The sequence below is a fragment of the Pseudochrobactrum sp. sp1633 genome, assembly GCF_030376605.1.
Lineage (GTDB): Bacteria > Pseudomonadota > Alphaproteobacteria > Rhizobiales > Rhizobiaceae > Pseudochrobactrum.
This window is the reverse complement of record NZ_JARRAE010000005.1, coordinates 230061-281251: the sequence shown is the minus strand read 5'-3', so window position 1 is coordinate 281251 and position 51191 is coordinate 230061. Positions and strand designations below refer to the sequence as shown.

Below are 51191 nucleotides of genomic sequence, written 5' to 3'. Positions count from 1 at the left end.
ATTATGTATAGTTTTTTTTAACGCCGTACCTCGCCAGAGCCTGAGGCTTAGCCAAAGGTTGTCGGGTCAGGGCCGATACGGCCGTCCGATGAATCCAGCTTGTCAATTTCGTCGTGCTCAATACCCAGAAGTTTGAAATCTGTGACTTCAAAATTTTCTTTAATACGGGCAGGGGTGACGGATTTTGGAATGACGACATTGCCGATATCCAGATGCCAGCGCAGGATGATCTGAGCGACCGATTTGCCGTGATGATCTGCAATGGCTTTTAACGCCGGATTATCCAGAATTTTACCCTGACCAAGCGGGCTCCATGCCTCGGTGGCGATGTTGTGCTGCTGATGAAACTGCCGCAAATTGTCTTGCTGGAAGTACGGATGCAGCTCAATCTGATTGATGGCCGGAACGACATCTGTTTCTTTCAGTATGCGCTGCAGATCGGCTGTGCGGAAATTGGAAACGCCAATGGATTTCACGCGGCCTTCTTCACGCAGCTTGATAAGCGCGCGCCAGGTGTCGAGAAACTTGTCTTTATTCGGCATTGGCCAATGAATGAGATACAGGTCGAAATAATCGGTGCCCAGGCGCTCGGCGGAGGCTTCAAAGGCTTTCAGGGTTGAATCATAGCCCTGATCGTCATTCCAGACTTTGGTTGTCAGAAAAATATCTTTGCGTGCAATGCCGGAATTGCGGATTGCCTGACCGACGCCCCGTTCATTCTTGTAAATAGCAGCAGTATCAATATGACGATAACCGGTTTCAAGTGCGGTGCTCACACTTGCGATAGCTTCCTCATCACTGATCTGCCACACACCGAAACCCAATTGCGGAATGGAGTTGCCGTCATTCAATTTGATTGCAGCTACGGACATGTCCTTATTCCTTTTCTGTTATTGCGCCGGTTTCTGAACGTCTTACTGAGTGGTATCCGGCGAAGCACTTTGCAGTACGCTAATCTTGAATCGGTTCTTATCGTTTTTGCAAGACCGGCTGATGTCAAAATGATAAATTGTTTGGGATCAAAATTTTTGAAAAATGCTTGCGGGCACGGGCAGATAAGAAAAAGCCCCGCGCCATTTTCATGGGCGGGGCTTTGATATTCAGGTTCGAATTATCAGAGAACTACAACTTTGGTGCCTACCGGCACACGTTCATATAGGTCTTCAACATCCTGATTGCGCATACGAATACAGCCGGATGAGACAGCCCGCCCGATGGTGGATGGCGCGTTGGTGCCATGAATACGATACAGAGTGCTGCCAAGATAAAGCGCCCGTGCGCCAAGCGGATTGGCTATGCCGCCTTCCATTCTCACAGGGAGAATGCGGCCTTTTTTACGCTCGCGGGCGATCATTTCTTTCGGTGGATGCCATGTCGGCCATTCGGCTTTGCGGCTCACAGTCTCTGTGCCTTTCCAGCCGAAACCTTCTTTGCCAACGCCAACGCCATAGCGGCGCGCTTTGCCGTTTTCACCGACCAGATACAGAAACTTGTTTCTGGTATCAATTACGATAGTACCGGCTTTGTGAGAGGCAGAATAGTCGACTTCCTGCGGCAGGAAGATCGGGTTCATACCGGCGGATGGTTGTTTTGGATTCTGTGGCGGGGTTACGCCGCTGCGAATAAATGAGCCCTGCTGGTAGGTTACATTCTGGCGCAAGGTTTTTTCTTGCTTTTTGCGAGCCTGCTGGCGGGTGATCGGGCGTACAGTCGGCGCGAGAGCCTGACGTGAACTGGCACTATTGCGGTAATAGCGTGGCGCAGCAGCGGGAGCAGCCTGCACTGAATAACGCTGAGGCTGCAATTGCATAACCCAAGGTGCGCTCAGATCAGGGCTGAGAACAACCGGCGGCGGGGTTGCATAACGGTCATTGGCAAATGCGCCGCCGGCCGAGACAGCGGATAAGACAAAAGCAGCAATGGATGCGATCAGCAGCAGATGACGTGGTTTCATCAGATCGTCCTGTATTTAAGTGATGCCTTAAACTGTGATGCTTTTCCCATCTGTCGCGGCATGCAGATTCCTTTGCCTCAACTGTGATGCCTGACCCTTGTGAAAAAGTGAATCAGAGTAACGTGCAGGCTGAAATGAAGGGAAAAGTTCCTCTTGTGGTTATCAGCAGGTAAATATTCTTCGGGGTTCGGATGATCTGTCGAATGTCTGCGGTGAAGCGTATGTTCTTTTTTTGTTCCAAGTCAAATAAAATGTGCTATGGAAGAACTCATGGTGTTGCAGAGGTCGGGTGGATGAAAAAATGACGCAAGAGATACCGGTTCTGGAAGCGGGGCTACATTGGGGTGAGGACGGGCGTGTCCGATGCGGCTGGCATGGCGGATTGCCTGATTATCTTCTCTATCATGATACGGAGTGGGGCTATCCGGTTGACAATGATCGCCGTCTTTTTGAGAAAATCTGTCTGGAAGGCTTTCAGTCAGGGCTGTCATGGCTGACGATTTTGCGCAAACGTGAGAATTTTCGCCGTGCTTTTGCAGAGTTCGATTTTCATGAAATGGCGCTTTTTACAGATGATGATGTTGAGCGGCTGATGCAGGATGCAGGCATTGTGCGGCATCGCGGCAAGATCAAATCGGCCATTAACAATGCCGGACGGGCAATTGAGCTTATTGCTGAAAAAGGGTCGCTGGCAGCTTATTTCTGGAGTTTTGAGCCGCAGGTCAAGGACAGGCCTGCACGGTTTGATCTGGCGGCCTATAAGGCCAATCCTTTAACCGAGATTTCCACGCGCATCAGCAAAGATCTTAAAAAGCGCGGCTGGTCATTTGTCGGGCCGACAACGGTTTATGCTTTTATGCAGGCGATGGGGCTTGTGAATGATCATCTGGAGGGTTGTTATTGCCGCCCTGTGATTGAGCGTCTGCGGCAGGATTTTAAGAGGCCTGCATAAAGCGTTTCTGCGCTGATCTTGCTCTTGCCGCATGCTGACCGATCAGTTAGGAAACATACACGCCTTTCAAGGATATTAAGGCATTTAATCTTCAAGATAACTCAAGTTTAGCGGATCAGTATCATGGCAAATAAAGCGGAGAAGATGAAAGCGCGGCTGCCGCGCGGCTTTGTGGACCGTGAGCCCCATGATCTGCGTGCTGCTGAAAAAATGCTGGCGACAATTCGCGAGGTCTATGAGCGTTACGGTTTTGACCCGATTGAAACACCGCTTGTGGAATATACCGATGCGCTGGGTAAATTCCTGCCGGATCTGGATCGCCCGAATGAAGGCGTGTTTTCGCTTCAGGATGATGATGAGCAATGGCTGTCGCTGCGTTATGATCTGACAGCGCCTCTGGCGCGTCATGTGGCTGAGAATTTCAATGAAATCCAGCTGCCGTTCCGCACCTATCGTAATGGCTGGGTTTTCCGTAACGAAAAGCCGGGTCCTGGCCGTTTCCGCCAGTTTATGCAGTTTGATGCGGATACAGTTGGTGCGCCGGGCGTTTCTGCTGATGCGGAAATGTGCATGATGGCAGCGGATACGCTGGAGCGTCTGGGCATTCAGCGTGGTGATTATCTGATCCGTGTCAATAACCGTAAGGTTCTGGATGGTGTTCTGGAAGCCATCGGTCTTGCCGGTGATGACAATGCCGGTCGTCGCCTCAACGTGCTGCGCGCTATCGACAAACTGGATAAGTTTGGCGAAGAGGGCGTTAAGCTGCTGCTCGGTGAAGGTCGTCGTGATGAATCCGGTGATTTCACCAAAGGTGCGAAGCTTGATGCGGCAGCGATCACCAAGGTTCTCGAATTTATTGCTGCCGGTGCTGAAGATGGTCAGCAGACCATTGCGAATTTACGTGCTGTTGTTGAAGGCAATGCGCGCGGCACAGAAGGTGTTGAAGAACTCGCACAGATGCAGATTTTGTTTGATGCGGGTGGTTATGCCGGTCGCGTGAAGATTGATCCGTCCGTTGTGCGTGGTCTCGAATATTACACCGGTCCTGTTTATGAGGCTGAGCTGCAATTTGATGTCACCAATGAAAAAGGTGAAAAAGTTGTGTTTGGTTCTGTGGGCGGCGGTGGCCGTTACGACGGTCTGGTGTCGCGTTTCCGTGGTCAGCCGGTTCCGGCAACCGGTTTTTCCATCGGTGTTTCCCGTCTGATGACGGCTCTGAAAAATCTGGGCAAGCTTGGGGCAGAAGAAACACTGGCACCGGTTGTGATTACCGTTATGGATGGTGATGCTGAGAGCCTCGGCCGTTATCAGAAATTCACGCAGGATCTGCGTGATGCCGGTATCCGCGCCGAGATGTATCAGGGTAATTGGAAGAAATTCGGTAATCAGCTGAAATATGCGGACCGCCGCGATGCCCCGCTTGCGATTATTCAAGGCGGTGATGAGCGTGCCAATGGCGAAATTCAGATCAAGGATCTGATTGAAGGCAAGCGTCTTTCCGGTGAGATTGAAAGCAATGAGGAATGGCGTGCCAGCCGTCCGGCGCAGATCACCGTTAAAGAGGCTGATCTGGTAGCGGAAGTGAAGCGCATTCTCGCCGAACAGGCGCATGATCGTCTGCAGGAAAAAAGCAGGCAGGCGAACTGATATGAGCAATCGTCAAACAGCAGATATTGCCGCCGATCTGGCGTCTTATTTTGCGACTACGTCGAGCGAGGCGGTTAATATTCCAATCCTGCAACCGGCAGATCCGTTTCTGGATATGGCGGGCGAGGATTTGCGCAGCCGGATTTTCCTGACCGAAAATGAAAACGGCGACAGTCTGTGCCTGCGTCCGGAATTTACCATTCCGGTCTGCCGCAATCATATTGCGCTCAATGCAGCCACGCCAAAGCGCTATTCTTATATTGGTGAGGTTTTTCGCCAGCGCCGTGAAGGCGGCACCAGCTTTCATCAGGCGGGTATTGAAGACCTCGGCGGTGATAATCAGCCAGCCTCTGATGCACGCTCGTTAAGCGATGCGCTGAATGCTGTGCATCAGGCTGCGCCTCATGCATCCTTGCAGGTACTACTCGGCGATCAGTCGGTGTTTGAAGCTGTGCTGGCGTCTCTTGGTCTGCCGCGTGGCTGGCAGAAGAAGCTGGCGCGTACTTTCGGCAATGCCGAACAGTTGCAACTGGCTTTGCAGGATCTCTCGTCACCGCGCACCGGCAATGGTGTGCCGGAACGCTTGCGTCAATTGCTGAATGAGCAAGGCGAGGATGCACTGGTTACAGCACTTGCACAGGAAATGCAGGAGGCTGGCATTTCGCCCGTTGCAGGGCGTAGTCCGGCTGAAATCGCACGACGGCTGATGGAAAAACAGCAGCTGGCTGCGGTGCAGCTGGCAGACCGCGTATTGACAGCACTGAAAACATTTCTGTCCATTCGTGTGCCGCTGGATCAGGCGACAGCACAGCTGACGGAATTCGCTGCAGTGAGCGGTCTTGATCTGGGCTCAGCCTTGCAGGGCTTTGGCAAACGCGTTGAGGAAATGCGTAAAGCCGGAATTGATTTGAGCATTGTCACTTATGATGCCGGGTTTGGCCGTCCGCTCGATTATTACACCGGTCTGGTTTATGAAGTGACCAGCCGCGATGCTGATTGCGGTGTCATTGTCGGTGGAGGGCGTTATGACCGTTTGCTGACACTGCTTGGTGCCAAGGAACGTATTTCCGGCGTTGGTTTTTCCATCTGGCTGGATCGTCTGCAACAATGTGCTGAGGCGACACAGGCAGGAGCACGCTCATGACTGTAACATTGGCTTTGCCTTCCAAAGGCCGCCTTAAAGAACAGACAATTGCAGTGATGGCGAAAGCCGGGCTGAATGTTGTTTTGCCGGAGGATGACCGCAATTACCGTGCCCGTATTGAAGGCATGGATGATGTGGATATTCTGTTCCTGTCAGCATCTGAAATCGCCCGTGAACTTGGCTATGGTGCCGTGGATCTCGGTGTAACCGGCGAAGATTTGATCCGTGAGACATTGGCGCGTGCCGATGAAAAAGTACAGGTTGAAGCACCGCTTGGTTTTGGCCATGCGGATGTGATCGTCGCCGTACCGGAAGTCTGGCACGATGTTTCAACAATGGCCGATCTGGATGATGTGGCGGCAGACTTCCGTCAGCGTCATGGCCGTCGTTTGCGTATTGCCACCAAATACTGGCGGCTGACACAGCAGTTTTTCTCTCAGAAACACGGTATTCAGGTTTACCGGATTGTGGAAAGTCTGGGTGCAACTGAGGGGGCACCTGCTGCCGGTTCTGCGGACATTATCGTTGATATCACATCGACCGGTTCAACGCTGCGTGCCAACAAACTGAAAATCCTGGATGACGGCATTATGTTGAAATCACAGGCATGTCTGGTTTCTGCCCGCCGTAGTCTGGATAATCCGCGTGTGACAGAGATTATCGGCCGGATTTGCGATAGCCTGAAATAAGGTTTTTGGCAAAATTCATTCAATGCAAAAAAAGCCGCAGCTCATAAGAGCTGCGGCTTTTTTAATTCTAGAGCGGTTTACGTCCAGATTGGATCGCAGCGCTCGCTCTAGATTCTTTAGTTTTTCGCATTATCCCGACGTCAAGTTGATCCAACTTGACTGTGAAATGCTCTAAACTGAAAATTTCAGAGATTACGAGCGGCCACGACCGTCGACAGAAAATGCACCTGCACCGGTGATAGCGAGCAGCAGCAGACCGCCGGCAATTGCGAGGTTTTTCTGTGCCATCATTGCATTCATGCCTTCAGCAAAATCCATATGGGCAACCAGAGTTGCGCCAATAGTGAACAGGGCAACGATGACGGCAGCGATGCGGGTTTTGAAGCCGACCAGAATGGCAAGACCACCAACAAATTCAACCAGACCAACGAGAACAGCAGTAACCGTTGGCACAGGAAGGCCGATTGCACCAAAATACTGAGCGGTACCTTCAAGACCGGTCAGCTTTGCCCAGCCGGCCAGAATGAACAAGATTGAAAGAAAAATACGGGCAATCAGGATGACTGCGGAATTCTGGGATGCAGAAACATTGCTCATAGTGGGGCTCCGGATTGGCATGTTACTGAAAACCATATCCGGCTTTCCGGGAGGAACATGCGTTAAAAAAAACTAGGTTTAAGCAGACTGTTGCAACATAGTTTGCTGTTACCGGATGGATAACAAACAAGTGACTGTTATGTAAATATAGACGTATATTGACATATTGTTCATCAATGGTGAACTTAAAATTGAAGCATAGAGCTATAACAGCCCGAAACGGGGTTATTTGGGCTGTTATAGCTTATTTCGGCAACTATTATGCAGGGTGCAGCATGAGTTCCGGCCGCACCAGTGCTTCATATTCGGCTTCACTGACAAGTCCGCTTTTCAGCGCTTCCTCGCGCAGCGTTGTGCCATTGTGATGCGCTGTTTTGGCAATCATTGCTGCTGCATCATAACCGATTTGCGGGGCAAGTGCGGTCACCAGCATCAGCGAATTTTCCATCAGTTCATGGATGCGCGCTTCATTGGCTTCAATACCATCAATACAATGATCGACAAAAGAGTTCATGCCATCGGCCAGCAGACGGATGGATTGCAACACATTGGCCGCGATCACCGGTTTGAAAACATTGAGCTCAAAATGCCCCTGACTTGATGCAACGGTGACGGTGGTATGGTTGCCGAAAACCTGTGTGGCAACCATCGTCAATGCTTCGGCTTGAGTCGGGTTGACTTTGCCCGGCATGATGGACGAACCGGGTTCGTTTTCCGGCAATTGCAATTCACCAAGGCCGGAGCGGGGACCCGAACCTAAAAAGCGGATATCATTGGCAATCTTAAACAGATCGGCGGCAAGCGCATTCAAGCTACCATGAAGATTGAGCAGGGCGCCGTGCGAAGCCAGTGCTTCAAATTTGTTCGGTGCGGTTTTGAAAGGCAGGCCGGTGATATTGGCAACGGCATCGGCAAAGCCGGTATCAAAACCTTTGGCCGAGTTCAGGCCGGTGCCGACCGCAGTGCCGCCCTGTGCGAGCAGATAAACATCTGTGAGACTTTGCTCAATGCGGTGCTTGCCATATTCGGCGGCTGCACGATAACCGGAGAACTCCTGTCCCAGTGTAACCGGTGTGGCATCCTGCGTATGGGTGCGGCCAATCTTGATCAGATGCGCGAACTTATCTTCTTTGGTCTTCAGGGCAGAAATCAGATGGTCAAGCGCCGGTAGCAGGCGGGTGGTCACTTCAAGCGCCGTGGCAATATGCATAGCTGTCGGGAAACTGTCATTCGACGACTGCCCCATATTGACATGATCATTGGGATGTACAGGCTTCTTGCTGCCAATGGTGCCGCCCAGCATTTCGATCGCACGGTTGGAGATCACTTCATTCGCATTCATATTGGACTGCGTGCCCGAACCGGTCTGATAAATGACCAGCGGAAAGTGATCGTCGAGCTTGCCGGCAACAACCTCGGCTGCGGCGACAGTAATGGCGCGACCCAAAACCGGATCGAGTTTACCCAATGCAATATTCGTCTCTGCAGCGGCTTGTTTAACTATGCCGAGCGCATGGATAAGCGGCAACGGCTGACGGTCAGTGCCGATTTTAAAGTTGTGCAGTGAGCGTTGGGTTTGTGCACCCCAGTAGCGATCATTATCAACGGCAATCGGGCCGAAACTATCAGTCTCGGTGCGTTGGTCAGACATTTGCAGCTCCTGAAATTCTGAATTCTGGGAAGATGTCGTAAATAGATATGTTAGCCTGATATCGGGTTGTTCCCGATGAATATAGGGTCTGTAGTTTAGACGTTTCAGTCGTCTTCAGCCTCATCCTCAGGATTCTCAATCCACGCGGTCGGGTTGATTTTTTTCTGAGTTGTGCTGTCAAGGAAAGTCCACCAGCCGGTGTCATTCTCATCCCAGTCTCCGCCAGCCTTTTTTAGCTGGGCGAGTTGACGATAGCGGGCCGGAGATTCATTGGTTTGGCCGTCAAAGTCAGTCCAGAGCACTGTGACTGTTTGGCCGTCTTGTGGTGCGGTCGTGATCGGATGCTCTTTGCGCATAACTCTTCTCTCCTGAAACCGGCATGATAACTGCTCCATACGCGAAACGTCGGTGCGCAGTTTGTCTAGTCAAACGTAGACAGCTTATAAGGGAATTCAAGCGGGGAGTTCAGATTGCGTGTAACAAAATCGCGAAGCAACAGAGTGGCTGCGTTAGAAACCGGCGGTGGGAAGACGGGTTGCCCCGTCTTCCCTTTGCTCGGGCCGGCAGTTCCTTCAAGCGGGGGCAAATAGGATTGCTGACCGGAGCAAGCTGAAGATTTCGTAATCTTTTAAAGCCTGATTATTAAGGAGGTACTAAAATAATTTTGACTTATTCGTAAGTACAGTAACTTTAAAAAAATAAAGCGCGGCATTTGTGATTTAGGCCAATTGTATCTGTTCCGATTTGCCTTGAGATGTAATCCCAATAAATTGGGAGGACAGCATAAAAATGCACAAGGTCGGTTTTACACGCTGCTGACAGGCCGGAACTCCTGTCGCAGATAGAATTTCATACTATGAATGCCGCGAGCACAAAGCCCATTTAAATACGATGATATTATAACATATCTTGCTGCTGTTTACAGGCGTTCGATATACAGACCTCTGTAAAATCCATAAAAAAAGCCCCCGATTTCTCGGAGGCTTTTTATTTTTTGCACTCTCGTGGCCGCACAGGCGTAAACGCCTGTGCTACGAAATGCTCGGATGGACTTCTTAGAAGTCCATGCCGCTACCCGCACCGCTCTGCGGTGCAGGCTTATTAGTTGATGGGCGAGCTTTACGGACTTCTTAGAAGTCCATGCCGCCCATGCCGCCCATGCCGCCACCTGGCATTGCTGGCATGCCGCTGTCTTTCTTCGGCAGTTCAGCAATCATGGCTTCAGTGGTGATCATCAGGCCAGCGATTGAAGCTGCGTTCTGCAGAGCAGTACGAACAACTTTAACCGGATCAACAACACCAGCTTTGATCAGATCGCCATATTCGTTGGTTGCAGTGTTGTAACCAAAGGTTTCTGACGCGTTTTCGAGGATTTTACCAACGATAACAGAAGCTTCTTCACCGGCGTTTGTGGTGATCTGACGAGCAGGAGCCTGCAGAGCACGACGGATGATGTTGATGCCGGCTTCCTGATCAGAATTGATGCCTTTTGCAGTGATGTTTGCAGAAGCGCGCAGAAGGGCAGTACCACCACCAGCAACGATACCTTCTTCAACCGCAGCGCGGGTTGCGTTCAGAGCATCGTCAACGCGGTCTTTGCGTTCTTTCACTTCAACTTCAGTTGCACCGCCAACGCGGATAACTGCAACACCGCCAGCAAGCTTAGCAAGACGTTCCTGTAGCTTTTCGCGGTCGTAGTCAGAAGAAGTTTCGTCGATCTGCTGCTTGATCTGGCCAACGCGGGCTTCGATTTCAGCTTTTGCACCGGCGCCATCAACGATGGTGGTGTTTTCTTTGCTGATTGCAACTTTCTTCGCACGGCCGAGCATGTCGAGCGTAACAGATTCCAGCTTGATGCCGAGGTCTTCGGAGATAACCTGACCACCGGTGAGGATCGCGATATCTTCAAGCATTGCCTTACGACGATCGCCAAAGCCCGGAGCCTTAACAGCAGCAATTTTCAGGCCGCCGCGCAGCTTGTTAACAACCAGAGTTGCCAGTGCTTCGCCTTCTACGTCTTCAGCAATGATAACGAGTGGCTTGGAAGTCTGAACAACAGCTTCGAGAACCGGCAGAAGAGCCTGCAGGTTGGAAAGCTTCTTTTCGTGCAGAAGAATGTAAGCGTCTTCCAGATCTGCAACCATCTTTTCAGGATTGGTTACGAAATATGGTGACAGGTAGCCGCGGTCGAACTGCATACCTTCAACAACTTCGAGCTCTGTTTCAGCAGTTTTAGCTTCTTCAACAGTGATAACGCCTTCGTTGCCAACCTTCTGCATGGCTTCAGCAATCATCTGACCGATGGAAGCTTCGCCGTTAGCGGAGATGGTGCCAACCTGAGCAACTTCTTCAGAAGTGTTGATCTTCTTGGCTTTGCCGAGGAGGTTTGCAACAACTTCGGTTACTGCGAGGTCGATACCGCGCTTCAGATCCATCGGGTTCATGCCGGCAGCAACAGCTTTTGCGCCTTCCTGAACGATAGCCTGACCGAGAACAGTAGCGGTTGTTGTGCCGTCACCTGCAGTGTCATTGGTCTTGGAAGCCACTTCGCGCAGCATCTGTGCGCCCATGTTTTCGAACTTGTCTTCAAGTTCTACTTCTTTAGCAACCGATACACCGTCTTTGGTGATGCGTGGAGCACCGAAAGATTTGTCGATAACAACGTTACGGCCTTTAGGGCCGAGCGTTACTTTAACAGCATCTGCAAGGATATCGACGCCGCGCAGCATTTTTTCGCGCGCTGAACGACCGAATTTTACTTCTTTAGCAGCCATTTTTCTCTCCTGGAGCCTGAGGTCTGGCCTTCAAGGCTTCCCGATTTGAACTGTTGAAAAGGAATGATGAATAACCTGAGGTATAAACCGTTCAGGCTAATTCAAGAATTAAGCAATGATTCCGAGAATGTCGGATTCTTTCATGATCAGCAGGTCTTCGCCGCCGATTTTCACTTCTGTGCCGGACCATTTGCCGAACAGAACGCGGTCGCCTGCTTTAACATCCAGAGCAACCAGCTTGCCGCTTTCATCGCGGTTGCCGGAACCAACGGCGACAACTTCGCCTTCAGACGGCTTTTCTTTGGCGGAATCAGGAATAATGATGCCACCGGCTGTCTTTGCTTCCGATTCTACACGACGAACGACAACGCGGTCATGAAGAGGGCGGAAATTGATCTCTGCCATGGTTATAACCCTTGAAAATACGCCTTGAACTAAGGCAGCAAAATGAACGATGAGCTTTATGCTCGTTGATTATTAGCACTCCATCTATGCGAGTGCTAACGTGGTTTTGATATAGGAAAATGCTGTTTCGGAGTCAAGGTTTGCGGCAGCCATAAAAGATTAAATTGCCGGTAATAAACCCTGTAAAAACTGACAGGAAGTCCCGAAGAACGTGGCTTAAGCAGCACATGTAGTGTGCGCTTACCGGAGTTGAAAGTGCTTGTGCGGAATAATTTTATGCTAGGCAAAGCAAATTTGCCATGCAGGGGAAATATGCAGGCTGAATGTGAAAGCCGTGTGAATTTTAGTGCTGCCAAAACCTAAAAAACACCGGCACCTGTGTCATACACAAGTGCCGGTGTCTTAAAGAGTAATTACTGAACAACACGCAGGTTGGATAATTCGTCGGCAATTTCTTTGAATGTTTGTTCTAGGTCTTTGCCTTTCGAGTTCCAGAACAACTTGGCCGGTTGTGACGGGTTTTTGTCGTCTTTGCGCACGCGTGAATAGGATGAACATTCCTTCATGATTGCAATCTGTTCGGTGTCACCCGATCCGTTCTTGGCATCAAGATCAAGAGCGACAGCCATTATTATGATATTGTCTGCCTTGGCTAGCCCGCAGAGTTTTTTAAAGCGGGCATTCAATGCAGTAGTGTAACTGTCCCAGCGGGAGTTCAGAGTGTTCGGCTCTTGGTATATTCTTGGCTCACTGTAACCTTCAGTAATGACTGATGGGTAGCCTAAGGATGCATATGAAGAGTTATAAACATTCGCGCCATCTGTTAAAACGATAATAACTTTATCATTGCCGTGGTCTGACGATTCACGCCCATGAGGAAAAGGGGCGGTGCTGGTCAATGTGCGCCATCCCCACACCATACCTTCAGGTACGTTCGTATTGCCCTGAGGTTGCATCAGTTTAATTTTGTCTTGTATTTTCTTTAGGCCAGCATCTTCTGTAACATTTGTGAGAGGGACAATGGGTACTGTTTTGCAGCTGTAATTAGGGCTCCTGCTGGAGCTGATCGAGTCCGTTTTTGATGTTGCATAATATTTTTTTAGGTCACTCTGTCGTAGGGCTGTTGTGCCTTCTGAACCGTCTGACCACCAGTTATTGTTTCCCCGTGAGTCCTCATCAGGTGCAAACATCGGAACATACATTGTTTCTGGTGATGCAGGATTGGCTGGATCTGCATTTATTCCATAAATTCCTGAGCGTGCTTCTATGCAGCCAGCCCATTGGGCTTGTGATCTTTTGGAAATTTTACCCAAATCGTTGTAGAGCGTAAAACGAGTGAAAATTTGATTTTGCTCGCTCCCCCAGCCTGAACCTTCATTATAGTAAGTTCCGTTTCTATTTGTGATTTTTTTAGTGGAGGTGAGTGTCAGCGACTTGTTGAGTGCCGGCATAGTAAAATTTTCATAATGAATCGGAGAAACACCTGAATGATCCATCCAGGATGCGGAGGCGTTTTCGGGGCCGACATTCACTGCCGCATCAAAAGGTACGAGGGAAAATTGAACCGGGTTGTTGACGTATGTGATTTGTTTCGCCTGTGTGGCAAGCTTATTTACCAAGTCGGTTGCAGCTTTTCTTAAAAGGACAATGCGTTGCTCTCTTGAGCCAGAGCCGTACTGACTCATTGAGCCGGAATTATCCAGAACGAGTGCGACTTCCAGCGTACTTTTGAGGCGCACAGTTGCTGACATTTGATACCGGTACGTATCCCAGTCCACTGTATCACCTGTTAGCTTTTTAACAGCTTTACCAAAGTATGAGATGTAGGGAAATTCGGCACTTGCAAGGATCTGTTTGTTCAGGCTTTGCTTTTCAGGAAAAACGAGTGTGAAATTAGTTTGCTGTACCTCAATCGCATTCAGGTTCGAACTGAATATATTTTTGCCATATGCCCTCATCTCATTTTCGGAAGAGCCGTTGCTGAAACGCTTACCCACAGCCAGTGCTGCGGCATCCAGCGAGTTTTGAACATTCCCGCGCACGCGCATCAGGTTGGCTGTATCAATTGCCAGCATCATCGCGAAAAGAATAGGAACCAGCATGAGCGCAAAAAGCGGGGCAATGGCACCGGTTTGATGATCGCGAAACCGTCTCAATAGAATTGAGATGTTGCGGGATGTTCTGACCATGTTTTTTACGCGACGCATAATCTCTCCTGCGGGTATCAGCCGGAATAGTCTTCTTATTCTGATCTGCTTTCTCAACGGTGCCGGTTTGCAAAGATTTGCAGCGGAGCGAGAACGCAGATTGATCCTTTGACGGATATTCAGTTTTAAAGGATTGGTTCTAACAAGCCGTCACGAAACACAGTAAAGAAACTGGACATAAGTCAAAGTTAATGAAAGATGAAACGCGTTGCCGGAGGACAGTGTCTGCGCACATAGCCGTGAGCCATGCTTTTCCTGCGCAAAACGGGTGACATATGCTGTTTGTTACGTTAGAGCATTTGTAAAATCCGGCGCCTGAAGTTTTGCCTTCCTGTGCGTTCTTCAATCAGACTTGTACGCTTGTTCCGGCGTATCAGAGGCTCCGTGAAATGACGGAGATCATTATTAAGGATAGTTTTATGCTGCATCCGGCGAAACTCGATGATCTTTTTGGCAAATATGATGTGATCTTCAGTGATGTGTGGGGCGTGTTGCATAATGGTGTTGACGCCTATCGTCCTGCCGCCGATGCGCTGAAGCGCGCCCGCGAGGCCGGTGTGAAAGTTGTCCTTATCACCAACTCGCCACGCCCGTTTCCCGGTGTTGCGGCGCAGATGGAAATGATGGGCATCACTAATGAGAGCTATGATCAGATCGTTACATCAGGCGATGTAACCCGTGATCTGATTGCTGCCGGTCCGCGTAAGATTTTTCATCTGGGACCGGAACGTGAACTGGCAATCTATGACGGGCTGGATGTGGAACTTGTTGAGGAATATGAAGCCTCAGGTGTTGTATGTACCGGTCTTGTTGATGATGAAGTGGAAAAGCCGGAAGATTATGCCGAAATGCTGGAGCGTTTCCGCTCGCGCAATCTGCCATTTATCTGTGCTAATCCTGATCTTATCGTTGAGCGCGGCAGCCGTTTGATCTGGTGTGCCGGAGCTTTGGCGCGGGATTATTCCCAGCTCGGCGGACGCACACTGATTGCCGGTAAACCGCATAATCCGATTTATGTGGCGGCGATGCAGGCTGCGGAAACCCTGACGGGCAAGCCGGTTGATAAATCACGCATTCTTGCTATCGGTGATGGTATGCTGACCGATGTGAAGGGTGCGCAAAATTACGGTGTCGATGTGCTGTATATTTCCGGCGGTATTCATGCGGCTGACTATACTGACAAGGGTGAAGTTGACCGTGACAGACTGTTGGCATTCCTTGGTCGTCACGGTGATGCGCCTGCTGCGGTTATGCGTGATTTGATCTGATTTTTGCTTTGAAACAAGTGTCCTGAAACAAGTTTATGACAACGATGCCTTCAGATTTTGCTGCACAATCCGCCATTCTTCGTCTCAGCTGCAGTGCGGGCGGAGTTGAGACACTGCCTGTGCATTTGCGCGGCGGCGTTGTGGCAATCGGTAATTTTGATGGTGTGCATCGCGGACATCAGGCCGTTCTCGAAGAAACACTAAAACGTGCGAAAGCGCGTGGTTGTCCTGCGGTTTTGCTGACTTTCGAACCGCATCCGCGTAGTTTCTTTCATCCTGCACAGCCGGTGGATCGTCTGACCGATGCGCAGGAAAAAGCTGCTTTGTTGGGGCTGCTTGGTTTTGATGTTGTTGTTGAACAGGTTTTTGATGCAAATTTCTCAGGTTTAAGTGCGCAGGCGTTTATTGATCAGGTTCTGATCGAGCGTCTGGGCGCGTCAGAAGTAATTACCGGTGTTGATTTTCACTTCGGCAAAAAACGGCAGGGCAATCCTGAGTTTTTGAAAAGTGCCGGTGAGAAGCATGGCTTCGGCGTTACACTGATTGAACCGTTTACGGATGAGGGTGGGGAGGTTGTTTCTTCCTCTCGTATCCGGGCATATCTGGAGCAGGGTGATGTGAGTGCTGCGGCGGGGTTGCTGGGATACCGCTACACACTGGCAAGTACGGTTATCAAAGGTAAGCAGCTGGGACGCACGCTTGGTTTTCCGACAGCCAATATGGCTCTGCCGGAGCAAACCAGCCTGAAGCATGGTATTTATGCTGTGCGTTTTCGTCGTGCAGACGGCACGCTCTATGATGGTGTGGCCAGTTTTGGCCGCCGTCCGACAGTCGATAGTGATGGTTGTGCGCTGCTTGAAACCTTCGTGTTTGATTTCTCAGGCGATCTTTACGGCGAATTTTGCTCTGTTTCATTCTTTGCTTACTTACGCGGAGAAGAAAAATTCGATTCGCTTGATGCGCTGATGGTGCAGATGCGGCAGGATGAAGCTGAAGCACGGGCGATACTATCCGCTGTACAGCCGCTTTCTCTCTTGGATTCCTATCTGACTTTCTCGCAAGGCTGAGTAATTCTCAGCTCTTCAGAATATATTTACCGCTTTACTTGAATGATAGGCGCATATCTGTTTTCCCGTTTATGTACGGGGCGGGAGTGTGCGTTTTGCGTTATTTCTTTAACCGGTTCCGGATTGCCGGATTGGCTGCTTTATCTGTTGTTGTGCCATTCATGAATTCGGCAATGGCAGAAGAGGGCGGGCAGTCATCGGGTAAATATTTCTGGTCAGGGGACTGGTCTCTGACCGTTGGTGGTGATTTTTACCGCCAGCCGCGTTTTACCGGCTCCAGCAAATATATTTTAAGCGCTCAGCCTTTGATTTCGTTTGGGCGAACAGGCGTTGCCGAGCGTTTTTCCTCGCGCAATGATAATATTTCTTTTGCTCTGATGGATATGGAAGATTTTCGCATAGGGCTGACCGGTGAATTTCTGATGGCGCGTGGCGGCAGTCAGGCCGACGGGCTGAAGGACGTGCCGTGGGGTGGTGAAGTCGGCGGCTTTATGGAGTTCTACCCGACTGACTGGTTTCGTCTGCGCACAGAACTGCGCCACGGGATTCGCGCTCATAATGGCATTGTCGGCGAAGTGGCAGGCGATGCGTTCTATGATGTGACACCGGCAATCCGCGTATCCGGCGGACCGCGGATGTCTTTTGCTTCCGAAAAATATCTGGATACTTATTACGGTATTAATGCTGAGGAATCTTTAGCCAGCGGTCTTTCCGTCTATGATCCTGATGGCGGCGGAATTTCCTCAGTAGGCCTCGGCGGAGCTGTTACATGGGTGGCGACAGATAAGATCACCACAAGTCTTTATGCAGAATATGCCAAACTGCAGGGTAAAGCCGCCCGTTCCAGTCTGGTTTCAGAGCGTGGTTCGCGCCATCAGTTGACGGTCGGTGTTTCGGCAACCTATCGTTTCGACTTTACTCTGGACTGATGTTTCGGGTGAAAAGCGGGTATTTTTATAAAAGCGCAGACTTATTTGTTTCGAAAAACTATCGAACGGCAAAGATTATCCATCTTGCCTCTTTATTCTGTGCGCTTGCATTGTTAAAAGCAGCACCATGATGAGACAATTATCAAGATTTATGATTTTGCGACATGCTGGCCGAATTATTGGCCCGGCCTTTTCTTGATACCTGACCACAGCGGCTCAGGGGGAAAGGTCCGGGAAGAATAGCTGATATTCAGTATTGCCCGGTTGTAACCGGAATTGCTGAGTTTGTATTTTCCGAGACTGCCTGCCCGAGCGCAGTATATTGCCCGCAATATGCTCCGGCAGTCCAACTGAATGCTTAAGATAATGACTGCTGAAAAAATCGATTATTCCAAAACGCTCAATCTGCCGCAGACCGATTTTCCGATGCGCGCCAGCCTGCCGCAGCGCGAGCCGCTGCTGGTTGCCCGCTGGGAAGAGATGAATCTCTACAAGAAGCTGCGTGAAGATGCCAAGGATCGCCCGCTTTGGGTGCTGCATGACGGCCCTCCATATGCCAACGGCAACATCCATATAGGTCATGCGCTGAACAAGACGCTGAAAGATGTGATCACCCGCTCGTTCCAGATGCGTGGGTTTAACTCTAATTATGTGCCGGGCTGGGATTGTCACGGCCTGCCGATTGAGTGGAAGATCGAAGAAAAATACCGCGCACAAGGCAAGAATAAAGACGAAGTGCCGGTCAATGAATTCCGCAAAGAATGCCGCGAATTTGCTGAAGGCTGGATCAAAATTCAGTCGGATGAGTTCAAGCGTCTGGCGATCACCGGTGATTTTGAACGGCCATACACAACAATGAATTTTCATGCAGAGGCCCGCATTGCCGGTGAGCTGCTGAAATTCGCCCGTTCAGGCCAGCTCTATCGCGGTTCCAAGCCTGTGATGTGGTCGGTTGTTGAGCGCACCGCGCTGGCTGAAGCCGAAGTAGAATATCACGATGTTGAGTCGGATATGATCTGGGTGAAGTTCCCTGTCTCATCAGAAGGTGACCTTGCCGGTGCCTGTGTGGTGATCTGGACGACAACGCCTTGGACAATTCCGGGTAACCGCGCTGTCGCCTATTCGCCAAAAGTCTCTTATGGCCTTTATAAAGTAACCGGTGCGGAAAATGATTTTGGCCCGCAGGCTGGTGAGAAGCTGATCTTCGCTGACAATCTGGCAGAAGAATGCTTCAAAAAAGCCAAGCTGACTTTTGAACGTCTTGGCGCTGTCTCCGCAGAGCAGCTTCACGCTATGACCGCATCCCATCCGCTGAAAGGCTTTGGCGGCGGCTATGAGTTTGTTGTGCCGCTGGTTGCCGGTGATCACGTAACTGACGATGCCGGTACAGGTTTTGTCCACACCGCTCCGAGTCACGGTCGTGAAGACTTTGAAGCGTGGATGGATGCAGCACGCGAGCTTGAAGCACGCGGTATCAATCCGGCAATTCCTTTCCCTGTGGATGATGCCGGTTTCTACACTGCCGATGCACCGGGCTTTGGCCCTGACCGTGAAGGTGGCGCAGCGCGCGTTATCGACGATAACGGCAAAAAGGGCGATGCCAATGAAGCGGTTATCAAGGAGCTGATCGCCCGTGGTCTGCTGTTTGCACGCGGCCGGATGAAGCATTCCTATCCGCATTCATGGCGCTCGAAAAAACCGATCATCTTCCGCAATACGCCGCAATGGTTTGTCTATATGGACAAAGAACTGGGCGATGGTACCACATTGCGCTCCCGCGCTTTGAAGGCGATTGATGATACACGTTTCGTGCCTGCTGCCGGTCAGAACCGTCTGCGCTCGATGATTGAAAACCGTCCGGATTGGGTGCTCTCCCGTCAGCGCGCATGGGGCGTGCCGATCTGCGTGTTTGCGGATGAAGACGGCACTGTGCTGCTTGATGAAGCCGTGAATGCACGTATTCTTGAAGCATTCGAGGCTGAAGGCGCGGATGCATGGTTTGCTGAAGGCGCGCGTGAGCGTTTCCTTGGAAATCGCGCCGGTGAGTCTTGGGTGCAGGTCACTGACATTCTTGACGTATGGTTTGACTCAGGTTCCACCCATACATTCACGCTGGAAGATCGTCCTGATCTGAAATGGCCTGCCGATCTTTATATGGAAGGCTCCGATCAGCATCGCGGCTGGTTCCACTCGTCGCTGCTGGAAAGCTGCGGCACCCGTGGCCGTGCGCCTTATAATGCAGTGCTCACACATGGTTTCACTATGGATGAGCATGGCAAGAAAATGTCGAAATCGCTCGGCAATACCGTGACTCCTCAGGAAATCATCAAGGATTCCGGCGCGGATATTCTGCGCCTGTGGGTGATGACCTCGGATTATTGGGATGATCAGCGTCTGGGCAAGAGCATCATTCAGACCAATATCGACGCCTATCGCAAGCTGCGTAACACCATCCGCTGGATGCTGGGTACATTGGCACATGATGAAGGTGAAGAAGTTGCCTATGTCGATCTGCCTGAGCTTGAAAAGCTGATGCTGCATCGCCTGAGCGAGTTGGATGAAGTTGTTCGCAACGGTTATGATGCATTTGAGTTCAAACGTATCACCCGTGCTTTGATCGACTTTACCAATATCGAATTGTCGGCTTTCTATTTCGATATCCGCAAAGATGCGCTTTATTGCGATGCGCCTTCGAGCCTGCGCCGCAAGGCTGCTCTGCAAACTGTGCGCCATCTGTTCGATAATATCGTGACATGGCTGGCACCGATGCTGCCGTTTACAACGGAAGAAGCATGGCTTGACCGCTATAAAGATGCGGTATCCGTGCATCTGGAGCAGTTCCGCAACATTCCTGCGGAATGGAATAATCCGGTTCTGGCTGCCAAATGGGACAAGGTGCGCGATGTTCGCCGCGTTGTCACCGGTGCTCTGGAGCTGGAGCGTGCGGATAAGCGTATCGGCTCGTCGCTGGAAGCTGCACCGGTTGTGCATATTACGGATCAGTCATTGCTGTCGGCCGTTGCAGGTCTGGACTTTGCTGAAATCTGCATCACCAGTGATGTGACAATCAGCGACCAACCGGCGACTGGCACAGCATTTGAACTGAGTGATGTGAAGGGTGTTGCTGTCGTGCCTGAAAAGGCAACCGGCACAAAATGTGCCCGTTCATGGCGCTATACCAATGATGTTGGCAGTGATTCTGAGTTCCCTGATGTATCGGCACGCGATGCCGCTGCATTGCATGAACTGAAAGCGCTGGGGCGTCTGGGGTAATCATAAATCTGCGGCAATCACCGTTAACAAACACTTATCAGTGATTGCCGCGTATTTTCTGCCGTGCTAAGGCACAGCATTGAATTTTTTTGCCGGCAGTAAAAATCTGCCTTTATGCCTTGGAGTTGCCGGAAAGACCCGATAACGCCATAATGGTGTGAAGTTAAATTTAGCGATGGTTGGGTTAATCTGGCCGAATACGGATAAAAGTGGTGCTCATGAAGATTGAAGGACGCATTTTCGCTTTCGCAACAGTGCTGGCCAGTCTGGGTCTTGCCGGTTGCGTGTCCGATCCGACCTATGGCACAGGCAAATCAGCCAGCTCGCAATTGTTGGATGATATGTCATCCATTGCCACACTCGGACCGAAAAAAAACGGTGGCGGTATTGAATACAAGCCGCGTCCTGATCTCGTGAAGCCTGTTGCAGGACAAAAAGAAAGCCTGCCGCAGCCACAGGAAAGTGTTGCCCGTGCGGGTGATCCTTCATGGCCGGAATCACCTGAGCAGCGCCGCAAGCGTCTGCGTGCTGAAATTGAAGCTAATCGTGATAACCCGAATTTCGTATCACCGATTGCGCCTGATGGCCCGAGCGGTGTGGCACAGAGCCGCCAGATTCTGCCGAGCGGTTCAAGCCGCCGCGAAGATTTTGCCTCGCGCGACTCCGTTGCTGATCCGGCGATTGCAGCTGCTGCCAAGCAGGCCGCTGTTGATCGTGCAGGCGGTACAGCCACACAGCGTAAATATCTGAGTGAGCCGCCTATTACCTATCGCCAGCCAGCCGCAAGTGCTGCTACCGGTGATCTGGGTGAAGATGAGGCAAAAAAAGAACGTCGCCGCAAGGCTGAGGCCGGTGGCTCCAAGAGCTGGCGTGACGTACTCGGTCTTTGATTTTTTTAACACCGCATTCTTAATCAGAATGCGGTGTTTTTATTTACGCTTCTCTTTAAAGAAGTCCTTCAAGAGATTGGTTGCTTCTGTTTCACCAATACCGGAGTAAACTTCCGGTGCGTGGTGGCAGGTCGGCTGGCTGTAAAAGCGCGGACCATATTCAATGCCGCCGCCTTTCGGGTCACTGGATGCGTAGTAAAGTCTGCGGATGCGGGCAAAGGAAATGGCTGCCGCGCACATAGCGCAGGGCTCCAAGGTGACATAGAGTTCGCAATCGTTCAGGCGCTCGTTTTTCAGGGCGTCACAGGCTATACGAATTGCCAAAACTTCAGCATGAGCTGTCGGATCGTTGATTTCTCTTGTGCGGTTGCCTGCACGAGCGATAATCTGATTTTTATGGGTGATGACCGCGCCTATCGGCACTTCTCCGCGCAAACCGGCAGCGCGTGCTTCTTCCATCGCAGCTTGCATGGGCGAGATTTTTGTTTTTTCGTGTCCTGACAGGGTTAAATTGCTGCCAGTTGTGTTTTTTTGCATTTAGTCCGGCAGCCTTTTAGATATTTTGCTCGCAAGCACGAAGATGATTTGTTAGAGCGTAGCTTTAATAAGGTGTGTAGCATAAGAACTGCGCTGCAAGTGTTGTCAGCTTTATCCTAAATTTTGCCGGATCGGAATGGTTTAGCATGGTTTTGAGGCAGAACTTTCCGCATCCTGATTTTCTATTTTTGACGCCGGGCCCTCATACCGGTGAAAGGCTGATATTCTGATGACCCGTGACGATCATGATAATGAACGCGGCAAACGTCCTTTTGTAAAGCGTGACCGCCCGCGTGATGACAGAGGTTCTGACCGCCCGCGCCGTTTCGAAGGTGAATCCCGAGGCGATAAACCCCGTGGTTTTGAATCCCGTGGTGACAAGCCTCGTGGTTTTGAACCCCGTGGCGACAAACCACGCGGTTTTGACATGAGCGGCGCGGATGAGGGTGAACGTATTGCCAAGCGCCTTGCCCGCGTTGGTATTGCCTCGCGTCGTGAAGCGGAAAGCATGATCGCTGCCGGTCGCGTTGCGGTGAATGGCAAAGTGCTGACCAGCCCTGCCGTTAATGTTCTGCGCACCGATAAAATCACTGTTGATAATAAAGTTTTGCAGCAGGCCGAGCGTACCCGTCTGTGGCTCTATCACAAGCCTGCCGGTCTGGTAACAACGAACCGTGATCCTGAAGGCCGCCCGACAGTATTTGATGCGCTGCCGGAAGAATTGCCGCGCGTTCTGTCCGTTGGCCGGCTTGATATTAATACCGAAGGTCTGTTGCTGCTGACCAATGACGGCGGTTTGTCGCGCGTTCTGGAGCTTCCGGCAACCGGCTGGCTGCGCCGTTATCGCGTGCGCGCACATGGTACAGTCACACAGGCACAGCTTGATGAACTGAAGAATGGTATTGCCGTTGACGGCGTGTTCTATGGTTCGGTTGAAGCCACCCTTGAGCGCGAACAGGGCTCGAATGTCTGGCTGAATATCGGTTTGCGCGAAGGCAAAAACCGCGAAGTGAAGAACATTCTCGGCGCGCTTGGTCTGGCCGTTTCCCGTCTGATCCGTGTGTCTTTCGGACCGTTCCAGCTGGGCGATCTGGAAGAAGGTGCGGTACGCGAAATCCGTGGCCGCACGCTGCGTGAGCAGCTTGGTGAAAAACTGGTGGAAGATTCCGGTGCTGATTTTGAAGCGCCGATTTATAATGAATTCTCTAATGAGTCTGTGCAGGGTGAACTTCCGCATCGTATGCAGCGCTTTGATGCCTATGAAGACCGCAGCACTGATACTGAGGGCGAAGGACGCTCCCGTTATAAATCAGACTGGATCTCCAGCAGCGGTGATGCCGGTGGCAAAGGACGCGGTGGCGGCAAAGGCGGCTTCCGTGGCGGTTCGCGTGGTGCACCCCGTGGTGAAGGTGATCGCGGCGCTCCTCGTAGTGAAGGTAGTCGCGGTGCTCCGCGCGGCGAAGATAATCGTGGTGAATTCCGTGGTGCGCCTCGTGGCGGTGAAGATCGCGGTGCTCCGCGTGGTGAGGGACGCAGCGACTTCCGTAGCGCGCCTCGTGATGGTGAGCGTAAACCTTTCCAGCGGGATCGCGATGGCAAAAGCTGGCGTGAAGATGGTCTCTCACGCTTGAGCACATCAGCACCGCGCTCCGGTGGCTTTGACAAGCCACGTGGTGGTCGTTCTGAAAAGGGCGGTGAGGATAAATTTGGTTCGCAGCCGCAGCGTCCGCGCGGCGTTAACGTATGGATGGCACCTGGTGCCAAGGCTTATAATTCAACAACCAAGCCTGTCGCCGGTGAAGACCGCCGCCGTTCGCGCCGTGATGGTGTTGAACGTCCTGCGCGTGAAGACGGTGGCCGTGGCTATCAGGCGCGTCCGGAAAACCGCGACGGCTATAAGCGTCAGGGCTTCCGCCGTGATGAAGAAGGCCGTGATGGCTTTAAACGTGAAGGCTTCCGTTCGGAAAACCGCCGCGACAATGAAGGCGGCGAGCGTCCGGCGCGTGAAGAGCGTCGTTTTTCAGGCGAGCGTTCTTATGACAAGAAGCCTTATGGCGACAGAAAACCATTTGGTGACCGCCCGTCCGGCGACAAGCCTTTCCGTGGCAAGCCAGAGGGCGGACGTGGTGGCAAACCATCGGGCGACCGTTCATTTGGCAAGGGGCCGCATAGCGGCAAGCCATCGGGAAATCGCCCGTCGGGTCCCCGTGGATCCGGCCCGCGCGGATCGGGTCCTCGCGGAGATAAGCGTTAATGCGCATTGTCAGCGGTAAATATCGCGGACGTGCATTGGTAACGCCGGAAAGTTCTGCGATCCGGCCAACCAGTGACCGGACACGAGAAAGCCTGTTTAATATTATTTCGCACAGCTTTCCTGAGAAGCTTGAAAATACACGGGTGCTGGATTTGTTTGCCGGCACCGGTGCGCTCGGACTTGAGGCGCTGTCGCGTGGCTGCCGCTATACGGTTTTCGTTGAGGAATCCGTAGAGGGGCGCGGATTGTTGCGCCAGAATGTTGAGGCATTCGGTCTTCAGGGGCATACAAAAGTGTTTCGCCGCAATGCCGCTCAATTGGGACCGTCAGGCACAATGGGCGAGTTTGATCTGGTTTTTGCAGATCCGCCTTACGGCAAAGGTTTGGGTGAACAGGCTTTTGTTTCGGCGCTTGAAGGCGGCTGGCTGAAACCTGATGCGCTTTTGATTCTGGAAGAAATAGCGGAAGCTGCAATCACATTGGATGATCGCTTCATTCTGCGTGATGAACGGAATTACGGGATCACTACAATAAGATTTTATGAATTAGCTCAATAATCTTATTATTCATAAACAAAATGCCCGCTTTTAGCGGGCATTTTGCGTTTAAAGACAGGGCGCCGAAAACCGGTCTGCGATTATTAAATTATTGTCATTATGACATAATTTTTGATGGAGGTTGCGAATTTGCCGCAATCTCGTTTAATTAAGGTTGTTTTGCAAAACAGGAAGGGACACTTTTCGTGCCATATCTATCCTTTTGCCGGCAACTGGTCAGCACATCCATGCTGGCGCTGATTGTCAGTTCTGCGACTGTGGGCGCATCTTTTGCGCAAGCTGCTAAACCTGCTGAAGCGCAGGTTGCACCGGCTGCTTCTTCTCAAGGCAATCCGGCCAATGATAATCAGCAGGCTGCCATCCCTGAAATTAAAACGCAGAAGGGTGTCAGCAGTTTTCAGCTTGCCAATGGTATGGACGTTGTTGTGATCCCTGATCATCGCGCACCGGTTGTGACGCAGATGGTTTGGTATCGCGTTGGTGCCGCTGATGAGCAGGAAGGTGTTTCCGGTATTGCCCATTTTCTTGAGCATCTGATGTTCAAGGGCACAAAAAACGTTCCGGCCGGTGAGTTTTCTGCCAAAGTTGCAGCCATTGGCGGGCAGGAAAATGCTTTCACCTCGTCCGACTACACGGCCTACTACCAGCAGGTCGCACCGGATGCGCTGGAAATGGTGATGAAATATGAGTCCGACCGGATGATCAATCTGGTTCTGACCGATGAAGTCATCATACCGGAGCGCGATGTTATTCTGGAAGAGCGCCGTATGCGTGTGGACAGCAATCCGGGTGCAATGCTGAGCGAAGAGGTCAGTGCCGCATCGTTCTACAATCATCCTTATCGCCGCCCGATCATCGGCTGGCAGCAGGAAATGGAAAAACTCAGCCTGAAGGACGCGATTGGTTTTTACGAGCGTTACTATACGCCGAATAATGCCATTCTCGTCGTTGCCGGTGATGTGACGCCGGAGCGGGTGCGTGATCTTGCACTCACGACCTACGCCAAGCTGCCGAAGCGCTTCGAGGTTGCCCCGCGCATTCGTCCGCAGGAGCCGGAAAAACACACAGCCCGTACGGTAACATTGCACGATGCGCGTGTGAATCAGCCTTCCTACAATACAACTTGGATTGTGCCGTCCTATGTCAACGCCAAGGCTAAAGGGCGTGAAGGCGACGCCGAAGCCCTTGATTTGCTGGGAGAAATTCTCGGCGGTGGTTTGCGCAGCCGCCTCTATCAGAAGCTAATTGTTGAGCAGGGCATTGCCTCCAGCGCCGGCGCTTATTACGGCGGCGATGCGCTGGATGACGGTACATTCATGCTCTATGGCGCACCGCGCGGCGATGCGACGCTGGAGCAGGTGCAGGCTTCAATCAATGCGGAAGTTGAGCGGCTGATTAAAGACGGCGTGACTGAAACCGAGCTTAATCAGGCACGCAATCGTTTTTTGAAGTCGATGATTTTCGCCCGTGACAGCCAGACCGGTATGGCGCGTATTTATGGTTCTTCACTGGCCGTAGGGCAGAATGTTGATGATGTGCTGGGTTGGCCGGACAAAATCCGTGCTGTCAAACCGGAGCAGATCAGAGATGTTGCTGAGCGTTATCTGAAGCCTTCAATCGCTGTGACAGGCTATTTGCTGCCGCCGGAAACTGCTGAGGAAAAGACTGCAAAACCGGCACAACCGGCTGCACCTGCAGCTGCAGATAAAATGCAAACCGGCGCTGCCGGTGATGCACCGGTTGAGAATGATGTGAACAAGGAATCCGGTAAGAAATCAGAGGTGAAAAAATAATGTCCCATCTTCTTCACTCTGAGGCAGGATTTGAAAACGCACGTCCTGTAAAATCAAAAAGTACACGCATGTTTAAAGCCGCAGCTATTGGCCTGTTTACGCTCCTGACAACGCTGCCAGCCTTTGCGCTGGAAATTCAGGAAGTAACTTCGCCCAAGGGTATTAAAGCATGGCTGGTGGAAGACGGCAATGTACCGCTGATTTCCGTCCGCTTTTCTTTCAAGGGCGGCAGTGTGCAAGACCCTGAAGGCAAAGAGGGGCTCGCCAATCTGATGACCGGCCTGTTCGATGAAGGTGCGGGCGATATGCCGTCCGATGCCTATCAGGAGCGGCTGGATAATATCGGTGCGGAGATGAGCTTCACGGCTAGTCAGGATACGGTTTCCGGTGGCATGCGCATGCTGAAAGAAAACAGTCCGGCTGCTTTTGATATGCTGGCACTGGCCATTCAGAAACCGCGCTTTGATCAGGCCGCGATTGATCGTATCCGTGCACAGATTGTTGCCGGTATTAACGCCTCCAAGAATGATCCGAACACCATTGCCGCACAGAAATTTGCTGAAGTTCTCTATGGCAAGCATCCTTATGCCCGCCGTGAAGAGGGTACAGTTCAGTCGCTTGAGGCAATCACCCGTGATGATCTGCTGCAGTCGCATAAGAAACTGTTCGGTAAAGACAAGCTGAAAATCGGTGTTGTCGGTGCAATCAGTGCCAAAGAACTGGCGCCGCTGCTGGATAATCTGTTTGGTAATCTGGAAGATAAAGCAGATCTGAAACCGGTTGATATGGCCAAACTGGCCTTGGGTGCCACCACATCCGTGACCTATGATCTGCCGCAGACGTCAATCAGCCTGGTTTATCCGGGTGTTAAACGCAGCGATAAGGACTTTTTCTCGGCCTTTTTGATGAATCAGGTTCTCGGCGTCGGCTTTACATCGCGTCTTTATAACGAAGTGCGTGAAAAGCGTGGTCTGGCCTACACCGTCTCTTCAGGTCTGAGCAGTCAGGATTATTCCAACAGCCTGAATATTTCGACCGGAACGCGTCCCGACCGTGCACAACAAAGTCTGGATGTTATCCGCGCCGAGGTTTCACGTATGGCTAAATCCGGCGTGACTGAAGAAGAGCTGGCTTCTGCCAAGAGCTTCGCCATTGGTGCCTATGCGATCAACAATCTGGATTCATCCGTTGCTGTTGCCCGTACGCTGGTTGGCTTGCAGGAGCAGGATCTGGGGCGTGATTATATTGATCGCCGCGCCGATCTCATCAATGCCGTTACGACCAATGATGTGCAGGCCGTTGCAGCAAAACTGCTCAAAGCTGATCCTGCCATTCTCGTGGTTGGCCCCAGCTTGAATTAACCGGCTGCGTTTAAAGCGAAACAAATAAAACGGCGCGGTGAGTCATCACCGCGCCGTTTTTTATATTCCTGAGTTTTGTCTGCTTACTCGGCTACCGGAGACAGGGATGCACCTGCTTCGGGATAAGGCGTGACTGGGGCGATGGTTTCTTCCGTCGCCTTGTCGAGCGGCACTGCCGAGCGGGTTGGCTTGACCAGAGGTTCCGGTGTCACAGGCTTGTTGAACAACAGGTGACGGCCTGCGAGAATACCTTCCGAAGCCTGTACATGCAGGCGGTCTTCATCGCGCTGGCGCACATCATCCGCAATTGTCTGGGCTTCTTCCTCTGGCATGCCAAGCGCTTCCAGCGTTTTACGCCCGAACAGCAGACCGGATTCAAAAGTTTCACGCAACTCGTAATCCACGCCTTTCGCCCGCAATTGCAGCGTATGCTCGCGGTCAAAAGAGCGGACATAAAGTTTTACATCCGGAAATTCTGTCTGAATAAGATCGACAATACGATCCGTGATTTCTTTTTTCTCGGTGCAGATGGCAACCAGCTTTGCCTTGCGGATACCTGCCATTTCCAGCACGTCTTTGCGCTGGCCGTCACCGAAGTAAATGCGGAAACCAAAGCGTCCGGCAGCGCGAATTTTATTGGCCGAATTGTCGATCACTGTCACATCAGAGCCGCCGGCCAGCAGAATTTGCGAGGCAATCTGCCCGTAACGGGAAAAGCCGATCATCAGAACGTCGGAGCCTGCACCTTCAAAGTCTTCTTCCATACCGTCTTCCTGCTTTGATGTAGAGAGCAGACGGTTGCCCAAGGATACGCAAAGCGGAGTCAGAGCCATAGAAATGGTAATGGCGGCAATCAGTTCGGATGCCAATGCATCGGTGATAACAGCTGCGGCACTGGCTGCCGAGAAAAGCACGAAAGCAAACTCACCGCCCTGCGGCAGCAGGAACGCCACTTTGATTGCATCATTATGACTGGTGCGGAAAATACGGCACAGCAGATAGATGATTGTAATTTTGGTGACGATGATGACCGGCACGGAGAGCAGGATCATCACCCAGTTATCGAGAATAACCACCAGATTGAGCGAAAGCCCGACCGCTACAAAAAACAGGCCGAGGAAGATACCGCGGAACGGTTCCACATCGGCTGCCAGCTCATGCCGGTATGATGAATCTGCAAGCAAAACACCGGCGATAAAAGCGCCCATCGCCATAGAAAGACCCGCGGCCTCCATCAGCGTGGCCGAGCCCAGCACCACAAACAGTGCCGCCGCGATCATGACTTCCCGCGCGCCGGTATTGCCGATGATACGAAACATTGGGTTGAGCAGATAGCGACCGGCAATAATCAGAATAATGACCGCGCCGATTGCAGTTGCCACATGGAAATTGGCGGCGGCCTGAGAGCTTTCCCCCGGTGACAAAGCAGGGATCAGCGCCAGAATTGGCACAATCGCCAGATCCTGAAACAACAGAATAGCAAAGGCTTTCTGCCCGTATTTCTGGCTGGTTTCGCCTTTATCTTCCAGAATTTGCATGGCAAATGCAGTGGATGACAGTGCAAAACCGCAACCGATAATGATGGCCGCCGGAACAGGCAGGCCAGCCACATTCACGCCGAGCCATGCAAGCACAATGGCGCAGAGGGCAACCTGTGCCAGACCAAGGCCAAAAATGGCATGACGCATCGACCAAAGCCGCGAGGGCTTGAGATCAAGCCCGATAATGAACAGCAGGAAAACTACGCCCAGCTCTGAAAAATGCAGTAATTGTTCACCGTCGGTGATAAGACGGGCCATCGGCCCTATGAGTATACCGGCTGCCAGATAGCCGAGAACGGTACCCAGCCCCAGCCGTTTAAACAGCGGTGCGGCAATGATCGCTCCACCGAGGATCATCAGGGTTTGCAGATAGAGACTGCCGATGGAAATATTGTTTTCCATAATTAAAACATCACATATTACATTTGTCGGGGCGGGTGCAGGAGCGCTACAGGCAGCAAATCATCCTATGGGAGACTGCGGCAAAGCCCGCAGAACATAGTATGAAACGGAATGATGCAGATAACGGTTTCTTACAGGTGATTATCACGTTTATGATTCCGTAGTATTGAAATATGAAGACATAAACGCATCTGTGATTACTCTGGACCAGAATTAGTTTTGCCGGAAAAAAGTTCAATCTTTCCGGTGCGCATATTTTGCGCAAACCTGCATAAATATAAATTGAGACTTATAAATTTAACACCATATCCGTATATAGAAACCAGTAAGGCAGGCGGGGCTTTTGTTCTGCTGCCTGCAGATCATGTAACACGGAGTATGCAGTTTTCTGCGAAACTCCGGCAGACGATAAACGACAGGAAATATGATGGACGCACAAAGCTCTGCTCAAAAACTAGCGGATCAGGCACGTTTTCTTGTAGCTGCTGCCAAAAAAGCAGGCGCAGATTATGCTGATGCGGTGGTTGTGCGCAGCCGTTCCAGTAATGTCAGTGTGCGTCTGGGCAAAGTTGAAGCCACGGAAGCGTCCGAGAGCGATGATTTCTCGCTGCGGGTTTTTGTAGGGCGGCGCATTGCCAGTATCTCCGCGAATGCCAATAAGGGTGCTGATCCTGTGGCACTGGCGCAGCGCGCGGTGGCAATGGCCAAAGTCTCGCCGGAAGATGCTTATGAAGGGCTGGCCGATCCTGCGCTGCTGGCAAAAAACATTGCCGATCTTGACCTGTTTGACGCAACACAGATTGATGCGCAGCGCATGACTGATGATGCGCTGGCGATGGAAGAGGCCGCACGGGCCGTTGCCGGTGTCACCAATTCCGGCGGAGCAACAGCCTCTGCCGGTATGGGGGGCATGGTGCTAGTTACCTCCGGCGGTTTTGAAGGTTTCTATACCCTCAGCCGTTTTGGCCGCTCGGTCAGTGCTATTGCCGGTGAAGGCACCGGTATGGAGCGTGATTATGATATGCGTGTGCGTCTGCATTTTGCCGATCTGCCGGAACTGGCAGAGCTGGGGCGCAATGCCGGTGAGCGGGCAGTGCGCCGCCTCAATGCGCGTAAGGTTAAAACCGGCACGGTGAATGTGATGTTCGACCCGCGAGTTGCACGCGGCATGGCCGGTCATATTGCCGGAGCAATTAACGGATCATCGGTTGTTCGCAAAACCAGCTTTCTGCGTGATAAAATGGGACAGCAAGTGCTGAATAAAGGCATCAGCATTACCGATGATCCGCTGCGTCTGCGCGGCTCCGCGTCCCGCCCGTTCGATGGTGAGGGCATTGCCGGTGAAAAGCTGACCATGATTGAAAACGGTGTTCTGAAACATTGGTTCTTATCCGGCTCTGTTGCCCGTCAGCTGGAGCTGAAGACCAATGGCCGCGGCGTGCGTTCCGGTTCGACAGTCGTGCCGTCTTCGACCAATCTGGCGATTGAAGCAGGTGAACGCACACCAGAAGAACTGATGAAAGAGCTCGGAACCGGATTTTATGTAACAGAGCTTTTCGGGCAGGGTGTGGATATGATCACGGGTCAATATAGCCGTGGTGCTTCCGGTTTCTGGATTGAAAACGGTGAGCTGTCTTATCCGGTCAGTGAGGTGACAATTGCGTCTAACCTCAAGGATATGTTTCTGAATATGACTGCTGCGAGTGACCTTGACCGCTCTTACGGAACCGCATCGCCAACACTGGTAATTGAAGGGATGACACTTGCCGGAAACTGATCATACAGTTGAGACACAATCGGCTCCTTCAAAGGTGGATATTGATGATCTGCACCTCATCCGCGAGGCCGCGGCTGAGGCAGGTCGTCTTGCATTACATTATTTCGGCAAGAATCCCGAGGTCTGGCTGAAAGGCGGTCAGTCGCCGGTGAGTGAAGCCGATCTGGTTGTCGACCGCTATCTTCAGGAGTTTTTGCTGCATGCACGGCCTGATTATGGCTGGATTTCAGAAGAAACGGCAACCGACCAGCAGCGCACCGGCAGACAGCGGGCTTTTGTTGTCGACCCGATTGACGGAACCCGTGCATTCCTTGCAGGCGATGACCGCTGGTGCGTGAGTATTGCGGTGATTGATCAGGGCAAGCCGCGCTGCGGTGTGCTGGATGTGCCGGTGCGACAGGAAGTGCTGTCAACAGCTCTTGGAATGGGGGCTTTTCAGAATGGCAAACCGGTTACGGCGCATTTGCCGGATGATGGCCGCAGCTATCCTGTAGCCATGTCACGATCACATTTTAATGATCTGCCTGAGGGCTTTCGCAGTAAAACGGCTTTCTCGCCCTATGTGCCGTCGCTTGCCTATCGTATCGCAATGGTTGGCCGGGGAGAGCTGGCCGGAACTTTTGTACGCGGTGGTGCGCATGACTGGGATCTGGCGGCTGCGGATTTGCTGCTCTCGGAGGCCGGTGGCAGACTTTTGACCCTTGAGGGACAAAGGCTTAGCTATGGCGCGGTGCATAACATGACGGCCGGACAAAAACCATTCAGCCATGATGTGCTGGTTGCAGCGGTTGCAGGTTTTGAGGATGAGATGCTGAGCGTTGTGCGGCAGCTATTATCAGATCAGAGCTATTCCTGAATTATACCGGTTATCGCTCTTTAAGAAAATGCGATAAATTAAAGAGTGTGCAGTGAGCGCTCCGGTTGAACTTGAACGTAAACCGCTCTAAAGAGGGCGGCAACAGAGGCAGTGCATCATGGCATGCCTTCCGGTAACATAATCTCAGTGACAGGATTAGAATAATGACCGCATCTGGTGAAAACAAACAACTGCTGCATCTGGTATTCGGCGGTGAGTTGAAGACGCTGAACTCGATGGAATTCCGCGATCTGGACAAGCTGGACATTGTCGGCATCTATCCGAATTATGAAGCTGCAAAAATGGCATGGAAATCCAAGGCTCAGCAGACTGTTGATAATGCGCATATGCGTTATTTCATCGTTCACATGCACCGTCTTCTGGATCCTGCAAGTGCAGTTGCTGAAGCTGTACGCTCTGCTGACAAAGCCTGACGGGCAGCGTTCTGACTGTGACGGATGAAACCCCGCACCGTACCGGATTTGTGAAGCGTTTCTGGCAGCGCATCCGCGGGCCTTTGGCGCGTTCGGAACTGCTGAAAACTGTGCTGGTGAACCTGATCTCAGGTTATCTGAGATTAGTTTATCTGACCAATAAACGGTTGCCGGGTTTCACTGAAACGATTGCATCGCAAAAGGCGCAGGCGCCTTATATCGTCACGTTCTGGCATGGCCAGCATTTGATGGCGCCGTTTGTGCGGGAAAAATCTGTGCCGGTTGTGGCTATGTTTTCCCGCAGCGCTGATGCTGAATTGAATGCACGCGTTGCAGAAAAGCTTGGTCTGCAAACGGTGCGCGGTTCAGGCGGGCGGGCAGACAGCGACAATAGCGGCAAGGGCGGAGCGCGGGCTTTGCTGACCCTCAAGCGGGCGCTTGATCAGGGAACAAGCACCGGCATGATTGCCGATGTTGCCCATAGTCCGGTGCGTGAGGCGGGGCAGGGTATTATCTTGCTGGCAAAGCTGTCCGGGCGTCCGATTCTACCTGTTGCTTACGCTTTTTCCCGCAGCAAAGTTCTTGAAAAGAGCTGGGATAAAACATCTATTCCTTTGCCTTTCGGTCGCTCTGCGGTTGCAACGACTGAGCCGGTTTTTGTGCCTGTTGATGCCGATGAAAATTTACTTGAGGAAAAGCGGCAGGAGCTGACCCGTCAGCTCGATGCTGCCACGGTTGCTGCCTATGCTCAGCTGGGATTGCAGCCGCCTGCTGCCCGATGACAATAAATTGTGATAGCGGCTGGCATTCTTTTATATAATCACCTTGTGACCGGTTTATTCGTGTATAAACTTAAGATAGGCTTGGTTCGCCGGGCATCTTTATGCAAGATTTCAATAGCTTGCGCAGGGGCGCAAATAGTCTTTGTGCCCTTTGTGTTTCCGGTATTTTGTGTTCGTTTTACAGAACAGAACTGCTGTACGGCATAAAACAAGGCCGGTATGGAGATAAGAATGAGTGAAAAATGGGCCCGCACTATTCTTAAAATCTATAAGGCTGCGGGTTGCGCGGCCTATCCGCTGATCGGGCCTTATATCAGTTATCGCGTTTCCAAAGGTAAAGAAGACCGCAACCGTCGCTCCGAGCGTTACGGGCGCAGCCAGATTGCGCGTCCTGACGGGCCGCTGATCTGGATGCATGCCGCGAGCGTTGGCGAATTCACGGCTATATTGCCGCTGGTTGAGCATTTTCTGGCTCAGGATATCCGCATTCTGCTCACAACCGGTACACGCACATCTGCGGGGTTGGTTGCAGAGCGTTTAGGCGACAGAGTGATCCATCAATATGTACCACTCGATCTGCTGCCTGCAGTGCGTCGGTTTCTTGATCACTGGCAGCCGGATGTGGCGATCAAATGTGAGTCTGAAATCTGGCCGATGACTGTGTTGGAACTTGGCAAACGCCACATTCCGCAAATTCTGATCAACGGGCGCATGTCAGACCGTTCCTATGCTAAATGGAAAAAGCGCAGTGCGGTCGCCGAGGCTTTGTTTGAAAACTTTGCGCATGTGGTTGCGCAGTCTGATGCGGATGGTGAGCGTTTTCGCCAGCTTGGCGCCCGTCCGGTGACAATTTCCGGCAATCTCAAAGTGGATACGGAAGCACCGCCCGCTGACCCGCAGGAACTGGAACGGTTGCAGCAGCAAATCGGCAAGCGCAAGGTCTGGGCTGCAATCTCCACCCATGACGGTGAGGAAGAAATTGCCGCCAATGTGCATACAATGCTCAGCACCCGTCATCCGGATTTGCTGACCATGATTGTGCCGCGTCACCCGGATCGCGCCGAGACAATCCGTGCGATGGTTGAGGCTAAAGGACTGGTGGTGGCACAGCGCAGTCGCGGTGAAGAGATTACGCCGGAAGTGTCTGTTTATCTGGGTGATACAATCGGCGAAATGGGGCTCTATCTGCGCCTGTCGCAGATTGCTTTTGTCGGCAAGTCGCTGACCGGAGAGGGCGGGCAGAATCCGCTGGAACCGGCCATGCTCGGAACAGCGGTATTGTCCGGTCGCAATGTGCAGAATTTCCGCGAATCCTATCAGCGCCTGATTAAAAACGGCGGCGCAAAACTTGTCAGTGATCATAATATGCTGGCCGGTGCAGTGAACTTCCTGTTCAATAATCCTGAGAAACTGGAAGCTATGACCGAGGCGGGTAAACGCACGGTCGGAGATATGCGCGGTGCTCTGGAACGCACTTTAACAGCGCTTGAGCCGTTTATTCAGCCTCTGGTGGTTAAGTCCCGCTTGGATACAACGATTGCTGACTTTTCGCCGGAGACGGATATAGCGGAGAGCTCGTAATGAGCGGGCGCAAGACATCCGGTGATGCTTCGTCTTTCTGGTGGCGTGAGCCTGACTGGCGGTCATTTTTACTGTCGCCGCTGGCTGCAATTTATGGCTCCGTTGCCAGGCGCCGGATGATCGAGACGGAACCACCGCAGATTGCTATACCCGTTTTATGTATCGGTAATTTCACTGTCGGCGGCGCAGGCAAAACGCCGACCTGTATTGCCTTTGCGCAAGCTGCCAAGGCGGAAGGGTTCAAGCCCGGCATTGTCTCACGCGGTTATGGCGGTTCTTTCAAGGGTGTTCATCTGGTTGATCCGGATAAAGACACTGCGCAACTGACCGGAGATGAACCGCTGTTGCTGGCAAGACATGCGATGGTGGCCGTTTCAGCAAACCGGCTTGCGGGCGCGCAACGGCTGAAAAAACAGGGCTGTGATTTTATCATCATGGATGATGGTTTTCAGAGCGCACGCCTGTTCTATGATTATGCACTGGTAGTGGTGGATGCTGCGCGCGGGATCGGCAATGGCAAGATCATTCCTGCTGGGCCGTTGCGTGCGCCTTTGATGGCGCAGATGCAGCAGGCATCGGCTTTGCTGCGGATCACGCCGAACCATCTGAAGGGTGAAGATGCATCAGAAGCGGTTATTCGTATGGCTGCGCGTGCGAACAAGCCCTTCTTTGATACGCGACTGGTGTCGGTGGCCGAGCAGCCCGCAGAGGGCAAAAAGTTTCTCGCTTTTGCCGGTATCGGCAACCCGCAGAAATTCTATGACAGCGTGAGCGAATTGGGCGGAGAGGTGGTTATCAGCCGCTCATTCGGCGATCATTATAATTATAAGCCGGAAGATATCCGCGAGCTTCTGACAGAAGCACAGGACGCCAATCTTGTACTGGCAACAACGGCAAAAGACTATGTGCGGCTGCGCGGCTTACAATCTGCGGACAAAGGTGACTGGCTGCGCGATATTGCTGTTTTTGATGTGCGGCTTGATTTTGGCCGTGAGAAAATTTTGCAGCGTATTATCAAAACAACACGTCAAAACTTTCTCGAACGCAGGCTTGATCTCTAATCAGAGCGCTATGCGATAAATATTGAGGTCATCAATATTCTCTTCAATCAGCACCCAGCCGCGCGCAGCATAATAATCATGCTTGTTAGCTTCTGCACAGAGATAGACTTCTGAGAAGTTGAGATCGCGGGCTTGTTGTGTTGCAGCTTTCAGCAAGGCAGCGCCGATACCATGTGAGCGTTGCGGTTCATCAACCCAGAGTGCGGCAACCCAAGGCGTATATTGCGGGCGGGCTTCCATATCGCTGTCGATCAGCGACACAGTACCGAGAAACGCACTGCCATCATGGGCAATGAGGGCAGCAGGTATAGTCTCTGCCGTGAGACTTTCTTCAAACAGGCCTTTGATAAAATCCAGCTCATGGCCGTCCTGCCGCCACCATGCATTCCACACACTATCAGCCGCATCATCCAGAAAATGCGGCCGGGTTTTGAGGTCTGATATTTCGTATGTCATTTTAGCTCTTGCTGCGCTGGCGCAGTTCAGGGTTCGCTTCCAACTCGCGCTGATAGGAAATGAGGCCGTTTACATAGGCTTCCTGACGGGCAACGCTCCAGTAGCGCAGATCATCCAGCTCGATCTTTTCGCCGGTAACCGCGCAGATCACATAGGAGCCCGGTTCAAGAACCTGATAGTCGCCGTCGAGATAACGCAATTTGGCTTCGCCGTTGCGATTGCTGGAAAACATATTCATCATTCTTTCCTGTAAACCTTACTAGAGCATAATTCCTTAAACTTGGATCAGTTTAAGGTAAAATTATGCTCTACTTTTAAAATGTTAGAGCGACCTTTGTGTGCCCAACGGGTGCCCGGCGCTTTAAAGGTCTCTTTACCTGCGTCCGAACAGACGTTCAATATCGCTGAGTTTTAATTCTATATAGGTTGGACGCCCGTGATTACAGGTGCCGGAACCCGGTGTGGCTTCCATCTGGCGCAGCAGGGCGTTCATTTCCTCGCCCTTCATACGACGACCGGAGCGCACGGAACCATGACAGGCCATCGTGGCAGCCACATGGTTGAGCATGTCTTTCAACCCGTTGGCGGTGTCATGTTCGGCAATCTCGTCAGCCAGATCGCGGATCAGCTGCTGCACATCCATTTCGCCGAGCATGGCAGGGGTTTCGCGCACTGCCACGGCACCGGGGCCGAACTGCTCCACACTCAGACCAAAACGCTCCAGCGTTGGCGCATGGGCAACAACACGTTCCGCATCTTCTTCCGGCAGATCAACAATCTCAGGGATCAGCAGCATCTGCGCGGCCATCGGTTTGGATTCCAGAGCGGTTTTCAGCGCTTCGTAAACCAGACGTTCATGGGCGGCATGCTGATCCACAATCACCAGACTGTCTTCGGTCTGGGACACAATATAATTGGCATGGATTTGTGCCCGTGCAGCACCGAGCGGCGTACGCAGCAATTCTGCCGGTGCTTCAATCTCAGCGGCGCGACTGTCGGCACTTGGCGCAGTAAATTGCGAAATCGTAGCCTGTAGAGCCTCACCGAAACCAGCCTGTTCAAAGCGCTGCGCTGGCTGCGTATCGAGATGCAGCGGGCGCTGTGCCGGATGGGCGGTCTGTGGTGACCATTCCTGACGCGGCGGTTCAGGACGGTAACTCGTGGCAGACTGCCAGCTACGAGCAGGGGATGATGTAAAGGAGCCGGACGATCGTTCAGACGTTTCAAAACCTTGCGCCTGAAAAGCTTTCAGCATGGCCTCTGCACCGCTGGTTGCAGGGCGGATACCCGATTGCGCTAAGGCATGGCGGATGGTGCCGACAATCAGCCCGCGCACCAGTCCCGGATCACGGAAGCGCACATCAGCCTTGGCGGGATGCACGTTGACATCGACATAGGCCGGATCAAGCTGGAGAAATAACACGCCGACCGGATGACGGTCACGGGCGATCACATCGGAATAAGCGCCGCGCAGTGCGCCAAACACCTGTTTATCGCGCACCGGACGCCCGTTAATATAGGCGAACTGGTGCAGGGAGTTAGCGCGGTTAAACGATGGAATAGCCGTAAAGCCGGTGAGGCGCACGCCTTCGCGCTCGCTGTCGAGTGCCAGTGCATTTTCGGAAAAATCTGCGCCAAGCACTTGCGAAATGCGCTCGAGCATCGCCGCTTCGCTCACCGTTTCGCCTGCCGTGCAGGTTGCGGGCAGTTCAAGCGGGCTGCGATCGGTTCCGGCAATGGAAAAACGAACTTGCGGGAAGGAAATCGCAATGCGCTTCACCACTTCCGTAATGGCGGTGGATTCGGCACGGTCGGTTTTCATAAATTTCAGGCGGGCAGGGGTCGCATAAAACAGATCGCTGACTTCAACAATTGTCCCGCGATTGATAGCGGTGGGGCGCGGGCCTTCCAGATGGCCGCCACGCACGACCACCTCATAGCCGGAATCTGCCTCTGCGGTGCGGGATTTGATACTCAGACGTGCAACGGAGCCAATGGATGGCAGCGCTTCGCCACGAAAGCCGAGCGCGCGGATATCATGCACATCATCGGTCAGCTTGGAGGTGCAGTGACGCGAGACTGCGAGTGTGAGCTCATCAGCCGGAATGCCGCCGCCATTATCAGTCACGCGGATCAGATTTTTACCGCCGCCTGCGGTTACAATTTCAATGCGTGTGGCACCGGCGTCAATCGCATTTTCGACCAGCTCTTTCACCACGCTGGCAGGGCGTTCAATCACCTCACCGGCAGCAATCTGGTTGATAATGGTTTCGCTCAGGAGCCTGATAGACATAGAATGATCCGCTGCGTTTTGTAGAAATTAGATGATGTGCGGAGCGTTCCGCACATCATCATTGAGCTTAATCAGCGCTGTTTCTGCTGCTGAACAATGCCGTAAAGATTGGTGCAGCGGGTGCCTGAACGGCAATAAGCCAGAATTGGCGTCGGTGCATTTTCCAGAGCTACAGTCATCTCGTCCAGATTTTCCTGCGTGATTTGGCCACCGGCCACAGGGATGAAATAGGTTTGCAGACCGGCGGCTGTTGCTGCCTGTGCAACCGCATCATAGAGCGGCTGGCCATCAGATTCATGATCCGGACTGTTGCAAATCAGGGTTTTGAAGCCCTGTGCCACAACACCGGCAATATCTTCCGGTGATAACTGGCCGGTTACAGCAAAATTTTCATCAATCAGACGAATGTCCATAAGTCAGAACCTCACTTAAGCATGTTCAGCTCAAATGGGTTCATTTGAGCTTCCGCGAATATGCGTCAACTAAAAAACAGAGCGAGCGTAGTGGTTACGATTAAACGCGACACGCTCTAGTGGATTTGTTTTCAGAATATACCATCGTGATGTGCTTACCACCCCGAAAGCGCTTATTGCCTGTTGAAACTCCCGCGTAATGGCGGAAATTATCATCCGTTTAAGCGCTGGTATATGCTTTCAATAAAAGCATATAGTTATGGCGTCAGAGGGTTGAAAGGGAAAACTATGGATAAAACCTGCGGACTTGAGAGAGAGGGCGCGGATATTCCGCCAGCTACATCTGAGGTCAGTAATATTATCCGTCGTCAGGGCGTGCTGAAAGCCTCGCAGCGGCAGGTGGCAGAGGAGCTTCCGGTCGCTTTTTCCTATGGCGGCACCACCCATGCGGTGATGATGGCCAGCCCGCAGGATATTGAGGATTTTGCTGTTGGTTTCAGCCTCTGCGAAGGCATTATTGCGAAAGCTGTGGAAATTGAAGCAATGGATATCCAGAGCTTCCCCGCCGGTATTGATGTGCAGATGCAACTATCTGATCTGAAGCGCGATGCACTGACTGCCCGCCGCCGTCATATGGCGGGGCCGGTCGGTTGCGGATTGTGCGGTATTGAATCGATCGGGCAAGCCGTGCGGGAATTTCCTCCGGTAGCAGACAGTGATTTCACATTGCGCTCTGAGCAGATTGTGCAGGCGGCTGAACAGATGTGGGATTTGCAGGTTTTACATCGGGCGACCGGTGCGGTTCATGCCGCTGGGTTTTATCAGGCGCATCAGACTGGTGGCGAAATATTGGCCGTGCGCGAAGATGTCGGGCGGCATAATGCTCTGGACAAGTTGGCGGGCTTTTTGTTGCGCGGTGAGGGCAAGGCTGAAAATGCCGATCTGGCGCGTGGCGTTGTGGTTGTAACCAGCCGTGTTTCACTGGAAATGGTGCAGAAAACAGCGGCGATCCGCTCGCCGGTGATTATGGCGATTTCCGCACCGACGGCTCTGGCTATCTGCACTGCAGACGCATTGAATATTACACTTGTGGCGCTGGTGCGCGGTGCGGAATTTGATGTTTATACGCATCCGCACCGTATTTTGGATTAAAAAAAACGGCCTGCCGAAACAGGCCGTCTCATTCAGTTTCAGGCTTCGATTTTGCTGTAAGTGTTCAAAATCTGCACGGTTGCATGGGCTGCTTCACGGCCTTTGACCACAAAATGTGCATGAAAAAAATCATGATGCTCTTTGCTGTCATGGTAGTGATGCGGGGTCAGCACCACACTTAAGACAGGCACATCAGTATCCATCTGTGCCTGCATCAGACCTTTGATCACCGCATCGGATACGAAATCGTGGCGATAAATGCCGCCGTCGACAACAAAGCCCGCTGCAACAACTGCAGCATATTTGCCGGTACCAGCCAATGTGCGGGCGAGAAGCGGGGCTTCAAATACGCCAGGAACGTCAAAGACTTCGACTTCAATGCCGTTGTCAGTCAGTTTGGCCAGCTCTTCAATATAGGATTTGCGTGCTTCATCCACGATATCGGCGTGCCAGCGCGCCTGAATGAATGCAACTTTGAGGGAAGATGGGTTGGTCAGGCTCTGGTTCATAGTTTCATCTCTTGATACTAGAATCAGGGCGCAAATTCACAAATAGACAGTTCACCCGCAGAGCGAGCGCTGTTTAACCGTGTCTTTGCTCTCTTTCATCCGGACTATACCGTCGGCTCCGGCATCGCACCGGATCTGCTGACTCTGAACAAATCGCTTTATTCAGACGCTCGCGGGCTCAAAGAGTTTCCTCTTCATACCGCCGGTGGGGAATCGCACCCCGCCCCGAGAACAACATCGCGCATTATTACGCGACGCATGTCTCATACAGACAGTTGGTGGCTAAGTCGAGTAGACAATGCGTTTCTGTTTTACGGTACAATCTTGCTTCACCTTTGTGCTGATGATAGTGAGAAACAGTCCAATCAGGAGATTTATGCGCAGCAACTCATAGCAAGTGTTTCCCCGACGGCCTTTTCATAAATGGCTGAGGGTTGAGCTGCGCCTTTTGCAGCCCGTTGCAGGGCGCGTATACTATCTATCAATGGACAAAATTTATCATGATACAAATACGAAATGAAATCCGCCCGATCCGCGATGAGGATACGGAAACTCTGGTCACTATCTGGCTGGAGGCCTCGCGCTTTGCGCACGGGTTTTTGGGAGAAGAGCGCCTGCAATTGCAGTCTGAACAGGTGCGCGACATCTACCTGAAGCAGGCAGAAAACTGGGTAATCTTAGAAGACGGAAGGCCTGCCGGATTCATCGGCCTTCTGGATCAGTTTATTGGCGGGCTTTTTATCGATCCGCAAATTCATGGCAAGGGGCTAGGCCGGCAATTGCTGGATCACAGCTTGCAGCTGAAAAAGTCGCTGGAGCTGGAAGTCTACGCACTGAATACGCAGGCGCATAGTATTTATCTGCGCAATCAGTTCATTGAAACTGCCCGCCAACCGACGGACGCCGAAGGCTTACCTTTCGCAGTTATTCATATGCGTCGGGATTTGTAAGTACGAAAAAGGCCTGCCGGGAGATGTTCCGGCATGCCTGATTAAATATCAAACGGCATCAACATGCCTGTTTGCAGCTGTGAGCATCCGCTCAATCGCGGATATCACCATGAGGCTCTTTTCAGAGCTGATTACGGCAGGAAATCCAGCCCGATCACACTAATAGCAATTGCTGTATTTAGCGTGATGATCATCATGGTATAGATTATTGCGCTTTTGGTGATCTCAGTCATCTCACACCTCTACGCATCGGCCCCTTATCGATGCTCTGCTGGTTTCTAACTTCTCACCAAATGTAACAGCGTGAAATGCCCCGCGCAACCCGAAAGCACTTTTTTCTGCCGTTCCGGCAATGTCAATTACGGTTTGAGCCTTGTTTTCCGGCCTTTGCAGGTGAGGTCGAGCTGGGCGTTCAATTGTAACGCGCTCATCACAATCCATTGTTTTTTAAGTTGAAATTAATCACGATCACACACGATTTATTGCCAGCGTTTAATTTTGTGACAGTGTATTTTTGCCCGTCAAAAAACTTTGCCGGTCTGGTCAATTCTGCGTGTAATCCGGTCTGACTGGTTTATATACTAACTCTCATGAAGCTTATCTGACATTCAGGATTCGTATTGTGAATCGCATTATTCCGCTGGTTTTGGCCGTCGCGCTCTTTATGGAGCAGATGGATTCGAATGTGATTTCGACCTCTCTGGCAGCCATTGCTGCCGATATCGGCACCAGCCCGATTGCGCTGAAACTGGCGCTCACATCCTATCTCGTATCATTGGCAGTGTTTATTCCGGTCAGCGGCTGGATGGCTGACCGTTATGGTGCCCGCAATGTGTTTCGTGCCGCGATTGCGGTTTTTGTGATCGGTTCGGTGGCCTGTGCCGCGTCTAATTCTTTGCTGAGCTTTGTGGGTGCACGTTTTCTGCAAGGGATGGGCGGGGCGATGATGACACCCGTTGGTCGCCTTGTGCTGCTGCGCTCAACGCCGCGTAATCAGCTGGTGAATGCGATGGCATGGCTCGCTATTCCGAGCATGGTAGGGCCTTTGGTCGGGCCGCCGGTCGGCGGGTTTATTACTACCTATTTCAGTTGGCACTGGATATTCCTGATCAATGTGCCGATTGGCTTGGCGGGTATCTGGTTTGCAACCAAATATCTGCCGGTGCTGGATGTGCCAATGCCGCGCAAGCTGGATATTACCGGTTTTGTGCTGTCTGGGCTGGCCATGTCCGGTGTGGTGTTCGGGCTCTCTGTGGTCAGTCTTCCGGCATTGCCGCCTGCGGTGGGTATCATCACGCTTGGGGTCGGTCTGCTGTCGACGGCTTTGTATATCCGTCATGCAAAGCGCGTAGAGAACCCGCTGCTTGATCTATCCCTGTTTCAGAATGATGTATTCCGTATTTCTGTCGTCGGCGGCAGCCTGTTTCGGTTAGGGATCGGCGCTATTCCGTTTTTGCTGCCGCTGATGTTGCAGCTCGGTTTTGGAATGGATCCGTTTCAATCGGGGATGATTACTTTTGTTTCGGCAATCGGCGCATTGCTGATGAAATTCGGGGCAACGCGGGTTTTCTCCCGCTTTGGCTTTCGCCGGTTGCTGATGTTCGGCTCTCTCGCATCTGCATGTTTCATAATCCTGAACGGGTTTTTCACGCCGCAAACACCGATGACGCTGATCCTGATTGCCTTGCTGTTTGGCGGCTTTCTGCGCTCTATGTTCTTTACCGGTGTCAACGCTCTTGGCTTTGCAGAAATTCCTGATGACAAAACCAGTCAGGCAACGCCGATCTCTGCGGTTGCCCAGCAGGTCTCAATTGCGATGGGCGTGGCACTTGCCGGTGTGATACTGGAACTGAGCACGATTATTCGTGGTTCTGTGCTGCAATTGCAGGATTTTCATATCGCGTTTTATATTGTCGGCGCTATTTCAGCTCTGGCTTTCTTCTCTTTTATAAAGCTGAAGCCGGAAGCAGGGCAGGAGCTCTATGAGAAGAAATTCGCGCCAAGAGTAAAAAAGATACATTGAGTATCGGGTATGCGATTAAATAAAAAAAGCGCGGTTAAACCGCGCTTTTTTGTTGAATAGAATGAAGCAAATTTATTCTTCGCTGTCATCTTCTTTACGGCCTTTGAAATCACGGGCGAGCAGATAAAGCTCAACGGATTCAGCGCGCGATGCAGGCGGCTTAACGTGATGCACAGAGCGGAAGTTCTGTTTCAGCATGGTCAGCAGATCATTCTCTGTGCCGCCCTGAAAGGTTTTGGTGAGAAAGTGACCGCCCGGTTTCAGAACCGAAACGGCAAAATGCGCAGCCACTTCACACAAATGCGCGGTGCGCAGATGGTCGGTACGGCGATGACCGGTCGTTGGTGCCGCCATATCTGAAATCACCAGATCCGGCGCATCGCCAAGCGCCGTCATAATGGCATTCGGCGCTTCATCATCCAGAAAGTCCATTTTCAGCAGTGCAACACCCGGTAACGGATCAACGTCGAGATAATCGATGCCGACAACATGCGGCTGCTCATCATTGGAGCCGACGATCTTCGCTGCAATCTGGCTCCAGCCACCAGGGGCGGCGCCGAGATCGATAATCTTCTGGCCTTTTTTCAGAATATTATAACGATCATTGATCTCAATCAGCTTATAGGCCGCACGGGAACGATAGCCGTCCGCCTTGGACTGCTGCACATAAGGATCGTTCAGATGACGCTCCAGCCAGCGGCGTGATGTTTCTTTGATCGTGCCGGCTTTTTTCTTAACGCGCACATGCAATCCGCGTGTACCCGCACCGCCGCGTCCGCCGGTAGTGTTGCCGAATTTTGATTTACCGGATTTGCTTCCAGAACCGCTCATAGTGACTGCCTGCTCTTTGTCTGACTGTCCCTGCCGGAACCGTTCTTAATATAAGTTTCTTTTGCCTGATGAGGGCGGCGGTGGCGCCATGCGCCGTCGCGGGACATCAATTCAGTGAGGATACCTTCACGCAAACCGCGATCGGCAACCAGCAATCTTTCACTCGGCCAAATCTGGCGGATTGCATCGAGAATAGCACAACCGGCCAGTACCAGATCAGCACGGTCAGCGCCGATGCACGGATTAGCTACACGGGTTTTGAAATCCCACGACAGCAGTTTGGCTGTCATATCGGTCACGTCCTGCGAGCCCATCCACATGCCATCCACGCGGCGGCGGTCGTAACGGTCGAGACCGAGATGAATACCAGCCAGAGTGGTCACGGTGCCGGATGTGCCAAGCAGATGGAAATGTGTGCTTTGTGCCAGCTCGCCGAGTTTGTGACGTTCGCTGAAATCATTCAGCATATTTGCCACATAGGCAACCATTTCAGCATAATTGTCCGGCGTTACATCACGGCCGCCGAATTTTTCAGCCAAAGTTACCACGCCCACAGGGAGGGATGTCCATGCGGTAATATGCTCTGCAAGTCGCGAGGAACGGCGGCAGGTCACATCAATCAGTGCAATTTCTGAAGAACCGCCGCCAATATCAAACAGCACGAGCGCATCGGTTTCGCGATTGACCAGAGTGCCGCAACCGGAAACCGCAAGGCTTGCCTCGGTCTGTCGGTCAACAATTTCCAGCTCAAGTCCTGCTTCTTCACGAACACGCTGCAAAAATTCAGGGCCATTACTGGCCGAGCGGCAGGCTTCCGTGGCAATCAGACGTCTGCGACGGATATTTTTGCTCTCAAGCTTATCGCGGCAGATTTTCAGTGCTTCAATAGCACGGCTCATGGCCTGATCGCTCAGACGGCCGCTGGTTCCGAAGCCTTCACCAAGACGCACAATACGCGAGAAGGAGTCGACAACGCGAAACTGTCCGGGTCTGCTCGGCGTTGCAATCAGCAGGCGGCAATTATTGGTGCCAAGATCAAGCGCTGCATAAAGCGGCGGCTCATAGGCGCGCGGCTGCGCGGCCTGCGCATTGATCTGCGGGCGCTGCTTGCTCTGATCAGCGGTGTCGGGTTTTTGGGCGCCGTTCTTATGTGCATTTTTGGCAGATGCATGAGCATTGTGCGTCTGCTTTGCATTCTGGTTTGTCATCGCTGACTGAGCTGCAACAGACGCTGTCTGCTTCGCCGGTAATACGCTGTCCGTTTGAGATTTTTTACGACGGGATCGTCTGCGGCGGTTTGAAAGTTTTTTCCCGCCCTTCTGATCATCATTCTTTGCGGTGTTGTCTGCACGCAGAGACTTGTCGCCGGATGGTTTGTTCGAGCCCGAAGAAGCACCCGCCGCGCCAAGGTTTGCTCCTTGTGCAGTCGATTGTACACTCTCCGCAGCAGAATTTTTGCCGTGCTTGCGCCTGCGGGCGCGTTTGCGCTGCTTTTTGTCGAAGCGTCCAGATTCATCTGCCACAGGCTTTGGTGACGATGATCCGACAGGAGAACGGTTCTGCCGTTGTCCTGAATTCGGCGGTTCGGTGGAATCTTTTATTCCTGCCTTGCCACCAGACGCCCCGTTGATAGACACCCTTTGGGTGTGCAGATCGGGGTTCTTCAAAGTTTTTGTCCTTTTGGCACCGCGCGAACCCGTAAGGGACGCAGGCATGGTGCAGACTATTTCAAGTTGCCCTTAATGTAACAGTCCTTTGCCGATTTACCAAGGGGCACAAATTGCGAAGGGAAAGGAGTTTTTTGTGTTCTGTGGAAAAATATATTGAAATCAGTGCAAAGAGGGTTTGCATTTGTGAAAATATCAATTATATGACCACCCACGGCGCCGCGAGCGTCACCGCTTCGCTCTCACAGAGCAGCGTTGCTGGGGAATAGTTTAATGGTAGAACGACGGACTCTGACTCCGTTAGTCTTGGTTCGAATCCAGGTTCCCCAGCCAATCTTCTTCTCACATTGCATTCTATTGAAATCTGAATCTGTTTCAGGTCATTTTACACTTATGCAATAAGAGACTTCTCCCCGAATAAAGAACTTTCCAAAAAAGAATCACATTGCAGCCCCTGAGCAAATCTCAAATTTGCGTAGTGAACATTGGCTGTGTGTTTGCGATTCTGTTCGATTCTCTGCATTTCGCTTTGTTTTGTCTCCTTGAGTCAAAAATAATCATTTATTTCGACGCTCGAAAAATAGATGACAAATAAAAAAATCCGTGCCAGTCTTATTGCCAGAGGAGAATTACGGAAACAGGTCGCTAAGAACCGTTCCGTTATAAGGGAGGTGTCGTGTGACGGGAGGCGTTTCACGATCAGAAGAGTTGCGCTGGCAAAACCGCCGCCGGATTCTGCGATTGCTGCGGCAATCGGGAAGCCTTTCGCGCACGGATATTGCCGGTATGACCGGCATGAGCCACTCTACCATTTCCGCTATCAGTGCAATGTTGCTGGCAGAGCAGGTGCTGATTGAAGTGCCTGAAACTGAGGCCGCGAATAATGTTGAGGGCAGGCGTGGCCGTCCGCAAGTCCTGCTCGGGCTTAATCCCGATTGCGCTTCAGTGATTGCGGTCAATATTGCACTTAATATGATTGACGTAGACCTGTTCGATTATGCGGGGCAGAGAATTGCCTTTGAGCAATTGCAGCTTGATACGCTGATTATAGCGCCGGATGCACTTCTTGCAGCCTTGGAGCGGCAGATCAGCGAATTACTCAGCCGCTATCCTGATCAGGCGAAAAATCTGCGCCATATCTCTGTGAGCGTGCAGGGAATGACCGATGCTGCCCATCAGATGCTGGTCTGGTCACCGACAATCGGTGCGGAAAATGTAACTATCGCAGATTTTCTGAAACAGGTTTTTAATGTTCCGGTGATGGTTTTCAACGACTGTCTGATGATCGCCGAAGCCTTGCGCTGGTCGCAGCCGGATATCTTCCACGGTGATTTCGCGGCGATCTTGTTTTCGTCCGGTATCGGCATGGGGCTGTATCTGAAAGGCGAACCGTTTTCCGGTGCGCGCTCGTCAGCCGCAGAGTTTGGCCATGTGGTTTATATGCCGGATGGCGCTTTGTGTCGCTGTGGCCGTCATGGCTGTCTTGAGGCCTATGCCAGTGATTATGGCATCTGGCGCAAGGCGCATGGGGTTGATGAAAACAGTGCGCCCGTGGCGATGATTCCCGAGAGTGATTTTTATGCGCTGGCGCATGAGGCCAGAACGGCAGACGGCGTTGCGCGGCAGGCTTTCCAGCAGGCAGGCAAGGCGCTTGGTTTTGCCTTGCGCAGCATTTTCTCGCTGATTGATCCGGTGCCGCTGGCTTTTGTCGGCCCCGGTGTGCACGCTTTTGATCTGATCGAGGATGAATTGCGCCAGACGATCAGTGGCGACCTTGCCGATGGACGGCAGGTCGGGCCGCGTAATGGTCTGCAATCGCCCAAAGATCTGACCATTCGTTGCTATCCGTCGGAACAGCCGCTGATCCTGCAAGGCTGTGCAATCACATCTTTGCTCCGCGTTGATGCGGAACCGGAAGTTCAGAAATCAAAATTGCTGGTGACAAATAATAATAACGCACAGAGGGTAACGGCATGAGCACAGGTTTCTTCGGATTGGACAACCCCATCCGCTATGAGGGTGAGAAAAGCACCAATCCGCTTGCCTATCGTTTCTACAATCCGGACGAGATTGTGCTGGGCAAAAGGCTGGAAGATCACCTGCGCTTTGCCATTGCCTATTGGCACAGTTTTGCATGGGTTGGCGGCGATCCGTTCGGCGGACAGACATTTGAACGCCCGTGGTTCGGCAATACGCTTGATCATGCGAAACACAAGGCTGATGTGGCTTTTGAATTGTTTACGCTGCTTGGCACGCCTTATTATTGTTTCCATGATGCGGATATGCGCCCAGAGGGCAAAAATTTTGCGGAAACATCGGCCAATCTCGACCACATGGCTGATTATCTTCAGGAGAAGATGAACCAGACGGGCATCAAACTGCTCTGGGGAACAGCCAATCTTTTCTCACATCGCCGCTATATGGCTGGTGCTGCCACCAATCCTGATCCTGAAATTTTTGCCTATGCTGCCGCCACGGTTAAGCATTGCATGGATGTGACGCACCGCCTGAATGGTGAGAATTATGTGCTCTGGGGCGGGCGTGAAGGCTATGAAACCCTGCTGAATACCGATGCAGGGCGTGAGCTTGACCAGATGGGACGCTTTCTCTCGCTGGTGGTCGATTACAAGCATAAAATCGGTTTCAAAGGCACAATCCTTGTCGAGCCTAAGCCGCAGGAGCCGACCAAACACCAATATGATTTTGATGTTGCTACTGTTTACGGCTTTCTCAAACGCTATGGTCTGGAAGGTGAAGTGAAGGTCAATATCGAGCAGGGGCATGCCATTCTTGCCGGTCATTCATTTGAGCATGAACTGGCAATGGCCAATGCGCTGGGCATTTTCGGCTCCATCGATATGAACCGCAATGATTACCAGTCCGGCTGGGATACAGATCAGTTTCCGAACAATGTGCCGGAAATGGCGCTGGCTTATTATCAGGTTCTGCAAGGCGGCGGGTTTACCACCGGCGGCACAAATTTTGATGCCAAGCTGCGGCGTCAGTCGCTCGACCCGCAGGATCTGCTGATTGCGCATATCGGCGCGATGGATTGTTGCGCACGCGGGCTTAAAGCCGCAGCGAAAATGATTGAGGATAAAGCTTTGTCCGCTCCGCTTGATGCGCGTTATGCCGGATGGCAGCAGCCGCAGGCGCAGACCATGTTGCAGGGCAATCAATCACTGGAAGACATTGCTGCCTATGTGCGTGACAGCGGGATTGAACCGCAGCCGGTTTCCGGTCGTCAGGAATATCTGGAGAATATCGTCAATCGATACGTTTAGTTGCACTTCGTGCAACGGCGTTACGTTTAGTTGCACTTCTGGCAACGGTGAACATCAGAAACGATACAGAAAATTCGGGAGTGGGATGATGAAAACGATTAAAGGACCGGCGATATTTCTGGCGCAGTTTGCGGGGGATGCGGCACCGTTTAACTCCTTTGAGAATATCTGCAAATGGGCGGCCTCGCTGGGCTATAAGGGCGTGCAAATTCCGACATGGGATAAGCGCCTGTTTGATCTTAAAAAGGCATCGGACTCGCAAACCTATTGCGATGAAATCAAAGGCATCGCCGCTGATAATGGCTTGGAAATTACCGAGCTTTCAACGCATTTGCAGGGGCAGCTTGTTGCGGTACATCCGGCCTATGATGCTGCCTTTGACGGCTTTGCCGATGAGGAAGTGCGCGGCAATCCGCAGGCACGTCGGGCATGGGCGGAAGATCAGGTGCGCCGCGCGCTACGGGCTTCCAAACATCTTGGTCTGACTGCGATGGCATCCTTCTCCGGTGCGCTGGCATGGCCATATGTTTATCCGTGGCCGCAGCGGCCTGCCGGTCTTGTTGAAACAGCTTTTGACGAACTGGCGCAACGCTGGACACCGCTGCTCAATTATGCCGACGAAAACGGTGTGGATGTTTGCTACGAATTACATCCGGGGGAAGACCTGCATGACGGTATTTCCTATGAGATGTTTCTGGATCGGGTGAAAAATCATGCCCGCGCCAACATCCTGTATGATCCGTCGCATTTCGTGCTGCAGCAACTCGATTACCTTGATTTCATTGATATTTATCACGAACGCATCAAGGCGTTTCACGTCAAGGATGCGGAATTTAATCCGACCGGACGGCAGGGCGTTTATGGCGGTTTCCAGAGTTGGGTGAACCGCGCAGGCCGTTTCCGCTCATTGGGTGACGGGCAGGTTGATTTCGGCGGTATTTTCTCGAAACTGACAACGCATGACTTCGACAGCTGGGCAGTGCTTGAATGGGAATGCGCATTGAAGCATCCTGAAGACGGTGCACGCGAAGGTGCGGAATTTATCCGCCATCACATCATTCGCGTTACAGAGCGTGCTTTTGATGATTTTGCCGATGCGGGCACTGATGATGCGGCAAACCGCAAAATGCTTGGTCTGGGTTAAGAGGAGGTGGCTATGGGAAACGCAGCACATCGTATCAGACTCGGCATGGTCGGCGGCGGGCAGGGCGCTTTTATCGGCGCGGTGCA

At 52.1% G+C, this 51191-nt stretch carries 43 protein-coding genes, 1 tRNA gene and 1 riboswitch (1 of these 45 only partly in view); of the genes, 27 read left to right on the top strand and 17 right to left on the bottom strand.

The features are described 5' to 3' along the window. Positions 1-47: 47 nt before the first annotated feature. Positions 48-872, bottom strand: coding sequence for an aldo/keto reductase (locus P8H26_RS08255; protein ID WP_289632445.1), 825 nt, complete (start codon positions 870-872; stop codon positions 48-50). Between the two features lie 242 nt (positions 873-1114). Continuing rightward, complete coding sequence (locus P8H26_RS08250; RefSeq protein WP_289632444.1) at positions 1115-1954, bottom strand: L,D-transpeptidase; 840 nt, start codon at positions 1952-1954, stop codon at positions 1115-1117. A 301-nt stretch (positions 1955-2255) separates the two neighbouring features. On the opposite strand from P8H26_RS08250, the gene P8H26_RS08245 reads away from it, so the two are divergent. The 4 genes from P8H26_RS08245 (at position 2256) to hisG (ending at position 6386) form a co-directional block, all read left to right on the top strand. Then, on the top strand, positions 2256-2906 hold the full coding sequence (locus P8H26_RS08245) for a DNA-3-methyladenine glycosylase I (protein WP_289632443.1): 651 nt from the start codon (positions 2256-2258) through the stop codon (positions 2904-2906). Positions 2907-3029: 123 nt separating this feature from the next. Further along, a complete protein-coding gene (hisS, locus tag P8H26_RS08240; RefSeq protein ID WP_289632442.1) occupies positions 3030-4553 on the top strand; it encodes a histidine--tRNA ligase in 1524 nt (507 codons plus the stop codon). A 1-nt stretch (position 4554) separates the two neighbouring features. Beyond that, on the top strand, positions 4555-5697 hold the full coding sequence (locus P8H26_RS08235; protein ID WP_289632441.1) for an ATP phosphoribosyltransferase regulatory subunit: 1143 nt from the start codon (positions 4555-4557) through the stop codon (positions 5695-5697). Further along, positions 5694-6386 (top strand): ATP phosphoribosyltransferase, encoded by a 693-nt coding sequence (gene hisG, locus P8H26_RS08230; RefSeq protein ID WP_289632440.1) that lies wholly within the window; start codon positions 5694-5696, stop codon positions 6384-6386. The genes P8H26_RS08235 and hisG overlap by 4 nt, the downstream gene beginning before the upstream one ends. A gap of 192 nt (positions 6387-6578) precedes the next feature. Here hisG and P8H26_RS08225 read toward each other — a convergent pair whose 3' ends face one another. The 6 genes from P8H26_RS08225 to P8H26_RS08200 form a co-directional block, all read right to left on the bottom strand. After that, positions 6579-6983, bottom strand: a complete 405-nt coding sequence (locus P8H26_RS08225; RefSeq protein WP_289632439.1) for a DoxX family protein — start codon at positions 6981-6983, stop codon at positions 6579-6581. 259 nt (positions 6984-7242) lie between these two features. Beyond that, positions 7243-8634 carry a class II fumarate hydratase gene (gene fumC, locus P8H26_RS08220; protein WP_289632438.1) on the bottom strand — a complete coding sequence of 464 codons (1392 nt, stop codon included), beginning with the start codon at positions 8632-8634 and terminating at the stop codon, positions 7243-7245. A gap of 104 nt (positions 8635-8738) precedes the next feature. Then, entirely contained in the window at positions 8739-8990 is a 252-nt protein-coding gene (locus tag P8H26_RS08215; protein ID WP_289632437.1) for a hypothetical protein, read from the bottom strand. Between the two features lie 774 nt (positions 8991-9764). Next, a complete protein-coding gene (gene groL / locus P8H26_RS08210; protein WP_289632436.1) occupies positions 9765-11408 on the bottom strand; it encodes a chaperonin GroEL in 1644 nt (547 codons plus the stop codon). A 108-nt stretch (positions 11409-11516) separates the two neighbouring features. Beyond that, positions 11517-11813 carry a co-chaperone GroES gene (groES, locus tag P8H26_RS08205; protein WP_022711248.1) on the bottom strand — a complete coding sequence of 99 codons (297 nt, stop codon included), beginning with the start codon at positions 11811-11813 and terminating at the stop codon, positions 11517-11519. Positions 11814-12226: 413 nt separating this feature from the next. Then, positions 12227-14020: a TadE/TadG family type IV pilus assembly protein gene (locus tag P8H26_RS08200; RefSeq protein WP_289632435.1), complete on the bottom strand. Its 1794-nt coding sequence runs from the start codon at positions 14018-14020 to the stop codon at positions 12227-12229. Between the two features lie 419 nt (positions 14021-14439). On the opposite strand from P8H26_RS08200, the gene P8H26_RS08195 reads away from it, so the two are divergent. From P8H26_RS08195 to P8H26_RS08175, 5 genes are all read left to right on the top strand, one after another. After that, positions 14440-15288: a TIGR01459 family HAD-type hydrolase gene (locus P8H26_RS08195; protein WP_289632472.1), complete on the top strand. Its 849-nt coding sequence runs from the start codon at positions 14440-14442 to the stop codon at positions 15286-15288. 44 nt (positions 15289-15332) lie between these two features. Continuing rightward, positions 15333-16355: a bifunctional riboflavin kinase/FAD synthetase gene (locus tag P8H26_RS08190; protein ID WP_289632471.1), complete on the top strand. Its 1023-nt coding sequence runs from the start codon at positions 15333-15335 to the stop codon at positions 16353-16355. 161 nt (positions 16356-16516) lie between these two features. Continuing rightward, complete coding sequence (locus tag P8H26_RS08185) at positions 16517-17284, top strand: MipA/OmpV family protein (protein ID WP_289632470.1); 768 nt, start codon at positions 16517-16519, stop codon at positions 17282-17284. A gap of 366 nt (positions 17285-17650) precedes the next feature. Then, positions 17651-20557, top strand: coding sequence for an isoleucine--tRNA ligase (ileS, locus tag P8H26_RS08180; RefSeq protein ID WP_289632434.1), 2907 nt, complete (start codon positions 17651-17653; stop codon positions 20555-20557). 218 nt (positions 20558-20775) lie between these two features. Beyond that, positions 20776-21447, top strand: coding sequence for a hypothetical protein (locus tag P8H26_RS08175; protein WP_289632469.1), 672 nt, complete (start codon positions 20776-20778; stop codon positions 21445-21447). 39 nt (positions 21448-21486) lie between these two features. On the opposite strand, the gene P8H26_RS08170 is transcribed toward P8H26_RS08175, so the two are convergent. After that, positions 21487-21984: a nucleoside deaminase gene (locus P8H26_RS08170; RefSeq protein WP_289632433.1), complete on the bottom strand. Its 498-nt coding sequence runs from the start codon at positions 21982-21984 to the stop codon at positions 21487-21489. Positions 21985-22213: 229 nt separating this feature from the next. Here P8H26_RS08170 and P8H26_RS08165 point away from each other — a divergent pair, with 229 nt between their 5' ends. From P8H26_RS08165 to P8H26_RS08150, 4 genes are all read left to right on the top strand, one after another. Beyond that, complete coding sequence (locus tag P8H26_RS08165; protein ID WP_289632432.1) at positions 22214-24238, top strand: pseudouridine synthase; 2025 nt, start codon at positions 22214-22216, stop codon at positions 24236-24238. Then, entirely contained in the window at positions 24238-24795 is a 558-nt protein-coding gene (gene rsmD / locus P8H26_RS08160) for a 16S rRNA (guanine(966)-N(2))-methyltransferase RsmD (protein WP_289632431.1), read from the top strand. The genes P8H26_RS08165 and rsmD overlap by 1 nt, the downstream gene beginning before the upstream one ends. Before the next feature lie 227 nt (positions 24796-25022). Then, positions 25023-26588: a pitrilysin family protein gene (locus tag P8H26_RS08155; RefSeq protein WP_289632468.1), complete on the top strand. Its 1566-nt coding sequence runs from the start codon at positions 25023-25025 to the stop codon at positions 26586-26588. A gap of 68 nt (positions 26589-26656) precedes the next feature. After that, positions 26657-27949, top strand: coding sequence for a pitrilysin family protein (locus P8H26_RS08150; protein ID WP_289632467.1), 1293 nt, complete (start codon positions 26657-26659; stop codon positions 27947-27949). An 83-nt stretch (positions 27950-28032) separates the two neighbouring features. On the opposite strand, the gene P8H26_RS08145 is transcribed toward P8H26_RS08150, so the two are convergent. After that, positions 28033-29892: a monovalent cation:proton antiporter-2 (CPA2) family protein gene (locus P8H26_RS08145; RefSeq protein WP_289632430.1), complete on the bottom strand. Its 1860-nt coding sequence runs from the start codon at positions 29890-29892 to the stop codon at positions 28033-28035. Between the two features lie 427 nt (positions 29893-30319). On the opposite strand from P8H26_RS08145, the gene P8H26_RS08140 reads away from it, so the two are divergent. The 6 genes from P8H26_RS08140 (at position 30320) to lpxK (ending at position 36383) form a co-directional block, all read left to right on the top strand. Beyond that, positions 30320-31669, top strand: a complete 1350-nt coding sequence (locus tag P8H26_RS08140; protein WP_289632466.1) for a TldD/PmbA family protein — start codon at positions 30320-30322, stop codon at positions 31667-31669. Then, entirely contained in the window at positions 31656-32525 is an 870-nt protein-coding gene (locus tag P8H26_RS08135) for a 3'(2'),5'-bisphosphate nucleotidase CysQ (RefSeq protein ID WP_289632429.1), read from the top strand. Before P8H26_RS08140 ends, P8H26_RS08135 begins: the two co-directional genes overlap by 14 nt. A 164-nt stretch (positions 32526-32689) precedes the next feature. Beyond that, on the top strand, positions 32690-32959 hold the full coding sequence (locus P8H26_RS08130) for a DUF4170 domain-containing protein (RefSeq protein ID WP_022711233.1): 270 nt from the start codon (positions 32690-32692) through the stop codon (positions 32957-32959). A gap of 17 nt (positions 32960-32976) precedes the next feature. Beyond that, positions 32977-33741 (top strand): lysophospholipid acyltransferase family protein, encoded by a 765-nt coding sequence (locus P8H26_RS08125; RefSeq protein ID WP_289632428.1) that lies wholly within the window; start codon positions 32977-32979, stop codon positions 33739-33741. 231 nt (positions 33742-33972) lie between these two features. Continuing rightward, a complete protein-coding gene (gene waaA / locus P8H26_RS08120) occupies positions 33973-35322 on the top strand; it encodes a lipid IV(A) 3-deoxy-D-manno-octulosonic acid transferase (protein WP_289632427.1) in 1350 nt (449 codons plus the stop codon). Beyond that, positions 35322-36383, top strand: a complete 1062-nt coding sequence (gene lpxK / locus P8H26_RS08115) for a tetraacyldisaccharide 4'-kinase (RefSeq protein WP_289632426.1) — start codon at positions 35322-35324, stop codon at positions 36381-36383. The genes waaA and lpxK overlap by 1 nt, the downstream gene beginning before the upstream one ends. Here lpxK and P8H26_RS08110 read toward each other — a convergent pair whose 3' ends face one another. The 4 genes from P8H26_RS08110 to P8H26_RS08095 all read right to left on the bottom strand — a co-directional run bounded on the left by P8H26_RS08110 (position 36384) and on the right by P8H26_RS08095 (position 39545). Then, positions 36384-36839 (bottom strand): GNAT family N-acetyltransferase, encoded by a 456-nt coding sequence (locus tag P8H26_RS08110; protein WP_289632425.1) that lies wholly within the window; start codon positions 36837-36839, stop codon positions 36384-36386. 1 nt (position 36840) lies between these two features. Continuing rightward, on the bottom strand, positions 36841-37077 hold the full coding sequence (locus tag P8H26_RS08105) for a DUF2093 domain-containing protein (protein ID WP_289632424.1): 237 nt from the start codon (positions 37075-37077) through the stop codon (positions 36841-36843). A 135-nt stretch (positions 37078-37212) separates the two neighbouring features. Further along, a complete protein-coding gene (gene mutL / locus P8H26_RS08100; RefSeq protein ID WP_289632423.1) occupies positions 37213-39132 on the bottom strand; it encodes a DNA mismatch repair endonuclease MutL in 1920 nt (639 codons plus the stop codon). A gap of 71 nt (positions 39133-39203) precedes the next feature. Next, a complete protein-coding gene (locus P8H26_RS08095; RefSeq protein WP_289632422.1) occupies positions 39204-39545 on the bottom strand; it encodes a TIGR01244 family sulfur transferase in 342 nt (113 codons plus the stop codon). 288 nt (positions 39546-39833) lie between these two features. Between P8H26_RS08095 and fdhD the strand changes: the two genes are divergently transcribed. Continuing rightward, complete coding sequence (gene fdhD / locus P8H26_RS08090) at positions 39834-40697, top strand: formate dehydrogenase accessory sulfurtransferase FdhD (RefSeq protein ID WP_289632421.1); 864 nt, start codon at positions 39834-39836, stop codon at positions 40695-40697. A gap of 38 nt (positions 40698-40735) precedes the next feature. Here the strand turns inward: fdhD and P8H26_RS08085 are convergent, their stop codons facing one another. Continuing rightward, the gene (locus tag P8H26_RS08085) at positions 40736-41206 is read right to left on the bottom strand and encodes a 6,7-dimethyl-8-ribityllumazine synthase (protein WP_289632420.1); all 471 of its coding nucleotides are present in this window, start codon (positions 41204-41206) and stop codon (positions 40736-40738) included. Positions 41207-41289: 83 nt separating this feature from the next. Then, a riboswitch (FMN riboswitch) is annotated at positions 41290-41443 on the bottom strand. Positions 41444-41706: 263 nt separating this feature from the next. Between P8H26_RS08085 and P8H26_RS08080 the strand changes: the two genes are divergently transcribed. Both P8H26_RS08080 and P8H26_RS08075 read left to right on the top strand, forming a co-directional pair. After that, on the top strand, positions 41707-42156 hold the full coding sequence (locus P8H26_RS08080; RefSeq protein ID WP_289632419.1) for a GNAT family N-acetyltransferase: 450 nt from the start codon (positions 41707-41709) through the stop codon (positions 42154-42156). 622 nt (positions 42157-42778) lie between these two features. Further along, positions 42779-44179, top strand: a complete 1401-nt coding sequence (locus P8H26_RS08075) for a DHA2 family efflux MFS transporter permease subunit (RefSeq protein ID WP_289632418.1) — start codon at positions 42779-42781, stop codon at positions 44177-44179. Positions 44180-44251: 72 nt separating this feature from the next. On the opposite strand, the gene P8H26_RS08070 is transcribed toward P8H26_RS08075, so the two are convergent. Together P8H26_RS08070 and P8H26_RS08065 are read right to left on the bottom strand one after the other, a co-directional pair. Beyond that, complete coding sequence (locus P8H26_RS08070; RefSeq protein ID WP_289632417.1) at positions 44252-45010, bottom strand: RlmE family RNA methyltransferase; 759 nt, start codon at positions 45008-45010, stop codon at positions 44252-44254. Then, entirely contained in the window at positions 45007-46611 is a 1605-nt protein-coding gene (locus P8H26_RS08065) for a Ppx/GppA phosphatase family protein (RefSeq protein ID WP_374708259.1), read from the bottom strand. Before P8H26_RS08065 ends, P8H26_RS08070 begins: the two co-directional genes overlap by 4 nt. A gap of 325 nt (positions 46612-46936) precedes the next feature. Here P8H26_RS08065 and P8H26_RS08060 point away from each other — a divergent pair. From P8H26_RS08060 to P8H26_RS08040, 5 genes are all read left to right on the top strand, one after another. Beyond that, positions 46937-47010: transfer RNA gene (locus P8H26_RS08060), tRNA-Gln, on the top strand. Positions 47011-47355: 345 nt separating this feature from the next. Beyond that, positions 47356-48654, top strand: coding sequence for an ROK family protein (locus tag P8H26_RS08055; RefSeq protein ID WP_289632415.1), 1299 nt, complete (start codon positions 47356-47358; stop codon positions 48652-48654). After that, the gene (gene xylA, locus P8H26_RS08050) at positions 48651-49961 is read left to right on the top strand and encodes a xylose isomerase (RefSeq protein WP_289632414.1); all 1311 of its coding nucleotides are present in this window, start codon (positions 48651-48653) and stop codon (positions 49959-49961) included. Before P8H26_RS08055 ends, xylA begins: the two co-directional genes overlap by 4 nt. 88 nt (positions 49962-50049) lie before the next feature. After that, positions 50050-51105 (top strand): sugar phosphate isomerase/epimerase, encoded by a 1056-nt coding sequence (locus P8H26_RS08045; RefSeq protein ID WP_289632465.1) that lies wholly within the window; start codon positions 50050-50052, stop codon positions 51103-51105. 12 nt (positions 51106-51117) lie between these two features. Beyond that, positions 51118-51191, top strand: the beginning of a protein-coding gene (locus P8H26_RS08040) for a Gfo/Idh/MocA family protein (protein ID WP_289632413.1). Its footprint extends 1081 nt past the window's final position; the window shows 74 of its 1155 coding nt (coding positions 1-74); the start codon lies at positions 51118-51120; the stop codon falls past the right edge of the window.

Coding starts and splice junctions, on each gene's coding strand:
- P8H26_RS08255 (WP_289632445.1), bottom strand. CDS start 872: ATGTCCGTAGCTGCAATCAAATTGAATGACGGCAACTCCATTCCGCAA.
- P8H26_RS08250 (WP_289632444.1), bottom strand. CDS start 1,954: ATGAAACCACGTCATCTGCTGCTGATCGCATCCATTGCTGCTTTTGTC.
- P8H26_RS08245 (WP_289632443.1), top strand. CDS start 2,256: ATGACGCAAGAGATACCGGTTCTGGAAGCGGGGCTACATTGGGGTGAG.
- hisS (WP_289632442.1), top strand. CDS start 3,030: ATGGCAAATAAAGCGGAGAAGATGAAAGCGCGGCTGCCGCGCGGCTTT.
- P8H26_RS08235 (WP_289632441.1), top strand. CDS start 4,555: ATGAGCAATCGTCAAACAGCAGATATTGCCGCCGATCTGGCGTCTTAT.
- hisG (WP_289632440.1), top strand. CDS start 5,694: ATGACTGTAACATTGGCTTTGCCTTCCAAAGGCCGCCTTAAAGAACAG.
- P8H26_RS08225 (WP_289632439.1), bottom strand. CDS start 6,983: ATGAGCAATGTTTCTGCATCCCAGAATTCCGCAGTCATCCTGATTGCC.
- fumC (WP_289632438.1), bottom strand. CDS start 8,634: ATGTCTGACCAACGCACCGAGACTGATAGTTTCGGCCCGATTGCCGTT.
- P8H26_RS08215 (WP_289632437.1), bottom strand. CDS start 8,990: ATGCGCAAAGAGCATCCGATCACGACCGCACCACAAGACGGCCAAACA.
- groL (WP_289632436.1), bottom strand. CDS start 11,408: ATGGCTGCTAAAGAAGTAAAATTCGGTCGTTCAGCGCGCGAAAAAATG.
- groES (WP_022711248.1), bottom strand. CDS start 11,813: ATGGCAGAGATCAATTTCCGCCCTCTTCATGACCGCGTTGTCGTTCGT.
- P8H26_RS08200 (WP_289632435.1), bottom strand. CDS start 14,020: ATGCGTCGCGTAAAAAACATGGTCAGAACATCCCGCAACATCTCAATT.
- P8H26_RS08195 (WP_289632472.1), top strand. CDS start 14,440: ATGCTGCATCCGGCGAAACTCGATGATCTTTTTGGCAAATATGATGTG.
- P8H26_RS08190 (WP_289632471.1), top strand. CDS start 15,333: ATGCCTTCAGATTTTGCTGCACAATCCGCCATTCTTCGTCTCAGCTGC.
- P8H26_RS08185 (WP_289632470.1), top strand. CDS start 16,517: ATGAATTCGGCAATGGCAGAAGAGGGCGGGCAGTCATCGGGTAAATAT.
- ileS (WP_289632434.1), top strand. CDS start 17,651: ATGACTGCTGAAAAAATCGATTATTCCAAAACGCTCAATCTGCCGCAG.
- P8H26_RS08175 (WP_289632469.1), top strand. CDS start 20,776: ATGAAGATTGAAGGACGCATTTTCGCTTTCGCAACAGTGCTGGCCAGT.
- P8H26_RS08170 (WP_289632433.1), bottom strand. CDS start 21,984: ATGCAAAAAAACACAACTGGCAGCAATTTAACCCTGTCAGGACACGAA.
- P8H26_RS08165 (WP_289632432.1), top strand. CDS start 22,214: ATGACCCGTGACGATCATGATAATGAACGCGGCAAACGTCCTTTTGTA.
- rsmD (WP_289632431.1), top strand. CDS start 24,238: ATGCGCATTGTCAGCGGTAAATATCGCGGACGTGCATTGGTAACGCCG.
- P8H26_RS08155 (WP_289632468.1), top strand. CDS start 25,023: ATGCTGGCGCTGATTGTCAGTTCTGCGACTGTGGGCGCATCTTTTGCG.
- P8H26_RS08150 (WP_289632467.1), top strand. CDS start 26,657: ATGTTTAAAGCCGCAGCTATTGGCCTGTTTACGCTCCTGACAACGCTG.
- P8H26_RS08145 (WP_289632430.1), bottom strand. CDS start 29,892: ATGGAAAACAATATTTCCATCGGCAGTCTCTATCTGCAAACCCTGATG.
- P8H26_RS08140 (WP_289632466.1), top strand. CDS start 30,320: ATGGACGCACAAAGCTCTGCTCAAAAACTAGCGGATCAGGCACGTTTT.
- P8H26_RS08130 (WP_022711233.1), top strand. CDS start 32,690: ATGACCGCATCTGGTGAAAACAAACAACTGCTGCATCTGGTATTCGGC.
- waaA (WP_289632427.1), top strand. CDS start 33,973: ATGAGTGAAAAATGGGCCCGCACTATTCTTAAAATCTATAAGGCTGCG.
- lpxK (WP_289632426.1), top strand. CDS start 35,322: ATGAGCGGGCGCAAGACATCCGGTGATGCTTCGTCTTTCTGGTGGCGT.
- P8H26_RS08110 (WP_289632425.1), bottom strand. CDS start 36,839: ATGACATACGAAATATCAGACCTCAAAACCCGGCCGCATTTTCTGGAT.
- P8H26_RS08105 (WP_289632424.1), bottom strand. CDS start 37,077: ATGAATATGTTTTCCAGCAATCGCAACGGCGAAGCCAAATTGCGTTAT.
- mutL (WP_289632423.1), bottom strand. CDS start 39,132: ATGTCTATCAGGCTCCTGAGCGAAACCATTATCAACCAGATTGCTGCC.
- P8H26_RS08095 (WP_289632422.1), bottom strand. CDS start 39,545: ATGGACATTCGTCTGATTGATGAAAATTTTGCTGTAACCGGCCAGTTA.
- fdhD (WP_289632421.1), top strand. CDS start 39,834: ATGGATAAAACCTGCGGACTTGAGAGAGAGGGCGCGGATATTCCGCCA.
- P8H26_RS08085 (WP_289632420.1), bottom strand. CDS start 41,206: ATGAACCAGAGCCTGACCAACCCATCTTCCCTCAAAGTTGCATTCATT.
- P8H26_RS08080 (WP_289632419.1), top strand. CDS start 41,707: ATGATACAAATACGAAATGAAATCCGCCCGATCCGCGATGAGGATACG.
- P8H26_RS08070 (WP_289632417.1), bottom strand. CDS start 45,010: ATGAGCGGTTCTGGAAGCAAATCCGGTAAATCAAAATTCGGCAACACT.
- xylA (WP_289632414.1), top strand. CDS start 48,651: ATGAGCACAGGTTTCTTCGGATTGGACAACCCCATCCGCTATGAGGGT.
- P8H26_RS08045 (WP_289632465.1), top strand. CDS start 50,050: ATGAAAACGATTAAAGGACCGGCGATATTTCTGGCGCAGTTTGCGGGG.